Here is a 55,176-nt window from a genome sequence, read left to right on the forward strand (position 1 = left end):
TGAAACTCCTCACTTGAGCTCCACCTCCGCCCCGCGGTAGAGCGGCCCGACGAGCAGGCCGGCCCAGCCGGGCACCTGGTCCGGGGTGGCGCCGAGCGCGGGTGACGCGAGCAGGGCGATCAGCTCCGACTCGTCGGCCGAGCCGACGATGCTGCCGGATCCGCCGATCGCGCCGCCGCCGGCGGTGATCGGGCCGGGCAGGGTGCCGCCGGGTGACTTCGGCGGTGCCGGTTTGCTGGAACCGTCCTCGATCGCGCCGTCCGGCGGGTACTGCGGCCAGTACCCCGGTTTCGGCACCTGCGGGTAGCAGCGCGGGCCGCGCTTGTCCTCGTACTTCGGCTCGTCGACGCCCGGCAGGTACTTGCCGCGGCTGGCGCTGAACTCGATGGTGACGCGGCTGACCTCGGGGTGCGCGGTGCCCTTGCCGAACGCCAGCTCCGCCGGGGCGACCTCACCGGCGAGCTGGTGGAACAGGCACGGGTACTCCGGCGCGTACTTCGCCAGGACGTCCAGCGTGGGCTGGACGGCGGTGGTGAGCCGGATCAGGTTGTCCTTGTTGACCAGCAGGAAGTTCGTGAGGTCGACCGACGCGGCCGACACCGTCGCGTAGAGGTCGCTCAGCTGCGTGCGCTTCTCGACGATCGTGCGGCTCGTCGTCGTCAGGTCCGACAACGCCTGCAGCAGGTCGGGCGCGGCCTTGTCGTAGGTGGCCGAGACGTTCGCGAGGCCGGTGATGTCGGCCTTGATGTCGGGCAGCGACGGGTTGAGCTTGCCGAGGTAGTCCGACAGCTGCGAAAGGGTCTGGCCGAGCTGCTTGCCGCGGCCGTCGAGCGCGGTCGCGACGGCGGTGAGGGTGCTCGACAGCTTCTCCGGCTGGACGGCCTGCAGCAGCGGCATCACGTCGTCGAGGACCTTCTGCAGCTCGATCGCGCTGCTGCTGCGGTCCTGCGGGATGACGTCGCCGGCTTTGATCGGCCCGGCGGAGCGGCCGGGCAGCTGCAGGGCGACGTACCGCTCGCCGAACAGCGTCTTCGGCAGCAGCCGCGCGGAGACGTTCTTGGGGATGACGGCCGTCTTGCCCGGATCCAGCGCGAGCTCCAGCTCGGCGTGGTCGCCCTTCGCGAGCACCGACCGGACTTCGCCGACGACCACACCGCGGACCTTGACGTCGCCGCCCGTGCGCAGCTGGCTGCCGACGTGGTCGGTTTCGAGCTTCACGAGCGTCACCGCCGTGAACGCCTTGTTGTAGACGGCAAGCGTGAAGGCGATGAACAACGCCGCGACGAGCAGGAAAGCGAGCCCCAGCACCTGGTACCGGAGCCGCTGCCGGAGTGCCTTCCTCATCCGGAGATCCTCACCGTGGTGTTGGCGCCCCAGATCGCGAGGGACAGGAAGAAGTCCAGGACCGAGATCAGCACGATCGACGTCCGCACCGCGCGGCCCACGGCCACGCCGACACCGGCCGGGCCGCCGCTCGCGGTGTAGCCGTAATAACAATGGGACAGGATCACGAGCACGCTGAACACGATCACCTTCCCGAACGACCACAAGACGTCGCCGGGGGGCAGGAAGAGCGTGAAGTAGTGGTCGTAGGTGCCCGCGGACTGGCCGTAGAGCCAGATGGTGATCTGCCGGGACGCGAGGTAACTCGACAGCAGGCCGACCGCGTAGAGCGGGATCACCGCGGCGACACCGGCGAGCACGCGGGTCGTCACCAGGTACGGCATGCTCGGCACGGCCATGACTTCCAGCGCGTCGATCTCCTCGGAGATCCGCATCGCGCCGAGCTGGGCGGTGAACCCGCAGCCGACCGTCGCGCTCAGGGCGAGCCCGGCCGAGAGCGGCGCGACCTCGCGGGTGTTGAAGTAGGCGGAGATGAACCCGGTGAGCGCGGCCGTGCCGAGCTGGTTGAGCGCGGAGTAGCCCTGGAGGCCGACGATCAGGCCGGTGAACAGCGTCATCCCGATCATCACGCCGAGGGTGCCGCCGATGACCGCGAGGCCGCCGGTGCCGAAGCAGACTTCGGTGAGCAGCCGCAGCGTTTCCCGGCTGTAGCGGCGGATCGTGCGCGGCGACCAGGCGAGCGCCTTCGCGGCGAACGACAGCAGCTGGCCCAGGCCTTCGAGGCTCTGGCCGGGACGGGCGAGGTACTCCAGCGTCCGGTCCTGGTCGGCGCGGTCGATCGGCTCGGCCGTCATCACATGGCCTTCGGCGGGACGACCCGCAGGTAGATCGCGGTGAGCACGACGTTGATGAGGAACAGCAGCAGGAACGTGACGACGACGGCCTGGTTGACGGCGTCGCCGACGCCCTTCGGTCCAGGCGGCGGGTTCAGGCCGCGGAACGCCGCGACGACGCCGGCCACGAAGCCGTAGAGCAGCGCCTTGATCTCGCTGATCCAGAGGTCCGGGACCTGGGCGAGCGCGTTGAAGCTCGCCAGGTACGCGCCGGGCGTGCCGCCCTGCAGGACGACGTTGAAGAAGTACCCGCCGAGCACGCCGACGACGCTGACCAAGCCGTTGAGCAGCACCGAAACCACCATGGCGGCCAGCACCCGCGGCACGATCAGGCGCTGGATCGGGTTGACGCCCAGCACCTCCATGGCGTCGATCTCTTCGCGGATCTTGCGCGCCCCGATGTCCGCGCACACCGCGCTGCCGCCGGCGCCGGCCACGAGCAACGCCGTGATCAGCGGGCTGGCCTGCTGCACGATGGCCAGCGCGCTGGCCGCGCCGGTGAAGGACTGGGCGCCGATCTGCGCGGTCAGCGAGCCGAGCTGCAGCGCGATCACCGCGCCGAACGGGATGGCCACCAGGGCGGTCGGCAGGATGGTGACGCTGGCGAAGAACCAGCACTGCTGGATCCACTCGCGGGTCTGGAAGGGGCGCTTGAAGATCGCGCGCAGGACCTCCCACGAGAGCGTCGCGAGGCGGCCGACCTGCGTCAGCGCCGCGGTTCCCGGGAGCGTGCCAGTGCTGTCGCTCACCACACCTCCCAGAAGTAGTCGCTCACCCCCGAGTGTCGTCCATACCCGGTGTCCGCTTTTCGTTAGCGGTGTTAACCAACGTCGTTCCTGTCAAAAGTTGAGGGCGTGGGACGCTGTCGCCCCGCCGTCGGCCACGAATTCCGAACCCGTGCAGTACGAACTTTCTTCGCTGGCCAGGAACAGCACCAGCTTCGCGATGTCTTCGGGCTGCCCGACCCGGCCGAGGGCCACCTTCTTGCCGACATACGACATGTCGACCTTCTGGCCGCCGGCCGCCGTCGACACCATCTGCGTGTCGATCGCGCCGGGGTGCACCGAATTGACCCGGATGTGCTTCTTGCCGAGTTCCATGGCCGCGACCTTGGTCATCCCGCGGATCGCGAACTTGCTCGCGGTGTAGGCGACGAGGTACGGCATCCCGGCCAGACCCTCCACAGAGGACACGTTGACGATGGAGCCACCGCCGGCGGCGGTCATGGGTTCAACGACCGAGCGCATCCCGAGAAACGCCCCGATCTGGTTCACCCGGATGACCCGCTCGTAATCGGCCAGGGTCGTCTTGCCCAGTTCCGAGAAATGGAGGATGCCCGCGTTGTTGACCAGCACGTTCAGCGCGCCGAACTCCGTGGTGGCCCGCTCGATCGCCGTCGCCCAGTCGTCCTCGCTGCCGACGTCGAGGTGCTGGTAGACGGCGGCGTCGCCGAGGTCGGCGGCGAGCTGCTTGCCCTCGTCGTCGAGGATGTCGGCGATCACGACCTTCGCGCCTTCGGCGGCGAACGCGCGGGCGGCGGCCTCCCCCTGTCCGCGCGCGGCACCGGTGATGAGGGCGATCTTCCCGTCGAGCCTCACGATTCCTCCAGGATTTCGGTGGCGGCGAACATCCGGCCGGGGTCGCGGCCGGCGAAGTAGTCGGTGACGGTCGTTTCCAGCTCGCCGAGCGACCAGCGCCGCTCGATCCGCGGCGCTTCGACCAGCGCGACCGAGCCGCCGTGGACGACGAACACCTGGCCGTTGACGTGCTCGGCGGCGGGCGAGGCGAGGTAGGCGACGAACGGAGCGACGTGCTCGACCGAGAGCGGGTCGGTGCCTTCGGCGGGGGCGGCGCCGAACACGCCCTCGGTCATCGCCGTCCGGGCGCGCGGGCAGATCGCGTTCGCGCGGACGCCGTACTTGGCCAGGCCGCGGGCGGCCGACATGGTGAGCGCGGTGATGCCGGCCTTCGCCGCGGCGTAGTTGGGCTGGCCGGGTGAACCGATCAGGAACGCCTCGGACGCGGTGTTCACCAGCCGCCCGTACACCGCCTTCCCGTCCTCTTTGGACTTGTCCCGCCAGTGCTTCGCGGCGTTGCGGGACAACAGGAAGTGCCCACGCAGGTGGACGCGCAGCACGGTGTCCCAGTCGTCGTCGGACATCGAGAAGAGCATCTTGTCGCGCAGCACGCCGGCGTTGTTCACGACGATGTCGAGCCCGCCGAGGTCGAGCGCGGCGGCCACGAGCGTGTCGGCGGTGGCGCGCTCGCCGACGTCTCCGGCGACGGCGACGGCCTGGCCACCGGCGGCTTCGATTTCTTCGACGACGTCCTTCGGTTCCCCGATGTCGTTGACGACGACGGTGGCGCCCCGCGCGGCCAGGGCGAGCGCTTCGGCCCGTCCCAGCCCGGCGGCGGCGCCCGTGACGATCGCTGTCCTGCCGCTCAGGCTCACGCGAGGCCTCCTCATCGAGTCCTGGATGTCGCGCCTACACTAGAATCTGTTCTTGTTTTGGGCAAGCCTTTCAGTAAACACCGCTAACTGACGATGAACAGGGCGTTCTTCGGGCAGCCCTTCACCGCGTCGGAGACCCGTTCCACCTGGTCGTCCGGCACCGGACCGGGCCGGACGACCAGTTCTTCGTCGTCATCGAGGTCGAAGATGCCCGGTGCGAACCCCACGCACACCGCGTTCGCCTCGCAGAGCGAACGGTCGACGCCGATCTCCATGCTTCCTCCGCCGCGTCAGTCCTGGTACAACTAGAACAGGTTCTACTATAACGCCGGATCGAGGTGACGGGTGCGGATCGACTACACGCCGGAGCAGCGCGCACTGGCCGCGCAGCTGCGGGAGTACTTCGCCGAGCTGATGACGCCGGAGCGTCGTGAGGGCCTCCGCACCGGCGGCGGCGGCGAGTACGGCGACGGCCTGGTCTACAAGGACGTCGTCCGGCAGCTGGGCAAGGACGGCTGGCTCGCGCTCGGCTGGCCGCAGGAGTACGGCGGGCAGGGCCGGCCGATGCTCGACCAGCTCATCTTCACCGACGAGGCGGCGGTCGCCGGGGTGCCGGTCCCGTTCCTGACGGTGAACACCGTCGGGCCGACCATCATGCGCTACGGCACCGACGAGCAGAAGGCGTTCTACCTGCCGAAGATCGCCGCCGGCGAGCTGCACTTCTCGATCGGCTACTCCGAGCCGGAGGCCGGCACGGATCTCGCGTCGCTGCGGACGCGCGCGGTGCGCGACGGGGACGAGTACGTCGTCACCGGCCAGAAGATGTGGACCAGCCTGATCGAGCACGCCGACTACGTCTGGCTCGCCGTCCGGACCGATCCGGAGGCGAAGAAGCACCGCGGCCTGTCGATCCTGATCGTGCCGACGACGGCGCCCGGGTTCTCCTGGACCAAGGTGCACACGGTGGCGGGCGCGGGCACCAGCGCGACGTACTACGACGACGTGCGCGTGCCGGTGTCGGCGCGCGTGGCCGAAGAGAACGCGGGCTGGCCGCTGATCACCAACCAGCTCAACCACGAGCGCGTCGCGCTGACGTCGTCGGCCCCGATCCGCAAGGCGCTGGGCGACGTCCTGGACTGGGCGAAGCGGACGAAACAGCCGGACGGCAGCCGCGTCATCGACACCGAGTGGGTGCGGCTGCACCTCGCGCGGGTGCACGCCGGCGCGGAGTACCTGAAGCTGCGGAACTGGCGGATCGCCTGGGCGGCCGCGGCGAGCGAGCTGGGCCCGGCCGACGCGTCGGCGACGAAGGTGTACGGCACCGAGTTCGCGATCGAGGCCTACCGGCTGCTGATGGAGGTGCTCGGCGCGGCGGCCGTCGTCCGCGACGGTTCACCGGGCGCGCTGCTGGCCGGGCGGATCGAACGGCAGCACCGCTCGGCGCTGATCCTCACCTTCGGCGGCGGCACCAACGAGATCCAGCGGGACATGATCGCCGCGACCGCCCTCGGCCTGCCCGTCACGCGCTAGGAGCGTCTCAGTTAGGAGCTGTATGGACTTCACCCCTTCGGAGGCGTCGGCCGACCTCGCCGCGCTGACCCGGCGGATCCTGGCCGACAAGCTCACCCACGACCCGCACGGCACCGGCGGCTTCGACGCTCCACTGTGGACGGCGCTGGGCCAGGCCGGCGTGCTCGACGCGGCGCTGCCGTCGTCGCTCGGCGGCGGCGGGTTCGGGCTGCTGGAACAGTGCGCGGTGCTGACCGAGATCGGCCGCGCGGTCGCCGCGGTCCCCTACCTGACGTCGATCACGATGGCGGCGTCGGCGCTGGCGGAGTTCGGCACGCCGGAGCTGGTGGACCGCTGGGTGCTGCCGGTGCTGCGCGGCGAGCGCGTGCTCACGGTGGCCCTGCCGGACCCGGGCGCGCCGTGCGGTTGCTGGGTGACCGGCGGCCGGCTGACCGGCTCGCAGTCCGCGGTCCCGTTCGGCGCGTACGCGCACGGGCTGCTGGTGGAAACGACGTCCGGCGAGGTGTTCCTGGTCGACGCGGCCGCTCCGGGCGTCACGATCCGGCCGCAGCAGACGGTCGACCACGCGGACGCGGCGCTGGTGGAACTGTCCGACGTGGCCGGGGTTTCCCTCGGCCCGATCGGCGAGTGGCTGCGCCTGCGCGGAACGGCCGGGGTGTGCGCGCAGCAGCTCGGCGTCGTCGAACGGGCCCTGGAGCTGACGGCGGCGTACGCGGCCGAGCGGAAGCAGTTCGACCACGTGATCGGCGGCTTCCAGGCGGTCCGCCAGCGTCTCGCGGACGCGTACGTGGACGTCGAAGCGGTGCGGCTGACGTCCCTGCAGGCGGCGTGGCGGCTGGCGTCGGACCTCGACGCGACCGAGGCGGTGGCGACGGCGAAGTTCTGGGCCGCGGAGGCCGGCCATCGGGTGGCCCACACGACGGTCCACGTCCACGGCGGCGTCGGCATCGACGTCGACCACGTGGTGCACCGGTACTTCGTGGCGGCGAAACGCCTGGAGTTCCTGCTGGGCCCGGCGACACCGCAGCTCCTCGCCCTGGGCGACCTTCTCGCGACCGAACCCTGACCGGCGGTTCGCGCACGGGGGCCGACGCGGCTACTTCGCCGCGTAGGTCCAGAACTCGCGCATCAGCTCGGTCGGCGCGGGGTCGGCGGCCTCGACCTGCGTCAGCAGCACCGTGACCGTGCCCGTGGCCGGGGTCAGGTGGGCGGCCGGGCCCGCGCCGGCGGTCCAGCCGTAGCGGCCCGGCACCTGCCACGGCTGGACCGCGACCACGTCGACCGCGCCGCCGAACCCCCAGCCCAGGCCACGCAGGAACGGCCGCGCCGCCGCGCGTTGCGGGGCCGTCAGGTGGTCCGTCGTCAGCAGGCGCACCGATTCCGGCGTCAGCAGCCGGTGCCCGGACAGCAGGGCGCGGGCGAAGGCCAGGAGGTCGTCGGCCGTCGAGACCAGGCCGCCGCTGCCCGACGGGAACGTCGGCGGGCTGCTCCAGCGGCCCTCCGGCGCGTCGGCGAGCACGAGCCCCGCCGCGCTCCGCCGGTAGGCGCTGGTGAACCGGCCCAGCGCGGCGGTCGGCACCGAAAACCCGGTGTCGGCCATGCCGAGCGGTCCGAACAGCCGCTCCGCGAGGAACTCCGGCAGCGGCCGGCCCGTCACCCGCGCGATCAGCACCCCCAGCAGGTCCGCGCTCGTGGCGTAGAGCCACGCCTCCCCGGGCTGGCGCAGCAGCGGGACCTGGGCGAGCGCGGCCAGCCACTCGTCGGGCCCCCCGGCCCGCACCGGCCCGGCCGGGTGGCCGAGCACCTGGAACAGCAGGTCGACGGCGGGCAGCTCCGGGTCGGCCGCGAGGCCGTAACCGCACCGCGACGTCAGCAGGTCTTCGACGGTGATCGGCCGCACCGCGGGTACGACGTCGTCGACCGGCCCGGCCGGCGTCCGGACGACCACCGGGTCCGCCAGCGCGGGCAGCCACCGCGCGACCGGATCGGTCAGCGCGAGTTCGCCGTCGTCGACAAGCAGCAGAACCGCGGCGGCCACGATCGGCATCGTCAGGGCCCCGATGCGGAAGAGCGAGTCGCGCGCGATCGGCACGATCCCGCCGGCGTCGGCCGAGCCCACCGCCGCCACCTCCACCTGCCCGCCGCGGGCGACGAGCGCCACCGCGCCGGGCAGGTCACCGGCGTGCCGGGCCAGCACATCGGAGAGCGAGTCCACGTCAATCCCCCAGGTCGATCGCGTGACGGGCCTGCAGAGTGGAGAGCGTGTCCACGTCAGGCTGCCAGGTGATCACGTGGCGAGCCGGTTGTGCGGCGAACGCGCCACACGCAGCACGCCGGGTGATCGCGTGACGGACCGGCAGCGCGGCGAGCAAGTCCACCTCAGACCGCCAGCCGATCACGCGGCGAGCCGGCGGCGCGGCGAACGCGCCACACGCAGCCCGCCGGGTGATCGCATGATGGACCGGCGGCGCGGCGAGCGAATCCGCCTCAGGCCGCCAGGTGATCGCGCGGCGAGCCGGCAAAGCAGCGGGGGAGGCCGCGGCGCTCCTGGCCGGCGGTGCGGCGAGCGGGTCCACGGTCAGTCCACCGGGTTGATCGCGCGCAGCCGCCGAGGGCCGGTGTCGGGCCGGGACGGTGGTGGGCCCAGCACCAGGCGGGCGTTCGCGACGAACGCGCCGTCGGGCGAGGCCAGGATCGGGTCCAGCGTCAGCGACCGCACCTCGGGGTTGTCCTCGGCGAGCGCGGCCACGCGCAGCACCATGTCCTGCAGTGCGGCGAGGTCGGCGGGCTCGTCGCCGCGGTAGCCGGTGAGCAGCGGGGCCGTCCGCGGCTCGCGCAGCAGCGTCGCCGCGTCGACGTCGGTGACCGGCACCGCCCGGTAGGCCCGGTCCCCCAGCAGCGTGCTGACCAGGCCGGACAGCCCGAACGACACGAGCGAGCCGAACGACGGGTCGTCCTGCAGCCCGATCACGCACGACAGGCCCTTCGGCGCCATCTGCTGCACGTACACGTCGTCTTCGCCGGAGATCTCGCGCAGCACCGCGTAAGCCGTGCGCACCGAGTCCTCCGACGCCAGGTCGAGCCGCACCCCGGCGAGGTCGGGCCGGCCGCGCAGCCGCTCGTCGACCGCCTTGAGCGTCACCGGGTAGCCGAGTTCGGCCGCCGCCGCGACCGCGTCGTCCACAGTGGACACCACGCGGAACGGCACCACGTCGATGCCGTAACACCCCAGCAGCCGCACGACATCGGTGTCCGGCAGCAGGATCGCCTTGCCGTCCTCGGCGTCCAGCAGCTCGCGCACGATCACCTGCGCCTGCTCGGTGTGGATCCCCGACGGCCGCACCAGTGTCCCTTGTGGACGCTGCCGCCACGCCGCGTACCGGACGACCTTCGCCAGCGCGTTCACCGCGCGCTCCGGGCTCGGGTACGACGGGATCGAGCCGCGGCTGGCCACGCCGTCCTCCGAAAGCACGGCAAGCTCGTCCGGGACGCCTTCGGCGGCGAGGAACGTCGAGACGATCGGCTTGCGCTGCCCCAGTTCGACGACGGTCTCCCGCAGAGCGCGCGCGTACGCCGTGCCGGGGATCGCCACCGGCGGCGCGAACACGACGACCAGCGCGTCGGTGTCCGGCGAGGTCAGGGCGTCCCCCACCGCCTTGGCGAAGTCCTCCGGACCGGCCTGCGGGCCGACGTCGACCGGGTCCGACGCCAGCCGCAGCCCCTGCGCGCGGGCGGTATCGGCGGCGAGCAGCCCGATCGCGCTGGAGTTGCCGACGATGGCGATCCGCGGCCCGGCGGGCAGCGGCTGGTGCGCGAAGACGAGGGCGGTGTCGAACAGCTGCGCCAGCGACTCGACCCGGACGACCCCGGCCTGCTCGAACAGGGCCTGGACGCTGACCTCGTCGATCTCGGTGGAGGTCGCCGCCAGCTGCGAGCGGACCGCGTGGCGCCCCGACTTCACCGCGACGATCGGCTTCGTCCGGCCCAGCCGCCGCGCCAGCCGCGCGAACTTGCGCGGGTTGCCGAAGGACTCCAGGTACAGCAGCACGAGATCGGTGTCCGGGTCGGTTTCCCAATACTGCAGCAGGTCGTTGCCGGAGACGTCGGCGCGGTTGCCCGCCGAGACGAACGTCGACAGGCCGAGCCCGCGCGCTTCGGCGTCGGCCAGGATCGCGGTGCCCAGCGCGCCGGACTGGCAGAAGAACCCGGTGCGGCCGCGGCCCGGCAACCGCGGCGCGAGGGTGGCGTTGAGCCGGATGCCGGGCGCGGTGTTCAGCACGCCGAGCGCGTTCGGGCCGACGACGCGCATGCCGTGCGCCCGGGCCTCGCCGACCAGCCGCAGCTCGGCGTGCAGGCCGTGCGGGCCCGCCTCGCCGAAGCCGCCGGACACGATCAGCAGGGTCTTCACGCCCTTGGCCAGGCAAGCGTCCAAAACGGACTCGACGGCTTCGGCCGGCACGGCGACGAGCGCCAGGTCGACCGAGTCCGGGATGTCGAGCACCGACGGGTAGGCGCGCACGCCGCGCACCGAGCGGTGTTCGGGGTTGACCGGGTAGACGGTGCCGGTGAACGCGGCGGCGAGGAGGTTCACGAAGGCGACGTGACCGACCTTGCCCGGGTCGGTGGACGCGCCGATCACCGCGACCGACGTCGGGTGCAGCAGGTTGTGCACGCTGCGTGCCTCGGCGGCCTGCTCGCGGGAGCGGGCGACCGCGAGGGACTCCTCGGTCGGGTCGATGTCGAACTCCAGGTGCAGCACACCCTCTTCGATCTCGCGGCTGACCTGGTAACCGGCGTCGCGGAAGACGCGGACCATCGCGGCGTTCTCGGCGAGCACCTCGGCGACGAACCGGCGCAGCCCGCACTCCGACGCGGCCGCGGCCAGGTGTTCCAGCAGGATCGAGCCGAGACCCCGGCCCTGGTGCACGTCGCTGACCACGAAGGCCACCTCGGCCGACGGCCCGCTGTCCAGCCGCTCGTACCGGCCGACCGCGACGATGTCGTCGCCGAGGAACGCGGCGAAGGCGACCCGGTCGTGGTGGTCGACGGTGGAGAACCGCTTCAGGTCCTTCTCCGGGATCCGCGGGTAGGCGCCGAAGTAGCGGAAATAGCGGGTGCGCTCGGAGAGCTTGCCGTGGAAGGAGACCAGGCCGTCGGCGTCGGTCGGGAGCACCGGACGCAGGTGGACGGTGCCGCCGTCGGACAGCACGACGTCGGCCTCCCAGTCGCGGGGGTAGTCGAAGGGATCCCGTCCGGCCATGGTCACTCAGTCCCTGGGGTCGTCGGGATCCAAGCCGTGCAAGGGGAAGACGGCTCGGCGGGTGTCCCGGACGGCGACGTCGACCGGGTCGTCTTCGCCGTCGCCCCACGGCTTGAACTCCGTGTCGCGGTCGTCGGTCATGGCCCGCGGCAGCTCGGCGTTCGGCGCCGCCTTGCCGACGGTCGACACCCAGCCGGGCGGCAACGGCGTCGCCGGGTCGACGTCCCGGTCGAGGACGGTGGCGATCAGGTGCGTCCACGACCGCGGGACCACCCGGATCAGCTGGTACCCGCCCCCGCCGACGGCGATCCACTTGCCGCTCGCGTAGGTGTTGGCGAGCTCACGCAGGGTGGTGTAGATGGTCCGGTGGCCGTCGACGGACAGCGAGAGGTCCGCGAGCGGGTCCTCTTCGTGGGAGTCGACGCCGCACTGGGTGAACAGCAGCTGCGGCTCGAAGTCGGCCAGCAGCGACGGGACGACGGCGTTGAACGCCCGCAACCACCCGGGGTCCTGGGTGCGCGGCGGCAGCGGCACGTTGACCGCGGTGCCGTCGGCCTTGCCGCGGCCGGTCTCGGCCGAGTAGCCGGTGCCGGGCCAGAGCGTGAAGGGGTGCTGGTGCATCGAGATCGTCAGGACGCGCGGGTCGTCGTAGAACGCGGCCTGGACGCCGTCGCCGTGGTGGACGTCGGTGTCGATGTAGGCGATCCGCTCGAAGCCGTGGTCGAGCAGCCACGAGATCGCGACGGCGCAGTCGTTGTAGACGCAGAACCCGGACGCCTGGTCCCGCATCGCGTGGTGCAGCCCGCCGGCGATGTTGACCGCCCGGGTGGCCTCGCCCTCGGCGATCTTGCGCGCGGCCAGCAGCGTCGAGCCGACGACCAGCGCGGAGGCGTCGTGCATGTCGCTGAAGACGGGGTTGTCGGAGGTCCCGAGCCCGTGCCCGACATCCCACCCGACGAGCGGCGCCTCCCGCACGGCGGCCAGGTATTCGGGCGCGTGGATCCGCAGGAGCTCCTCGTCCCCGGCGGCGGACGGGACGAGCAGTTCGACGCCGTCGAGCACGCCGAGTTCGGTGGCCAGCCGGACGGTCAGTTCCAGCCGGACGGGGTTGAACGGGTGATCCCCGCCCAGGTCGTAACCCAGCAGGGAGGAGTCCCACACGACAGCCGGCGCCATACGCCCGACTGTAGTGCCGATCGCAGCGATTCGCGGCCCCGAAGAGCCCGGCACCGCCTCGCGGAACCCGCCGGGCACGGGCCCGCCGCAGGTCGCGGCGATCACGGCCGGGAGGACCCGGTGTGGTCACGCACCCGCAGGCCGCGGCGAACGTGCCCGGCCGGGCCGCTACCAGCCGCCCAGGCATCTGGGGAACCGTGCTCGGCCGGCCGCCTTCCGTCGACCGAACCCTCGGGGCCGACGTCGTCTTTTGAAGCCGTGAAGGCCTTACCGGCCGTAAGAGCCGGTACGGAGGCCTTCACGGCTTTCGGGCGTGGGCGGGGTCAGCCGGGGAGGTCGCCTGTTGCGGCTGGGCGGTCCGGGTTGCGGGACCAGTGGGACCACGAGCCCGCGTACAGGCCCGCGCCCGGGTGGCCGGCGATCTCCAGGGCCAGCACCACCGAACTCGCCGTCACCCCCGAGCCGCAGTACGCGCCGACCGGTTCTCCGGGGCGCAGGCCCAGGCCGGCGAAGCGGTCGGCCAGTTCCTCCGGTGTGCGCCAGCGGCCGTCGGCGGCTGTGTGGCCGGCGAACGGGGCGTTCACCGCGCCCGGGATGTGGCCCGCTCGGGGATCCACCGGCTCCGTTTCGCCTGTGTAGCGCGCTGCGGCCCGGGCGTCGAGCAGCAGGCCGTCGCGGGCCAGCGCGGCCGCCTCGTCGGCGTCCAGGACCGGCATGCCGCCCGGCCGGACCTCGATGTCCCCCGGCTCCGGGCGCGCCGGCTCGGTGTCGACCTCGTGACCGTCCGTGGTCCACGCCGCGTAACCGCCGTCGAGGACCGCGACGTCGTCGTGGCCCGCCCAGCGCAGCAGCCACCAGGCCCGCGCCGCCACCGAACCGTCGGCGTCGTCGTAGACCACCACCGGGCCGCCGTCGCGCACGCCGGCCGCGCGAAGGTCGCGCTGCAGGTCCACGGGGTCGGGCAACGGGTGCCGGCCGCCCTCGCCCGGCTCGGCCGCGAGCACGTGGTCGAGGTCGGTGAAGACCGCGCCGGGCAGGTGACCGTCCCGGTAGGACTCGGCCCCCGGTGGGCCGGTGAGCCGCCAGCGGACGTCGAGGACGACGGGCCGGTCGCCGGCCGGGCCGGCCAGTGCGGCGGCGAGGTCGGTGGTGCTGATCAGCGAGCGCATACCTCCCATCTTGCAGCGGTCCGCGGCCCCGATCCGCCCGGGCCGGACATTTCCACCGCCGGTGAGTTGTTATCCCCAGGCCCGCCGCCGCTGCCGGGGCCAACGACTACGATGAGCAACGCGGACGAAGGGGACAGCGTGAACGATCTCATCGACACCACCGAGATGTACTTGCGTACGATCTACGAACTCGAAGAAGAAGGTGTCGTCCCGCTGCGCGCCCGGATCGCCGAGCGCCTGCAGCAAAGCGGTCCGACCGTGAGCCAGACCGTCGCCCGGATGGAGCGCGACGGACTGGTCGTGGTCGCCGACGACCGGCACCTCCAGCTCACCGACCACGGCCGGGAACTGGCGATCGCCGTCATGCGCAAGCACCGCCTGGCCGAACGCCTCCTCGTCGACGTCATCGGGCTCGAGTGGGAGCACGTGCACAACGAGGCCTGCCGCTGGGAACACGTGATGAGCGAGGCCGTCGAGCGCAAGCTCGTCAAGCTGCTCGATCACCCGACCACCTCCCCCTACGGCAACCCGATCCCCGGTCTGGACAAGCTGGGCGACGGCGATCCCGCGCCGCCCGCGGAGGCCGACCTCGTCCGGCTCGACGAGTTCGCCCGCACCGGCGGCGGCCGGGTCGAGATCCGGCGCATCGCCGAGCACGTCCAGCTGGACGAGTCGCTGATGACCGAGCTCAAGTCCGTCGGGATCGTGCCGGGCGGCACGGTCGTCATCGGCAAGGCCAACGGCAGCACCATCGAGGTCACCGGCGGCGACAACACCGCACAGGTCTCCACCTCCGCGCTGCACGCCGTCCTGGCGCAGGCCAGGTGAGCCCGGCCTCGGAGGCCGCGGCGGCGTTCCGCACGGTGCACGGCGGCACGCCGGCCGGCGTGTGGTCGGCGCCCGGCCGGGTGAACCTGATCGGCGAGCACACCGACTACAACGACGGTTTCGTGCTGCCCTTCGCGTTGCCGCACCGCCTGGCCGCGGCGGCGTCGCCCCGGGAGGACGGCGTCCTGTCCGTGGCCACGCTCGGTGACGACGGGCAGCTCCAGCGTTCCGGCGAGCTCACGATCGCCGACCTGGAACCCGGCAGGGTCGACGGGTGGGCCGCGTACCCGGCGGGGGTCGCCTGGGTGCTGCGCGACCAGGGCTTCACGGCCGGGGCGAACCTGGTCATCGCCGGCGACGTGCCGTCGGGCGCCGGGCTGTCCTCCTCCCACGCGCTCGAGTGCGCGGTGTCGCTGGCGCTGCTGGGCCTGGCCGGCATGGAGATCGACGGAACCGACGAGCGCGTCCCGGCCCGGCCCGAGGTGGCCCGGTGGGTGCAGCGCTCGGAAAACGACTTCGTCGGCGCGCCGACCGGCCTGCTCGACCAGACGGCGTCGCTGTGCTGCACCGAGTCCCACGTGCTGTTCCTGGACGTGCGGTCGGGCGAGCAGGAGCAGGTGCCGTTCGGGCTGGCCGAGGCCGGGCTGCAGGTGCTGATCATGGACACCCGCACCAAGCACTCGCACGCCGAAGGCGGGTACGGCGAGCGGCGGCGGGGCACCGAACGGGCGGCCGAGCTGCTCGGGCTGAAGGCCCTGCGCGACATCACGGCCGAAAGCCTCGCCGACGCGCTCGACCGGCTCCCGGCCGACCTGGCGCCGCTGGTGCGGCACGTGGTCACCGAGAACCAGCGGGTGCTCGACGTCGTCGCGCTGCTGCGCCAGGGCAGGATCGCCGAGATCGGCCCGTACCTGGACGCTTCGCACGTCAGCATGCGTGACGACTACCGGATCTCCACGGCCGAGCTGGACCTCGCGGTCGACTCGGCGCGCGAGGCCGGTGCGCTCGGCTCGCGGATGACCGGCGGCGGCTTCGGCGGCTCGGCGATCGCACTGGTCCGCGACGCCGACCTGACCGGGGTCAAGGCGGCGGTGGACGCGGCGTTCGAAAAGGCCGGCTACCGGCGGCCGCGGACGTTCACCGCGGTCCCGTCCCGCGGCGCCGGGCGCGACGAGGTCTGAGCCCGGGCGGGGACAACCCCCGCCCGGGCCCGCACGTCCCCGAGGGGGAAGACTGTGGCGCACAGTCACCCTCGGCAGGAAGGTTTGGACGTGTCGGAGCAGAGCAACGCCCTGAAACTGGTCGTGACGGGCGGAGCGGGGTACGTCGGCAGTGTCTGCGCCGCCCGGCTCGTCGAGGCCGGGCACCAGGTCACAGTGGTCGACGACCTGTCCACCGGGCACGCCGACGCCGTCCACCCGGACGCGCGGTTCATCGAGGGTGACGCCGCCGAGGTGGCGGGCAGCCTGCTTCGCGAGGGCTTCGACGGCGTGCTGCACTTCGCGGCGAAGTCGCTGGTCGGCGAGTCGATGACCGATCCGACGAAGTACTGGGAAGGCAACGTCGTCACGTCGTTGCGGCTGCTCGAGGCCATGCACGAGCACGGCACGCCGCGCCTGGTGTTCTCCTCGACCGCGGCGACCTACGGCGAGCCGGAGTCCTCGCCGATCGCGGAGTCCGCGCCGACCCGGCCGACCAACACCTACGGCGCCACGAAGCTGGCCATCGACCACGCGATCACCACCTTCGCCGGCGCGCACGGCCTGGCCGCGGTGAGCCTGCGGTACTTCAACGTCGCCGGCGCGTACGGCGCCCTCGGCGAGCGCCACGCCACGGAAACCCATCTCATCCCTCTCGTTCTGCAGGTCGCCACGGGCGACCGCGAGCGCATCCAGATCTTCGGCGACGACTACCCGACGCCGGACCACACCGCCGTCCGCGACTACATCCACGTCGTGGACCTCGCGGACGCCCACCTGCTGGCGCTGAAGCACGCGACAGCGGGCGAGCACCGCATCTACAACCTGGGCAACGGCACCGGGTTCTCCGTTCTCGAGGTGATCGAGGCCTGCCGCGAGGTCACCGGCCATGCCGTGCCGGCCGCGGTGGCGCCGCGCCGCGCGGGCGACCCGTCGGTGCTCGTCGCGGCCAGCGACCGAGCCCGCGAGGAGCTCGGCTGGAAGCCGGAGCGCACCGACCTGACGGGCATCGTGCGCGACGCGTGGACGTTCACCCAGTCGCGGCGCGCGGCCCAGAGCTGACGGCTCGCTGTGGTGCCCGGCTTCGAACCGGGCACCACGGCCGAAGCCGGCGACGAGCCGAAAATCCTTGTGGCTCAAGGTGATTCGCCTCAGGGCGATGGTTCCAGACCGAAGCCCGTGACGCCCTCCGAGCCCGCGGCCACCGCCAGGCCCAGCAGGAACTCCGGGGGCGTTCCGTGGTCCAGGACCCTCGTCAGCAGACCGGCCAGCAGGTGGTCCGGGGCCGCCTCGAGGGCGTTGTCCAGAGCCATGCCCGCGAACGCCCCGTCGCCGCGCATGAAAGCCGTGTAGCCCAGCAAGGCCGCCGCTTCGGCTCGTTCGGGGGCCGGGAGTTCCCGGACCAGGGTCAGCCAGAGGCGCTCGGCCTCACGCGCCGCCGGGCCGCGGGGTGGGACGGCCATCGTCAGGCACACGTCGCGGATTTCGGTGATCGTCAAGGCGCACGCCAGCCGGACCGCCTCGGCGTCCGTCGGCGGGCCTTCGCCGCGACGCTGCCGGTCGAACGCCGCGCGGACCTCCGCGGCCGCGTCGGCGACGCGGGTCGATTCGGGCCACGGTGGTTCCGAGAGCCGGGACAGTTCCCCGGACCGGCGGGCCACCGCTTCCGGCGAGCGCGGGGCGAGCTGCGCGAGCATTTCCTCACGGCTGCCGAACACCACCGTGCCGCTCTCGGTGGCGGCCGCCGCGACCACCGTCGACCGGGGGTCGGGCAGTTCACCGTGACAGTCTTCGCCGGAGTAGCAGGCCCAGGGGGCGCCGGTCGCGATGTCGGCGGCCCACAGCGCGTGCAGCACCGGGATGCCGTGCTCGGCGAAGGCGTCCGCCAGCTCGGTGATGAAACCCGCGTGCGGCGGCGGGGCGCCGGGTCTTCGCTCACCGCCGATGATCGCCAGGGTCACGCCGATGTGCTCGGCGACGGTGAACCGGGGTGCGAGCGCCCGGGCTTGGCGGGCGCGCTCGGCACCGGGCGGGAGGTCGGCGCGCATCACCAGGCCGATGCGCTTGCCGCCCGGCGGGCAGTGGCCGAGCAGGACGACCGAGGCACCGGGCCGGAAGCCGAGCAGGTACGGGAGCGCGGCCAGCAGCTGCGCGGGATCGTCGAGGCTGACCGGCGGCCGGCCGGTCGGGGTGGAGGTGGTCATGCCTCCACCGTGGGGCAGGACGGGGCCGGGTGGGGCGGTGACGGCGAATCTGTGGATGGCCGGGAGCGATGTGGACAAGAGGCGCTCCGGACCGGCCGGAGTGGCGGTTCCTGTCGGTGGGGCGGGCTAGAGTGCCCGGCCCCACCGACCGGGGTCACTCAGCCGCAGTGCTCGAACGGGCTGGTGTAGGTGTTGCTGCCCACCGAGCCGCCCCACTTCACGCAGGTGGCCGCGGCGGTCTTCTTCACCGGCCCGGCGTAGTAGGTGAAGCTGCCGGAGTCGGTGGTCCGCGCCGCCCCCTGGACCTCGAGAAACGCCGAGACCGGGCTGGCCGTGCCGAGCGACGTCGCTTTCAACGTCGTCACGCAGTTCGCCTTGGTCGAGGAGTTGTACAGCAGGTAGGTCGTGCCGGACGAGCCGGCGAGGGCCTGCTGGTCGACGACGGAAAAGCCGGAACCGCAGACTTCTTCGGCGGAGTACGGGTTCCCGCCGCAGTTGTTCTTGCTCGTGAAGTCCGTGTGCCCGTAGTACGGCACCGCGACGCCGTTCAGCTTGGCCTTCTGGACGACGCTGTCGAGCCGCTCTTCGAAGTGCAGGTGCGGCCCGGTGACCCCGCCGGTCGCACCGGCCTTGCCGATCTCCTTGCCGCCGGCGACCGACTGCCCGACCGAGACCTCCTGGGCGGACAGGTGCGCGTAGCGCGTCCGCCAGCCGCTGCCGTGGTCGAGCTCGATCCACTTGCCGTAGCTGGTGCTGCCCTCGTCCGCCACCCGGGTCACCGTGCCCGACGCGGCCGCCAGCACCGGCATCCCGGTGATGCCCGACTTCTGGAAGTCGACCGAGTACTCCGGGCTGTGCCCGCTGAACGTCGCCGCGGTCACCGTGGTGCCGCACTTGAACGGCACCTGGAAGTTGGGCGCGGCGGACGCGGTCGCCTGGCCGGCGAGGGTGAGGCCGAGCGCGGGCAGCGCCGCGGCGGCGGCGAACACGGCGAGCCGTCGCAACCTGGACATGGGTGAACCTCCTGACAGGGGGAAGCTTGACACCGCACAGCGAAGCCCGCGTCGGTACATTTTCCGTACAAGCCCGAGCGGAGGACCCCCGACGATGACCACCCGATGGGCCCGGTTCCACCGGATCCCCCAGGTCCAGGACTGGCTGCGCTGGGGGTTCATCGTGGTGCCGATGTTCGCCGCGATGCCGCGGGCGGACACGCTCTCGTGGATCCTCATCGGGGTCACCCTGGCGCTGTCGATCCCCCTGCTCTGGCTCTACGCCGACGGCCGTCCAGCCCTGCCCGCGGCGCTGATGGTCAGCGTGGTGGCGACGTCCGGCGCGCTCTGGGCGACCGTGCCGAATAGCTTCGCCTCGATCACGATGTTCAGCACCACGTTCTTCATCGTGCTCCGGCAGCCGGTCGTCCCGATCGTGGTGGCCGTCCTGCTCGACTTCGCCGCGATCACGGTCTGGGCCGCGGTGCACGACGCCTGGCGCGGCGCCCTGCCGACCTACACGATCGTGGCCGTGATCATCCTGCTCGGGCTGAACCGGCGGACCCGGCTCGCCAAGATGGAGCAGACCGAGCTGGCGCTGGCCCGCGCGCAGACGGCGACCGAGGAGCACGCGCGGGCCGCCGCGCTCGCCGAGCGTGCCCGCATCGCCCGCGAGCTGCACGACGTCCTGGCGCACTCGCTGGCCGGGCTCTCGCTGAACCTGCAGGGCGCGCGGCTGATGCTGGTGCGCGACGGGGCGAGCCCGGACGCCGTCGCGCAGATCGAACGGGCCCAGAAGCTCGCGTCCGAAGGTCTCTCGGAGGCGCGGAAAGCGGTCGCCGCGCTGCGCGAGGACGCGGTTCCGGTGGAGCGGACGATCGCGGACCTGCTCACCGCGTACCGGCTCGACAGCGGGGCCCGCGCGGACCTCCGCATCGACGGCGAGCCGCGCGAGCTGGACCCGGCGGTCGGCACCGCGCTCGTCCGCGCGGTGCAGGAAGCGCTGGCCAACACCCGCAAGCACGCCGCGAAAGCGGACGTCGACGTGCGTCTGGGCTACTCCGGTGACGAGGTGACGCTGACCGTGGCCGATCGGCAGGGCAGGCGGCCACCGGACGCGCCGGCGGCAGGTTACGGTTTGCGCGGGATGAGTGAACGGGTCGCGCTGCTCGACGGGCGCTTCGAGAGCGGGCCGGGGGAGGACGGATGGCGGATTCACCTGACGGTGCCGGCGTGAGCTTGCGCGTCGTGCTCGCCGACGACCAGGCGGTGGTGCGGGAAGGCCTGGTGACGCTGCTAGGGCTGCTGCCGGGTGTCGAGGTGGTCGGCGCGGCCGCCGACGGGCTCGCCGCGCTCGACCTGGTCGCGCAGCACCGGCCCGACGTGCTGCTGGTGGACCTGCGGATGCCGCGCTGCGACGGCGTCGAGACCACCGAACGGGTCCGGGCCGAGCACCCCGGCACCGAGGTCGTCGTGCTCACCACCTACGCCGACGACGAGTCGCTGCTGGCCGCGTTGCGCGCCGGGGCGCGCGGTTTCCTCACCAAGGACGCCGACGCCGAGGCGATCGCCCGCGCCCTGCGCTCGGCCGCCGACGGTCAGTCCACAGTGGACGGTGAGCTGCAGCGCCGGCTCGTCGAGGCCGCCACGCGCAGCGTGCCCGTGCGGGTGAAGGAGATCGAAGGCCTGACCGCCCGCGAGATCGAGGTACTGCGCCTGATCGCGGCGGGCCTGTCGAACACGGAGATCGCGCGCACGCTCGTGGTGAGCGAGGCGACCGTGAAGACCCACGTGAACCACCTGTTCACCAAGGCCGGGCTGCGCGACCGCGCCCAAGCCGTGGCGTTCGCGTACCGCGCGGGCATCGCGGACTAGTTCGCCCCGGGCTTCACGAGCCCCGTCTCGTAGGCCAGCACGACGGCTTGGACGCGGTCCCGCAGGTCCAGCTTCGCGAGGATCCGCGCGACATGCGTCTTCACGGTCGCTTCGGCCAGGTGCAGCCGCCCGGCGAGTTCGGCGTTGCTGAAGCCGCCGGCGAGCAGGCGCAACACCTCCAGCTCGCGCGGGGTGAGCGCGGACAGGTCCCGGCGCAGCCGTTCCGCGCCGGGGTCGCGGAGCGCGAACCGCTCGACCAGACGCCGGGTGATCACCGGCGCCAGCAGGGCGTCGCCGGTGCGGACCGTGCGAACCGCCGCGACCAGGTGCTCGGGCGTGACGTCCTTGAGCAGGAACCCGCTGGCCCCGGCCGCGAGGGCCGCGTAGACGTACCGGTCGAGGTCGAACGTCGTCAGGATGATCACGCGGGGCTCGCCGGGAGCGCCGGTGAGGATGCGGCGGGTCGCGGCCAAGCCGTCCAGTTCCGGCATCCGGATGTCCATCAGGACGACGTCGGGGCGGGTGCGGCGGACCGCGTCGACGGCTTCGGCGCCGTTGGTCGCCTCGCCGACGACGTCGATCCCGTCGGCCGCGAGGATCATCCGGAACCCGGTCCGGACCAGGGCCTGGTCGTCGGCGACGAGTACCCGGGTCACACCGCCTCCAGGGGGATCAGGGCCTCGACGCGGAAGCCGCCGCTCGGACGCCGGCCGGCCCGCAGCGTGCCGCCGTAGACGGCGAGGCGCTCGCGCAGGCCCAGCAGACCACGGCCGTCGCCGGTGGCCGCGGCGGGGGCGGCCGCTCCCCCGGTGTCGGTGACCTCGACGCGCAGCCCGTCGGGGCCGTACCCGACGTCGACCCGCGCGGCCGCGCCCGCCGCGTGCTTCACCGCGTTGGTCAGCGCTTCCTGCACCACGCGATAGGCGGCCAGCCCGATCCCGGACGGAACCGGCCGCGGGTCGCCCGTCATCGTCAGCTCGACGTCCGCGCCGGCGTCGCGCACCCGGCGGACCAGCGCGGGCAGCTGGTCCAGGCCCGGTTGCGGGGTGAGGTCCGGGCCGTCGGGATCCGTTGTCAGCAGGCCCATGGCCTGCCGCAGCTCGGTCATCGCCAGCCGGCCGCTCTCCTCGACCGCGAGCAGCGCTTCGGTGGCCTGCTCCGGGGACCGGGCCATGATCTTCCGGGCGGCGCCCGCCTGGATGACCATGACGCTCACGTTGTGCGTGACGACGTCGTGCAGCTCCCGCGCGATGCGGGCGCGTTCGTCCTCGACCGCGCCGCGCAGCCGGTCCGCCTGCTGTCGCTCCACTTCGGAAAACCGCTCGCGCTCGGTATCGGCCCGGACCCGCCAGGCGCGCAGCCCGAGGGTCGCGACGAGCATCGGGACGACGATGAGCAGCGTGACGTACTGGGTCGGCACGATCGGCCAGACGTCGTAACGCAACTCCCCCGTCTCGAACACGCCCAGGGCCAGGCTGACCAGCGTAGGGATCCGGTACGGGCTGAAGGCCGCCGCGCTGTAGGCGGCGATCACGAACGGGTAGAAGATCAGCCGCGACGCCAGGTCCGGCGTCAGCACTAGCGCCCCGAGCACGACCCAGAAGACGGCCAGCGGGTAGCGGCGGCGGAAGACCAGCGCGACGCCCGACACGAGCGACAGCGCGACCAGCCCGATCATCCGCGCCGGGTGCGCGTCGAGCGGGATCCGGTTGCCGAGCGCCGTCAGGTAGTCGAGCCCGATCGTGATCACGGCGAACGCCAGCACGATGTCGAAGGCCCAGCCCGTCCGGGACGGCCGTGGCAGCGGGCCGGTCGGCCGGGCGAGCGGCCCGGTCCAGGCGAAGGCGGTCACCGGCCCATTCTCGCCGAACCGGGCCGCCACCGCGTCAGCCTCGCGACTACATCGCAAGGATGACTCCGGTGCGAAATGCGCCCGCGGGCGGACGGCGTGCTCAGCCGAACGCGGCTCGCAGCGCCGGCTTGCCGCCCGTGACCGGGAGCGTCACCGTCGTCTTCGTCAGGTCGAGCGCCAGGCCGGCACCCGGCTTGGGCCGCAGCGTGTAGTCGTGGTCGCTGGAAGCCAGCAGGAACTCGAGCCGGTGCCCGGTAGCCAGGATGTAGTCCTTCGGCATCAGCTCGACGCCGACGCGGTAGCCCTGCCCCGGTGTGATCGGCTCGGTGACGGCCGGGTCGGTGCGGTTCTGCGGGTCGGTCCAGCCGCGGCTGATCACGTGGGACGTGCCGTCGGGGGCGCGGTCGAGCAGGATCGCCGAGACGTTCGCCGCGGGCCGGTCGAACGTCAGCGCGAGGTCGGCCCGCGCCGTCCCGGAGAGGCGCACCGGCTGCTTCGCCGCGGAAGTCGTGTACAGCAGCCGGTTTCCGGACGACGTGGTGTTCGCCAGCTGCTCGATCGTCTTGGTCGCGTCGTCGGCGAGGGTCTCGACGGTGGCCTTGCCCGGCACCGGGTTGCGGGTGTCGATGGTGCCCTTGGACCGGCCGCCGGGCCACGGATAAACGCGGACGTCCGCCGTGGTCGGCGCCGGCCAGTCGGCTTCGTCGGTCCACGACAGGTCTTCGCGCTGGATCGTCGCCTTCGGCTCGTTCTGGATGCCGTTGTCGACGCCGTACAGGTAGTGCGACATCCACTTGTTGAGCGTCGCGAGCCAGACGTCGCGCCGGAGCGAGTACGGGTCGGCGTGGCCGGACTGGTGCAGCCAGATCTTGTGCTCGACCCCGTGCGCCTTCAGCGCTTCGTACCACTCGGCGACCTGGTCGGTCTTGACGTTCCAGTCGTTGAGGCCGTGCACCGCGAGCACCGAGGCGTGCACCTTCGCGACGTCGTTGCGGTAGTTGCGGACGTCCCAGAACGGTGTGTAGTCGCCGGTCACCCGGTCCTGGTCGCGGGTCAGGCCGTCGATGACCGGGCGGCAGACCTGCCGATCGGCGCGGGTGTAGACGTACTCGGCGAGCACGTCGGCGTCCTCGCCCTGGTAACCGCCGGCGGCGACGACCGCGCCGTCGTTGCGGTAGTACTGGTACCAGCTGGAGATCGCGGCGATCGGCACGATCGTCTCGAGACCTTCGACGCCGGTGCTCGCGACGGCGTTGGGCAGCGTCCCGTTGTAGGACACGCCCACCATGCCGGTCTTGCCGGTGCTCCAGTCGGCCTTCGCCGCGGCGCCGGCGGCGTCCTTCGCGGGCGTGCGGCCGTTGAGCCAGTCGACGACCGAGCGGGCGCCGATGGTCTCGTTGACGTCGCCGGTGGTCGGGCAGCCGGTCGAGAGGCCGCTGCCGAGCGATTCGCCGTACACCACGGCGAAGCCGCGCGCGGTGAAGTAGTCCTGGTAGCGCCAGGTGATCGGGGCGGCCGGGCCGACACCGTGCGCGGCGACGCGCGGGCCTTCGGCTTCGCGGGCGTAGCCGGGCGCGGACAGCTCGACGTCGACGTCGTGGTTCGCGACGTCGTTGCCGCCCGCGTAGTACGGGCTGGCCTGGTAGACGACGGGGACCTTCATCCCCTGCAGCGTCGCGCGCGGGCGCACGACCTGGGCGTGCACGAGGTCGTCGGCGCCGTCGTGGTCGCTGTCGACCGGCGCGGTGACCCAGACGTCCTCGCGGATGACGTCGGCCGGGTCGAACACCGGCTGCGCCTGGCCGCCGGTGAACACGGGCGCGGGCGGTTCGGCGGCCTCGGCGGTGACCGCGGTCAACGGCAGCGCGAGCACGGCGGCGACCAGGATTGCGGCTTTCACTTAACCCCCCAAGCCGGGCGAAGCGGACGGGTCACCACACTTCCGTCCGGCCCGATCCGGCGTCAAGAGACTAACGTCGGAGGCATGCCGACCGTCGAAGCACCGATCGCCGCCGTGACCGTCTACCCGCAGCAGGCCCGGATCACCCGCCGGGGCAAGGCACCCCTCGACGGCGGCCCGCGGCTGACCTTCGCCGGTCTGCCGCTGTCGCTCGACCCGGGCTCGGTCCGCGTCACCGGCACCGGCCCGGCGCTGATCACCGGCGTCGACGTCCGGACCGAGCGGCACGCTTCGCCGGCCGACGCCGCGCTGCGGGCCCTCGTCGAGCAGCGGCGCGCGGACCAGGCCACGCTCGACGGCGTCATCGACGACGAAGCGGCCGAAGCGATGAAGGTGGATCTGCTGACGTCACTCGCGAAGCGCAGCGGGGGAAGCTTCGCGAAGGCGCTGGCCGCCGGCACGGCCGAGCCTTCGCGCGTCGCGGAGGTGACCGACGCGCTGAGTTCGCGGCTGGCCGCGGCACTGAAGTCCCGGCGCGCTCTCGCCGACCGCGTCACCCGGCTGCGCGAGGATCTCGACGCGCTCGACCGGCGGATCGCGGAGCACAGCGCACAGTCCGAACAGGACAGTACGTCGGTGGTCGTGGAGCTGGAGATCTCGGACGCGGCGGGTTCGGCGGATCTGGAACTGTCCTATGTGGTCCCCGGCGCGAGCTGGGAACCGGGTTACGACATCCGCGTCCGCGGCGCCGACGTCACCGTGACGTCGTACGGGCTGGTCAGCCAGTACACGGGCGAGGACTGGCCGGAGTGCGAGCTGGCGCTGTCGACCGCACGGCCGGCCGTCTCGGTGGTCGTCCCGGAGCTGCAGCCGTGGTACCTCGACCGCCGCGTGCCGCCGCCCCCGACCCCCGCGGCGGCGTACGGCGGCTCGGGCGGTGGCGTCCCGGAGGGCGCGCGGATGGCCCGCTTCGCGGCGTCGGCCCCGGCACCGGCGATGGCGCCGAAGTTCGCCGCGGTCGAGCAGGGCACGACGGCCGTCACCTACCGGCCTTCACGCCCGGTGGAGGTGCCCTCGGGCGCGCAAGGTCACCGCACGACGCTGGCGCAGCTGGATCTCACGGCCTCGCTGGGCTACGTCACCGCGCCGGTGCTGGCGGAGGAGGCGTACCTGCGGGCGGTCGTCGTCAACAGCTCGGACCACGCCCTGCGTCCGGGCCGCGCCTCGGTCTTCCACGACACGGAGTTCGTCGGCACGACTCAACTGGAACCGTGGGCTCCCGGCGAGGAACTGGAGCTGGCCCTGGGCGTCGACGACCGCATCCGCATCGAGCGTGAGCTGACCCGCCGCACGGCGTCGAAGGCGACGTTGTCCGGCCAGAAGCGGCGCGAGGCGGAGTACCGGATTTCGGTCGCGAACCACGGCCCGCGTTCGGCGGAGGTGACGGTGCTGGACCAGGCGCCGGTGTCCCGCGACGACACGATCACGGTGCGGGACATTCGCACGTCCCCGGAGCCGGTGGAGACGTCGGCGCTGGGCGAGTTCACGTGGAAGCTGACGGTGGGCACGGGCGAGACGCAGGTGGTGACGCTGTCGTACCGGGTGGACGTGGCGAAAGGCGTGGAACTCTCCGGCTGGCGGGAGTGAAGCCCTACAAGGAGATCCAGCAGTACAGGTGGTGGCTCGCATCGCGGCGGGCCATTTCCGCAAGGCTCTTGAAGAAGGAGACGACGTCTTCGTCCGGGCCGGCGATCGCCACGGCAGCGGTACGCAGATCGGCGTCGGACGCCCGGGACAGAGCCTCCTTGAACACGTCCGACAGGGCGAGCGCGGCCAGTTCGCCGTCGTGGGTCTCCCCGAGGAACTTGCCGCGCCGCGGGTCGGCCTCGAGCTCGGCCTCGGTCCGGCGGGTCAGGCTCATTTCCGCTGGGAGCAGGTCCTCGAGCGGGTCGGCGTGCTTGACCACCAGCTCGAAGTGACCGGTTCCCTCGGCCTGCTCGTCGAAGCGGTCGAGGATGCGGACGACTTCGGCATCGTCCGCGGCGGCGAAGTACCCGTATTGCATCGGCGAAGCCTAGCGATCGGGTACTTCGCGGCGCCGCGGGTATCAGCCCTGGGAGATGTAGGCCTCCAGTTGTTCCTGGCTCTTCTCCAGCTCTTCCATCCGGTTCTTCACCACGTCCCCGATGGAGATGATCCCGGCCAGCCGGCCGTCGTCCAGGACGGGGACGTGGCGGATGCGGCGCTCCGTCATCAGGACCGACAGCTGGTCGACCGAGTCGTCCGGGCCGCAGCTGGCGACCAAGGTCGTCATGATGGCGGCTACCGGGCCGTCCAGCAGGGTGGGTCCGTGGTCGTTGAGGCGGCGGACGACGTCGCGTTCGGAGACGATGCCGGCGATCGACCCGTCCGGCGCGACGACCACCATCGCACCGACGTTCTTGTCCGCCAGTCCGGCCAGCAGCGTGGTCACCGTGGTTTCCGGAGTGACCGTGGCCACGGCCGTCCCCTTCTTGCGCAGCAGATCCGCAATCCGCATGGCGATCCTTCCCGTCGGTGAACTGGGTCACAACAGGTTAGGGCCCGGCAGCACCGCGCGAAAGTCCGGCAAACGGGGCGTGTTCGTGGTATTCGGACCGATTCAGCCGAGACGTTCGGCCAGGCCGTCCAGCGCGAGGCGGATCCCGGCGGCGTAGTCGTCGTCGCAGAGGGCGTCCAGCCGGGATCGTGCCAGGTCCAGCTGCTCGCGGGCGGCGGTCAGGTCGCCCAGCTTGCGGTAGTCCTCACCCAGGTTGAGGTGCAGCGACGGGTAGAACCCGCGCACGGCCAGCGACGAGTGGTACTCCTGCGCCCGCGAGTCGGTCAGGGAGTCCGCCGCCGCCAGGGCCCGCAGGTCCCACTCCAGCTCCTCGGCCGGGTCGTCGCAGACGTCGGCCATGTGGTGGGCGAGCGCGACGCGGTGCAGCGGGTCGCCGTCCGGTCCGACCGACGCCCACAGCTCGGCGAAGGTCGCGTACGCGCCCGCGCGGTCTCCGCCCATGTGCTGCCGCAGACCCGCGTCGATCGCCACCATCACGTCGTCGGTCATCCCGCTCCTCGGTCGGCGAGTGTGCGCAACCGGGCCAGCCCCGGCTCGATCCGCTCGGCCGCGACCGCACCGTAACCGAACACGAGCCCGTGCCGCCGCTCGCCCGCACCGAAGTCGCCCAGCGAGTACAGCCGGACCCCGTGGTGCCGGGCGCGCCGGACCCACGAGCCCGTGTCGAAGGCGGAAGCCGCGCTCAGGTGCAGGCCCGCGGTCGACGGCAGCGGCGTGAGAATGTCGGCGAAGTCCCGGACGAGCAACCGGGACAGCAGCTCGTGCCGGTCGCGGTAGACCTTGCGCATCCGGCGGACGTGCCGGGCGAAGCCGCCTTCGGCCATGAACGCCGCCAGCGCGGCCTGCTCGACGTTCGGCGCGTGCCAGTCGGTGAGGTACCGGGCCTTGACGAGCGCGGGCACTGATGCACCTGGTCGACACGGTCGCGCACGGCTGGGACCTGGCCCGCACGCTCGGCCTGCCCTACGACCCGGACGCCGAGGCCGTGCACGCCGCGCTGCAGATGGCCGAGCGCATCCCCGACGAGGGTCGCGAGAAGAACGGCTCCTTCGCCCGCAGCGTCGCCGTCCCGGACAACGCGAGTGAGCTCGAGAGGTTCCTCGCGCTGCTCGGCCGGCGCGTCAGCTGACGTCGGCCGGCGGCGCGCTCCACGTGTCGCACGACTTCGTGCTCTTGCCGTCGTACCCGGCCTTCGCCCAGGACAGCTGGTGCGCGCGCGAGCCGTGGGTGTCGCTGTCGTCGGCGCGGCCGTAGTCGGCGACCGCGGCGTTCGCCAGCGACCGGGTGATCGAGCCCGAGCCGGCGACCGCGGCGAGGAACAGTGAGCCGAAGCAGTTCGCCTGCAGCTCGATCCGGCGGACGAGCTCTTTGTCGGCCGCGCTGTCTTCGTTCGCCGACGTCATCTTGTCGGCCGCGGCGGACAGGATGCCGCTCTCGCGCTGCACGTGGTGGCCGTACTCGTGGGCGATCGTCGCGATGTGGCGGGCCTTGTTGAGCCCGGCGTCCGACAGCATCCAGTCGGTCGGGGCGTAGATCGTGGTGTCGCCGCCGCAGTAATAGGCGACGGCTTCGTTCTCCGACGGCGCCGCGCCGCACGCGCTGTGCTCGGGCAGCACCACCGACACTTTCGCGGTCAGCGTCGGCTCGTCGGCCTTCGCGAGCGCCGGGCGCCACGACTGTTCGAGGCAGCCGGCCAGCGCGCCGTAGTACGCCTTGAGCTGCTCGGCGGCCCGGCCGAGGGCGGGCAGCGAGCACACGGCGGGCCCCGGCGTGATGCCGGCGGCGAGCAGCGGGTTGGCGGACAGCTCCGGCACGGACTTCGGCTGCTTCCCGTCCGACGTGCCGCCGTACGCGCGTCCGGTGTCGACGCCCTCCGCGACGAACGCGTGCCCGTCGACGCGGTGCGGGAAGGTCGCGGCGATCAGCGAAAAGGCCAGCACGATCACCAGGACGCCGCCGACGGCGCCCCAGAGCCGGCTGCGCGGCGGCGCGATCGGGACGGGAGGTGCGGTCGCCCAGCCGGGTGACGCCCAGGGGTTGGGTTCCGGCGCCCACACCGGTTCCGGAGGCCGGGCCGCCCCCGGGGAGGGCAGTGGCGGCGGCCCGGACGGGCCGGCCGCTTCGGCGTCGTTCACGTTCTCCCCCTGCTCGCTGCGCCCAGCATATCGACCGCCGGAGAGGCCGGGATCACGAAACGAAAACGCCGCCCGGTGGCCAGCGGAGGGGTGTCCGGGCGAAACTGTCGGCATGAGTGTCGAGGATCCCCACCTGTGGCTGGAAGACGTGACCGGCGAGGACGCGCTGGACTGGGTGCGCGCCCGCAACGGCGAGACGCTGGCCGAGCTGACCGAGGGCGCCCGGTTCGCCGAGCTGCGTGACGAACTGCGTGAGGTGCTCGACGCCGACGACCGGATCCCGTACGTGCGCCGCCGCGGTGAGCTCCTCTACAACTTCTGGCAGGACGCGAGCCACCCCCGCGGCCTGTGGCGGCGGACGACGCTGGAGTCCTACCGGCGGGCCGAGCCCGAGTGGGAGCTGCTGCTCGACGTCGACGCGCTCGCCGAGGCCGAAGGCGAAAACTGGGTCTGGCAGGGTGCGACCGTGCTGCGGCCGGGCTACCGCCGCGGCCTGGTCGAACTGTCGCGCGGCGGCGCCGACGCCACGGTGGTGCGCGAGTTCGACCTCGACGCGCACGAGTTCGTCGAAGGCGGCTTCACGCTGCCGGAGGCGAAGACGCGCATCGGCTGGATCGACGAGGACCGTGTGTACGTCGGCACCGACTTCGGCCCGGACTCGCTGACCAGCTCGGGCTACCCGCGCCTGGCCAAGGAGTGGCGCCGCGGCACGCCGATCGAAGCGGCGACGACGGTCTACGAGGGCAAGGCCGACGACGTCTCGATCGGCGCGTCCCACGACCCGACCGAAGGCTTCGAGCGCGACTTCGTCAGCCGCGCGATCGACTTCTACCGCTCCGAGCTGTTCCTGCGGACGCCGGACGGGCTGGTCAAGATCGACGTCCCGGACGACGCGAGCGCGTCGCTGCACCGCGAATGGCTGCTGGTCCGGCCGCGGACGGCGTGGACCGTCGGCGGCGTCGAGCACCCGGCCGGTTCGCTGATCGGGATCCGCTTCGACGATTTCATGGGCGGCGAGCGGGGCTTCACGACGCTCTTCACGCCCGACGAGCACACGTCCCTCGACTACTGGGCCTGGACGCGCAACCACCTGCTGCTCGGCCTGCTGCGCGACGTCCGCTCCGAATTGCGCACGCTCACGCCGGGCCCCGGCGGCTGGGCCGACGAACCGCTGTCCGGCGGGCCGGAGTTCGGCAGCGCGGACATCTTCGACACCGATCCCGACGTCAGCGACGAATACCTGATCAACTCCAGCGGCTTCCTCCAGCCGCCGACGTTGAGCTACGGCCACGTCGGCGAAGAGGTCGAAGTGCTGAAGCAGGCTCCGGCGTTCTTCGACGCTTCGGGGATGGACGTCGCGCAGTACTTCGCGACGTCCGAAGACGGCACGAAGATCCCCTACTTCGTCGTCCGGCCGTCCGGCGCCGAAGGCGGTCCGACGCTGCTGACCGGCTACGGCGGCTTCGAGGTGTCGCTGACGCCGTCCTACAGCGGGATGATCGGCCGCGGCTGGCTGGCGCGCGGCGGCACGTACGTCGTCGCGAACATCCGCGGCGGCGGCGAGTACGGGCCGAGCTGGCACACGCAGGCGATCAAGGCGCGGCGCCACCGGGTGTACGAGGACTTCGGCGCGGTCGCCGCGGATCTCGCCGAGCGTGGCATCACGACGCCGGAAAAGCTCGGTATCCAGGGCGGCAGCAACGGCGGCCTGCTGATGGGCGTGATGCTGACGCGCTACCCGGAGCGGTTCGGCGCGATCGTCAGCCAGGTGCCGCTGCTGGACATGCGCCGCTACCACCTGCTGCTGGCGGGCGCGTCGTGGATGGCCGAGTACGGCGACCCGGACGACGCCGCCGAATGGGAGTTCATCTCGAAGTACTCGCCGTACCAGAACGTCCACAGTGGACGGAGTTATCCGCCGTCGCTGTTCGTGACGTCCACGCGCGACGACCGCGTGCACCCCGCCCACGCCCGCAAGATGGTGGCGCGGATGCGTGAGCAGGGGCACGACGTCCGGTATCACGAGAACATCGAAGGCGGCCACGGCGCCGCGGCGGACAACGAGCAGCTGGCGTTCAAGTGGGCGCTGGTCTTCGAGTTCCTGTGGGAGCAGCTCACGAAGTGACGCGCGCGAGCACGACGCCGCCGACGATCAGGGCCAGCGCGGCCACCCGGCCGACACTCAGCGGGTCCTTGGTCACGACGACGCCGAGCACGATCGCGCCGACGGCGCCGATCCCGGTGAACACCGCGTAGGCGGTGCCCACCGGGACGGTGTCCATCGCGCGCGAAAGCAGGTAGACGGCCGCCGCGCAGAGCACGAAGCACAGCAGTGTCGGCCACGGTCTCGTGAAGTTCTCCGTCGGCTTGATGCTCTGCGACCAGGCGATTTCGACGAGCCCGGCGCAGACCAGCGTCACCCAGCCCATCAGATGCTTTCGAGGGCCCGGTCGCGGGACGCCACCCGGTCGGCTTCGCGCGCGGCGAGGTGCGGGTCGACCAGGGCGTTGGTCAGCTCGGCGTGCACGAAGCGGACGTCGTCGACGTCGTAGTGCCCGGCGATGAAGTCCCGCAAGTAGGCCTCGTGGTGGTCGAACGGCGCGCGCGGCGTGCCCGGCGCGTACGTCCCGCCGCGTGCCCCGGCGATGACGAACGCCTTGCCGCGCAACGACATCCGCGGGAACGTCACCTGGTCGATCCACGTCTTGAGCGCGGCCGGGATCGAGAAGTTGTACATCGGCGCGCCGATGAGGACGACGTCGGCCTCGAGCAGCTCGGCCAGCAGCGGCTCGACGACCGCCCAGGCCCTCTTCTGCTCCGTCGTCGCGACGACGTCGGCGTAGCGCGCGGGATCGGTGATGCCCGCGGTCAGGAGCGCGTCGCAGATCTCGGTCCAGGCCTCGCCGATCACGGGGACCGGGTCGGCGGCGAGGTCGCGGTAGGTGCGGGTGCCGTCCCAGGTCGCGGCGTAGCGCGCGGACAGCTCGCGCGAGAACGACGTACGGCGGGCACTGGAGTCGAGGTGCAGCAGGTGGGTCACGGTTCCTCCTCAAGTGGACGCGGTGTCCACTTGAGGCTAACTGGACGCCTCGTCCGGATATTCCCTAGGCTGGCGCCATGCCCGAACGCGCCGACGCCGCCCGCAACCGCGCGAAGGTCCTGACGGCCGCGGAGGAGCTGTTCGCCGCCCACGGCCCGGCGAACGTCACGATGGAGGACATCGCCCGCGCGGCCGGCGTCGGCCGCGGCACGCTCTACCGCCGCTACCCGGACCGCGCGGCGATCGCGGTGGCCCTGCTGGACGAGCACGAGCGCCGGCTGCAGGAGTCGTTGCTGCGCGGCGCTCCCCCGCTGGGCCCGGGCGCACCCCCGGCCGAGCGGCTGGCGGCGTTCTACGCGGCGATGATCGACCTGCTGACCCGCCACGCGCACCTGGTGCTGGGCACGGAGGTGGGCCATTCGCGTTTCGAGACGGGCGCGTACGGCTTCTGGCACACGCACGTCCGGATCCTGGCGGTCGCGGCGGGCGCCCCGGACCCGGACGTCCTGGCCGACGTCCTACTGGCCCCGCTGGCCCCGGAGGTGTTCCTGCACCAGACCGGCCAGGGCGTGACGCCGGAGCGGATCACGGCGTCACTGCGGGCCCTCGCGGCCGGGGCGTTCTAGAAGAGGCCACGCGGCCTGGCCCGCTTCGGGACGTGACGCGGCTTCGGCTCGTCACCGCGGATCCGCGCGAGGGCGGCTTCGAAGGCGACGAGCACGTCGGCGACGAAGACGAGCCGCCCGACGCCGAGCCGGCGCAGGGCACGCCCGTGGTCGGCGGCGACCGTGATCGTCACGCCCAGCAAGAGCAGCCGCCAGGCGCCGAACACGGCCGCACGAGTCGCCTTGCCGAGCGTCGCGAAGCCGATCCGGAGGCGGTGGCAGTGGAAGGGCACGTGCCGTTCCTCGTCGGCGAGGATCAGGCTCGCGACCCGCGTGACGAGCGGGTCGGTGGTGCCGTCCCGCAGGGCGCGGTAGTACCGCAGGGCGACGACCTCGGCGATGAGCAGCACCATCAGCTCGAGCCGCAGCCCGAGCGCCCGCCGCAGCCGCACGAAAACGGTGTCGGACCAGTGGCTTGTGATCGTCGGTACGCCGGCGGCGCGCAGCAGTTCCCCGAGCATCCGCGCGTGGTTCTGCTCCTCGGCGACGAAGAGCTTCACCGCGGCGAGGTAGTCGTCGTCCCCGCCGGCTTTCGCGATGAGGTTGGCGCCGTCACCCGCCTCGCCGACCTGGAACCGCTGGATGCTCCGCGCGACGTCAGGATCGAGCCGGGCACCCCGCGCCCACGGCGGTTCCTCGCGGTGTCGCCGGCGTTCGGCCTCGGCTGTGAAGTCGTGGAGCCAGTGTTCGTAGGTCATCGCGCCGATGATGCCGGGTGGCTGTGGACGCCGTGGGCGGTTCCGGTGGAGATCCCGTGAGGATCAGCGCTCGTACGCCGCGACGAACGGGCGGGGGTCGAAGCGCAACCGGCTGCGGCCGACGGAGTGGATCAGGTTGTTCCAGAACCGGTCGAAGGTCAGGGGCGCGCGGACCGAGTCGAGCATCTCGTGGATCTCGGGCCGGGCCAGCGCCAGCCGGGCCGCCGCGATCTCCTCCGAGTAGATGACTTCGTTCCCGGCGGCCGAGAGCTGGGCCGGCGACCCGGCTCCGGCGTCGGCGACGGTCCACGCCGGCGACAGCAGTTTCTGGTGCCCCGCGGGCATGCTCGCGATCACGCTGGTGTGCGCGGCGAGCGGGCCGGCGAGCCCGAGGTCGTCGACCAGGGTTTCCTCGCGCGGCAGGAGCATGCCCGGGAAACCGAGCGCGCCGGGTGTCGAGACCACCGTGCGCGTCCCCGGGTAGGCCACCCACGTCAGGTTCACCGACACCGCGACGGACGGGCCGGTGATGTGGGCCCGGGCCGCGAGGATGTCCTGTACGTAACCGGGCAGGAGCGCGGCGTCTTCGGCGGTGATCGGGTGCTCGTGGCGCGTGGAGTCCACCCAGAACACCCGGGCGTCGCTGATGCCGTACGCGCCGATCTTGTGCTGCTCGGCCGAGACCGGGCGCAGGCCGACCGCACTGGTGACGGTCCAGGCCAGGACCGCCAGCACGAGCGCGCCGGTCCACCGGGACAAGGGGACGACCATGACCGGCAGCAGCAGGCAGGTGAGCACCGGCAGCAGCATCCGGGCGTGCATGTAGTCGCCGCCGACGCGGGTGACGTACAGCCCCAGCAGGATCCCGGAGGCCACCGGCGTGAGGGCGGCCACCAGCGACTTCCGCTCCAGGCGTCGCAGGACGAACACGGCGGCGGCGAGCAGCAGCGCGAGCGGGATCAGCAGCCAGTACGAGCCGAACAGGTCGACGAGGTAGAACCACCCGCGGTCCCAGCGGGCCTGGGTGGCCTCCTTGGCCAGGGCGGTGTTGGGCGTGATCAGGCCGTAGTAGCCCATCCGGAACACCTGGTACGCCACCGGGAGCAGGCCGGCGAGCCCGAGCCAGCCGAGCGCGCGGCGCCACCCCGGCCTGGTCACGGCCAGCAGCGCGGCGAACGTGATCGCGGAGACGAGGGCGAACTCGGGGCGCACCAGCGGGCCGCAGCCGATCAGCAGCAGGGTCGGCCAGGTCCGGACCGGGCCACCGGTCGCGTGGCGCACCAGCTGCCACCACCCGACGGACAGCCACAGCGTGACCAGGCCGGTCTCCAGTCCGGACGTGGCGTAGTCCCAGAAGGGCGGCAGCGCCAGGACCACCAGGCCGCCGGCCGGCACGACCCGCCGGGCCGGGAACAGGCGCCGGGCCCCGTCGAGGCCGAAGAACAGCCCGCCGACGGCGGAAACCAGCCCGAGGACGACGGCCACCCATTCCAGGTTGAGCCACGGCTGGAGACCGCCTACGGCCAGGACGTACGTCCACAAAGTGCTGGTGTTGGCCTCGACCCGTTCCCCGGCGTTGAACACCGGACCGTTTCCGTGGAGGAGGTTTTCCACGGTGCGCAGGGCGATCAGGCCGTCGTCGCAGACCCACCGGCGTTGCCAGGCGAGGAAAGCGAAGATCACGAGCACCAGCGCGCTCGACCACCAGCGGGAAAATCCCTCGCTTTGCGGTTTTTCCCGCGGTCTCGGCGTCGTTTCGGCAGCGACAAGCGAGGTCATCGAGCGATCCCTCCCCGGATCCACACGAAAGCGCATAACCAGGGGGAACAGTCCGCCATCCCCCGCGCCGCAGAGGTTAACTCGAACGAGTGAAACCGGAACAACGGGGTCGAAAGTGTCGAACATGTTAACTCGAAAACAAGGTTATTCACCTCAAAAAGGCCGGAAAATGCAGGATGTATTGTTTCCGGATGCGGTTTCCGTCGTGATTCCGGGGCGTCCCCGCCATCTGGCCTATCATCGGGCGGATGCCGATCACCCTGCGGTTCGAAGCCCGCATCCCCACCCAGGACCTGGCCCGCGCCCGCCGCTGGTACGCCGAGAAGCTCGGCCTCGAACCGGCCGAGGAGCGGCCCGGCGGCCTGCGGTACGAGAGCGAGTCCGGCGTGTTCTGCCTCTACGCCTCCGCCGGCGCGTCCGACGGCTCCTTCACCCAGATGGGGTTCTACGTCGACGACGTCGAAGCGGCGGTCGCCGAGCTACGCGCCCGCGGTGTCGTGTTCGAGGAGTACGACGGCTGCGTCGGCGGGATCATGGACATCGAGGGCAACTACCCCAGCAAGGGCCGGGGCGAGCGGGCCGCGTGGTTCCGCGACAGCGAGGGCAACATGCTCGGCATCGCCGAGATCGTGCGCTAGCGGGCGCCCAGCACCACCGCCGGAGTCCAGAAGAGCACCTTAGGGTCGCCGAGCCCGGACGCCGTCAGCCAGCGGGCGGCTTCGCGGGCGTCGGTCTCCGCCTCGATCAGGCCGTTGCCGGCCGGGCGGATGCCGGTCGCCGCGCGGACGTCGTCGACCAGGCCGCCGAGGCAGGCCCAGGAATGCCCGGCTCCGTCGTCGAACCCGATCGGCTCGAACCCGAGGACGCGCCCGCGCGGCACGGGGAGCCGGTGGCCCAGCCGGTCCGGCAGGCCACCGCTTCCCCGCACCCGGCCCGCGGCGGCCAGGTCGGCCAGCACGCGTTCGACGTGCTCCACGGGAACCCCGGCGGTGAGCACCGTTTCACCGCGGGCCGCCGCGGTCGCGAAGTCGCCGAACCAATCGTCCCCGCCGAGCTCGGACAGGACGAGGTCGGCGAGGCAGTCACTCACCGACAGCCGCTGCGCGCCGCCGGCGACCGCGGCGTGGCCCGCGAACACGAAGTCGTCGATCACGACTCCAGCGTCCCGGGCCACGCCACGGGAAACGACCGATCAGCTGCAGCCCGAGGTCGCGCCGCAGCCTTCGCACGCGTAGCACGAACCTGCTGGGCGCATCTTCGTTCCGCACGTCATGCACAGCGGGGCGTCCGCGGCCTTGCCGAGGCGGAGTTCCATCAGCTCCGTCGTCGTCTGGGCTTCGCGGTGCGGGTGCTCGGATTCCGCGGTGTGCGGCTCCGGCGAGGAGTCCACTGTGGACTGCAAGGCGCCGAGGTCCACGGTGCCGCCGTAGTTGGCTTCGACCTCGGCCGAGCGTTCGTCCGCGGACAGGATGCCCAGCTGCGCGCGCTTTTCCTCCGGCAGGTAGTCCAGCGCCAGCCGGCGGAACAGGTAGTCCAGCACGCTCGTGGCGATCCGGATGTCCGGGTCGTCGGTCATGCCGGCCGGCTCGAAACGCAGGTTGGAGAACTTCGAGACGTAGAACTCGAGCGGGATGCCGTACTGCAGGCCCACCGAGATCGACATCGAGAACGCGTCCATCACGCCGGCCAGCGTCGAACCCTGCTTGCCGAGCTTGACGAAGATCTCGCCGAGGCCGTCGTCCGGGTACGAGCCCGCCGTCAGGTAGCCCTCCGCGCCGCCGACGGTGAACGACACCGTCTGGCTCGGGCGCTTCTTCGGCAGGCGCTTGCGCACCGGCCGGTACTCGACGACATTCTCCGGCTCCGCCGCGACCTTGTCCTTCTTCGCCGTCGACAGCGGCTGGCCGACCTTGCAGTTGTCGCGGTAGATCGCGAGGGCCTTGAGGCCGAGCTTCCAGCCCTGGAAGTAGATCTCCTCGACCTCTTCGACCGTCGCCGTCTCCGGCATGTTGACGGTCTTCGAGATCGCGCCGGACAGGAACGGCTGCACCGCGGCCATCATCCGGACGTGCCCGATCGGCGCGATCGAGCGCTCGCCGACCGCGCAGTCGAACACCTCGTAGTGCTCGGGCCGCAGCCCGGGCGCGTCGACGACGTGGCCGTTCTGCGCCACGAACTCGACGATCGCCTCGACCTGCTCGGCCTGGTAACCGAGCGCCTCCAGCGCGCGCGGCACGGTCTGGTTGACGATCTGCATCGAGCCGCCGCCGACGAGCTTCTTGAACTTCACCAGCGAGAAGTCCGGCTCGATCCCGGTGGTGTCGCAGTCCATCATGAAACCGATGGTGCCGGTGGGCGCGAGCACCGACGCCTGCGCGTTGCGCCAGCCGTGCTTCGTGCCGATGTCGATGCCGCGCTTCCACTCCTCGGTCGCCAGCGCGCGGACCGCGGCGTCGTTCGCGTGGTAGGTGCGGACGAGCTCGTTCGCCGCCGCGTGCTTGCGCATGACGCGCTGGTGCGGCTCGGCGTTGCGGGCGTACCCCTCGTACGCGCCGACGGCCTGGGCCAGCTCCGCCGAACGCCGGTAGGAGACGCCGGTCATCAGCGACGTGATCGCCGCCGCGAGCGCGCGGCCGCCGTCGGAGTCGTACGCGTGGCCCAGCGCCATCAGCAGCGCGCCGAGGTTGGCGTAGCCGATGCCGAGCTGGCGGAACTTCCGCGTGGTGTCGGCGATCGGCTCGGTCGGGAAGTCCGCGAAGCAGATCGAGACGTCCATCGCGGTGATCACGAACTCGACCGCGCGGGCGAACAGCGGGGCGTCGAAGGTGCCCTCGGGCGTGACGAACTTGAGCAGGTTCAGCGAGGCGAGGTTGCAGCTCGAGTTGTCGAGGTGCATGTACTCGCTGCACGGGTTGGACGCGGTGATGCGGCCGGACTCCGGGCAGGTGTGCCAGTCGTTGATCGTGCCGTCGTACTGGATGCCGGGGTCGGCGCACTCCCACGCGGCCTGCGCCACGGTGCGGAACAGCGTCTTCGCGTCGGTCCGGGAGATCTCCTCGCCGGTGAGCCGGGCGCGCAGCGCGAAGTCCGTGTTGTTCTCGACCGCCTGCATGAACTCGTCGGACACGCGGACCGAGTTGTTGGCGTTCTGGTACTGCACCGAGGAGATGTCCGCGCCGGAGAGGTCCATGTCGAACCCGGCGTCGCGCAGGACCTTGATCTTCTTCTCTTCGCGCGCCTTGGTCTGGATGAACTCCTCGATGTCCGGGTGGTCGACGTCGAGCACGACCATCTTCGCCGCGCGCCGGGTGGCGCCGCCGGACTTGATGGTGCCCGCGGACGCGTCGGCGCCGCGCATGAACGAGACCGGGCCTGAAGCCGTACCACCGGAGGTGAGCAGTTCCTTCGAGGAGCGGATGCGGGAGAGGTTGAGGCCGGCGCCGGAACCGCCCTTGAAGATCAGGCCCTCTTCCCGGTACCAGTTGAGGATCGACTCCATGGTGTCGTCGACGGCGAGGATGAAACAGGCGCTGACCTGCTGCTTCGACGACGTGCCGACGTTGAACCAGACCGGGGAGTTGAAGCTGAAGACCTGGTGCAGCAGCATCCAGGTGAGCTCGTGCTCGAAGATCTCGAGGTCCTGCGGCGAGGTGAAGTAGCCGTGGTCGCGGGCGGCCTTGACGTACGTGTGCACGACGCGGTCGATGAGCTGCTTGAGGCTGCGCTCGCGCTGAGGGCTGCCGACGGCGCCCCGGAAGTACTTGCTGGTGACGATGTTCGTGGCGTTGACCGACCACGACTCGGGGAACTCCACGCCGCGCTGCTCGAAGTTGACCGAGCCGTCGCGCCAGTTGGTCATCACGACGTCCCGCTGCTCCCAGGTGACCTGGTCGTACGGGTGCTCGCCCTCGGTGGTGAAGACACGCTTCACGCTCAGCCCGCCGGCGGCCTTGTTCTTCTTGCCGGTGGCCGCCCTGGCCCCGGTCCCCACGGTTTCGGTCATGGTCGAACCCTCACTCCCGCAGCGGGACGGTCAATCGCCGTCGTCGCGCTGATCGCTCTCCTTCGGCGCAGCAGCACCCGCGATGGCCTCACGAAGGTCGGCGATCTCCTTCTCGAAGTCCTCGACCGAGGAGAACGAGCGGTAGACACTGGCGAACCGGAGGTAGGCGACCCCGTCGAGCTCACGCAGCGGGCCCAGGATCGCCAGGCCGACCTCGTGACTCGGGATCTCGGCCAGCCCGGCGGAGCGGATCGACTCCTCCACGCGCTGCGCGAGCTGCTGCAGCGCGTCGTCGTCGACCGGCCTGCCCTGGCACGCACGGCGGACGCCGCTGACCACCTTGTCCCGGTTGAACTGCTCGGTGACCCCGGAGCGCTTCACGACGGCGAGCACCATCGTCTCCGACGTCGTGAACCGCCTGCCGCAGGACGCGCACGAGCGCCGCCTGCGGATCGCCTGGCCTTCATCCACCTCTCGGGAGTCGACGACCCGAGAGTCCGCATGCCGGCAGAACGGGCACCTCATCCGCCGATCACCTTCCCCTCCGCGCCGGCCGCCCCGGTCGACGTCCCGGCCGCCACGCGCGGCCGTGCTGCGATCGCCGGGTACCCCTGCACCCTGGTGATCGACATGTGGACATCCGGTGGGTAAAAGCCGGTCAACTGTGGACAACTGCTGTCCAGACTACCCCAACCTGTGGACCAACTACAGCGGTGTAACTACTACATATAGCGGCAGAGAGTAGGACTCGGGAGGTACGCGCGCAAGCGGCGCGACCGGGCGGGAACCCGCCCGGGTGAGAGTGGTTGACGGCCACGGCGGACGGTGGCGGCATCAGGGTGCGGGAACCGCGGCCGGGTCGGCGACCGGGACCGTGAGCGCCAGCCCGGGCACGAGAACGCCCTGGTCCAGGCGATTGAGCTCCTTGATCCGGGCGACAACCGCGCCAGGGTCGCTGCTTGGCGCGAATCGGGAAGCCAGCGCCGACAGCGTGTCGCCCTGCTCGACCGAGACCGTGGCGGTCGACTCGGGCACCGGAGCGCCCGTGCCACCGCCGCCGAGAAGCCCCAATCCGGTGACCACGAGACAGGCCGCGACGGCGACGGCGGCGAGCCACGGCCACCGCACCGGCACCCGCCGCGGCGCCGCGCAGGGCGCGCCGGCCGGGCGACGGCCCGCGACCACCCTCGCGCGCGTCGGCGGGCGCCGCACCTCTCCGCGCCGCCCGCGCAGCACGCGCACAGGGCGGGGTTGCGCCGGAACCGGGGTCGCCGGGCGAGCCGGACCACGTTCGGCCAGAATGGACATCCGAACCTCCTCTAAACCCAGGTGTCCGCCTGATCCGGGAACCGGGAGCGGTTCGCGGATCAAGGTCGAACAGGCGTTCTATCGAACGTCCGTGCGAAGGTCTACCACCTGCCACCGACAAAATCGAGCGGACACGGCGTGTCGATCGAACAGATGTTTGAAATCGCCGTGCCCGGGGGCTAACGTCGGTGACCAGGGCATCTGCCGGGCAGATGCCGCCGGCGAGGCTGCCCGCACCCAGCGGACGGCGGCCGGCGCGCATACGTGCAGCGAACGTCTGGGAGGCGACGCAGTGGCGAAGGAGAACAAGGCGGGCAGGACCAGTGGGTCCCCCGGGGGCACCGGAAAGGTGGCCTCCATGCCCGAGGTGTACGACGTGGACGACGCCCTCACCGTCCGCCAGCAGCAGGTGCTCGACGTGATCCGCTCGTGGGTGAGCCGGTTCGGCTACCCGCCCAGCGTCCGCGAGATCGGCGAGGCGGTGGGCCTGACGTCGACGTCGTCGGTCTCGCACCAGCTGCGGGCGTTGCAGCGCAAGGGGTACCTGCGCCGGGACGCGAACCGGCCGCGCGCGGTCGGCGTGCTCTCCGCGACCGACGACAACCCCATGGGCATCGAGATGGACCAGCAGCCGGTCATGCCGAAGGCGGCGTACGTGCCGCTGGTCGGCCGGATCGCCGCCGGTGGCCCGGTGCTGGCCGAGCAGTCCATCGAAGACGTCTTCCCGCTGCCGCGGGAGATCGTCGGCGAAGGCGAGCTGTTCCTGCTCAAGGTCACCGGTGACTCGATGATCGACGCGGCCATCACCGACGGCGACTGGGTCGTGGTCCGGCAGCAGCCGGACGCGGACAACGGCGAGATCGTCGCGGCGATGATCGACGGCGAGGCCACGGTCAAGACGTTCAAGCGCAAGGGCGGCCACATCTGGCTGATGCCGCACAACGAGGCGTACGAGCCGATCCCCGGCGACGACGCGACGGTGCTCGGCAAGGTCGTGGCGGTCCTCCGCCGCCTGTAGCGAGGTGGAGGGGGCGAGGTGTGTCCGCGGACAAGCGCGGACCACGGCCACCGCTCCACGTGTCTTCTGGGGCAAGTCCCCAGACCCGCCCGGGGCGAGCCCCCGGACCCCCGCCTCGGTCGCCTGGGAAGTGAAGCCCGAGGTTCGCACCGCCGAGGCTGGGGCTGATCTTCACCGGATCGAGTGGTCTTGGCCGTGGGGAGCCAAGCCCGCCAGGACTACCGGCGGCTTCGGCGACGCAGCTTGCTGAACCCAAACCAGCCGATCCCGACCACCGCGAGCGTGATCCCCGCGGCGGGCAGGATGGGGAGCCCGGCCCCGTCCCCCGCCGAACCGGACGACGCGCCGGTGCCGGTCGAGGCTTTGCCCTCCGCCGGTGCGCCGGACTGCGCGGCCAGAGCGGCCGCGCCCCGCACCGCGCGGAGGGGCTGGCCGGCCCCTTCGCTGCCCGAGAGCAGCGTGCCGTCGGGATCGAACGCGATCGCCTCGCCCTGCTTCTCCCCCGGCAACGGGATCCGGACCGGGGTGCGCTGCAGCGCGGCGAGGACATCACCGTCGGGTGCGGCGTAGAGGTAGGCGTCGGTGTACGTGCGCAGCGCGACGACCGTGCCGTCGGCTGAGGACGCGCCGCCGGTGACCAGGACCGAGCCGATCGACCCGACCGGGCCGCCCTGCGTGTCGGTGGTCGCGATCTTCACCGAGCCGACCTTCTCCAGGTTGGTCGGGCCGGGGCTGGCCAGCGGACCGGCAGGCCGGTAGACCTTCGCGTCGCCGAGGACGTCCTTGGTGATCAGGTACGGCGTTCCCGCCTTGTCCATGATCAGCGCTTCGGTGTCGTGCTGGCCGTCGGGATAGGTGAGCCGGTGCAGCGTGAGCTTGCCCTGGGGGCTCAGCTCGAGCAGCGCGACGGTCAGCCGGCCCTTCAGGTTGTCGCCGGTGTCGGACAGCCAGAGCCGCCCGTCGGGCGTGCGGGCCAGGTCCTCGACATCGAACGGATCCGTCTTGTCGCTGAGGACCTTCTGCACCTTGCAGTCGCGACCGAGGACGAACACCTGGACCTTGGTGCCGCCGTCGTTGATCGCATAGAGGTGTTCGCCGTCGGACACGAGCCCCGACAGTTCACCGAGGCGCGAGTCCTTCACCGTGCACAGGGCCTGAGGCGTCTCCGCCGCCGACGCCGGTACCGGTCCGCTCAGGAAAGCCAGGAAACCCGCCGCAATCGCGACCGCCAAGCGCACCCAGCCACCTCCGTAGTGTGCGACCACTTTGATCGCACACTACGGAGACGTGTCAGGCCCTGGTCGAGTTGGTCTCGTACTCCCGCAAAGCGGCGGCGAAATCCGGGCGGACCCGCACCAGCAGGCGCGTGCCCTCCTCGACGTGCTCCTCTTCCAGCACTTCGCCGTCCGAGTGCGCCCGCGCGACGAGCTCGCCGCGCGCGTAGGGCACCAGCACCTCGACGGTGACCTCGGGCCGCGGCAGGCGTTCGGAGATCACGTCGACGAGTGCTTCGATGCCGGCCCCGGTCCGCGCCGAAACCTGCACGGAGCCGGACAAGGCGTGCCGCAGCCGGGCGAGGGTGACCTCGTCGGACGCGTCCGTCTTGTTGATCACCAGCAGCTCCGGCGGGAGCGGCTCCTTGCGCTTGCGCGTGATCTCGCCGAGCACCTCACGCACCGCGCTGACCTGCTCCTCCGGCGCCGGGTCGGACCCGTCGACCACGTGCACCAGCAGGTCCGCGTCCGCGGCCTCTTCCAGCGTCGAGCGGAACGCGTCCACCAGCTGGTGCGGCAGGTGCCGCACGAACCCGACGGTGTCGGTCAGCGTGTAGGTGCGCCCGTCCGCGGTCTGCGTGCGCCGCGTGGTCGGGTCGAGGGTGGCGAACAACGAGTCCTCCACCAGCACCCCGGCGCCGGTCAGCGCGTTGAGCAGGCTCGACTTGCCGGCGTTCGTGTAGCCGACGATCGCCACGCTGGGCACCTCGTTGGCCACCCGGCGGCCGCGCTTGGTCTCGCGGATGGTGTCCATCGCGGCGATCTCCCGGCGCAGCTTCGCCACGCGCTTGTTGATCCGCCGCCGGTCGGTCTCGAGCTTGGTCTCACCGGGACCACGCAGGCCCACGCCGCCGTTCGCGCCACCGGCGCGGCCACCGGCCTGCCGGGACAGCGACGCACCCCACCCGCGCAGCCGCGGGATCAGGTACTGCAGCTGGGCCAGCTCGACCTGCGCCTTGCCCTCCTTGGACCGGGCGTGCTGGGCGAAGATGTCGAGGATCAGCGCGGTCCGGTCGATGACCTTGACCTTGACCTTCTCCTCGAGCTGCCGCAGCTGGCCCGGCGAGAGCTCGCCGTCGCAGATCACGGTGTCGGCGCCGGTGGACCCGACGATGTCGCGCACTTCCCGCACCTTGCCCGAGCCGATGTAGGTGGCCGGGTCCGGCTTGGTCCGCCGCTGGATGAGACCTTCGAGGACTTCCGAACCCGCGGTCTCGGCCAGGCGCGCCAGCTCGGCCAGCGACGCCTCGGACTGCAGGGCGGTGCCCTCGGTCCACACGCCGACCAGCACGACCCGTTCGAGCCGCAGTTGCCGGTACTCGACTTCGGTGACGTCGTCGAGCTCGGTGGACAGCCCCGCGACCCGGCGCAGTGACGCACGGTCCTCGAGCTCCATCTCGCCCGTGGACAGTTCGGCGTCGTACCGGTCGTCGTCGTGGTCTTCGGTGTGTGTCAGATCTGTCATCGTGCCTCCATGGTCCCACGTTTCGACGCGGAACCGAACTTCTTCAGCTGCTCGGATAGGTGGCGAGGTAGATCGCGGTGCGTTCCGCGCCGGGACGGCGCGGGCGCGCGCGGAACTCCTCGAGGAGGGCGTTCAGCCGGTTGTCCAGCTCGTCGCGCTCCTCGGGGGCCACCTGGACGACCAGGCGTGACTGGTGCACGCCCTCGAACCCGGTTTCGGCGATCTCGGCCAGGTAGGCCTCGAGCACCGCCTCTTCAACGCCCCGATCACCGCATGAGTCGAGTGTCCACGAAAGTCCCGTGGAGAGGTAGGGGATTTCCCGGGCGCCCCGGGTGCCGCGCCGGGGCGGCTGGGCCGCCAGGAAGCCGGTGTCCACGAGCTTGCGCACGTGGTGCAGGGTGGTCGCCGGGTCGCGGCCGAGCCGCTCGGCGAGCTCCTTGTTGGTCAGGGCCTCGGAGAAGGTCAACCGGATGATGCGCAGCCGTATTCCGGAGGCCAGCGCGGCGGCCTCGGCTTCGGTCGCGGTACGTCGTTTCGAGGGCGGCACCCGCACAGCCTAGAGCGCATAGTGATTGACACTTTCCAATCACTCGCGGCAGACTCGGGAGCATGTCCAGGGGGTCATCACTCTTCTTCCACGCCGACTTCCGGCGGCTGTGGGCCGGCGACACGGCCAGCCAGTTCGGCACGTTCGTCGGCAACACCGCCGTCCCGCTGCTCGCGGCGGTGACGCTGGCCGCGACGCCGTTCGAGATGGGCCTGCTCACCGCGGCCGAGACGCTCGCGTTCCTGCTGATCGGGCTGCCCGCCGGGGTGTGGGTCGACCGGCTGCGGCGCCGCCGCGTCATGCTCACGGCCGACTTCACCCGGTTCGCACTGCTGCTCAGCGTGCCGCTCGCCTGGTGGGCCGGGGTGCTGACGCTCGCGCAACTGCTGGTCGTCGTGCTGCTCGTGGGCATCGCGACGCTGTTCTTCGACATCGCCTACCAGTCGTACCTGCCCTCGCTCGTCGGCCGCGAGCACCTCCTGGAGGGCAACGCCAAGCTCCAGGCCGTCCAATCCACGGCGCAGATCGCCGGGCCGGGCGCCGCGGGCGTCCTGGTCCAGCTGGTCAGCGCGGCGAACACCGTGCTGATCACCGGCTTCGGCTACCTGACGTCGGCGCTGTGCCTGCTGCGGATCCGCGCGCGAGAGCCCGAACCGGAGCGCGGCGGCCACGCCCGGCTGCTCCCGCAGATCGCCGAAGGTCTGCGGTTCGTGTTCTCCGACAGGCCGTTGCGGGCCATCGTCGGGACGACGGCGACGGCGAACTTCTTCGGCGGGGCGTTCAACGCCGTGCAGGTGCTGTTCCTGACGCGGACCGTCGGGCTGCAGCCGGCCGCGGTCGGCGTGCTTCTCGCGGTCGGCGGCGCCGGCGGGATCCTCGGCGCGGTCTGCTCGGGCGCGGTGACCCGGCGGCTCGGCCAGTCGCGGGCGATCTGGCTGGTCCCGCTGTGCACCACGCCGGCCAACCTGCTGTTCCCGTTCGCCGCACCGGACTGGCGGCTCGGGCTGGCCGGGCTCGGCGCGGCGGTCGGCGGGTTCGGGATCATCATCTACAACATCGCGCAGGTGTCCTACCGGCAGGCGATCTGCCCGGACCGGCTGCTCGGCCGGATGAACGCGAGCGTGCGGTTCGTCGTCTGGGGCGTGATACCGCTGGGCGGCCTGCTGGGCGGCGCGCTCGGTGAAGGACTCGGGCTGCGCGGCGCGACGTGGGTGGCCATCGCCGGCGAAGTGGCCGCGGTGCTGTGGGTGGTCTTCTCGCCGTTGCGGCACATGCGCGATCTGCCGACCACGGCGAAAACGGGTTCCGCGGCCGCCTAGAGTTGCCGCATGACAACTCCCTTCACGAGCCCACAGGTCCCGGACAAGGTCGGTGTCGACGGTCTGGAGGCCAAGTGGGTACCCGTATGGGAGTCCACCGGCGCCTACCGGTTCGACCGCACCAAAACCCGTGACGAGATCTACTCGATCGACACCCCGCCGCCGACGGTCAGCGGGTCGCTGCACATCGGGCACGTCTTCTCCTACACCCACACCGACGTCCTCGCGCGGTTCAAGCGGATGCGCGGGTTCGAGGTGTTCTACCCGATGGGCTGGGACGACAACGGCCTGCCGACCGAACGCCGGGTGCAGAACCACTTCGGCGTCCGCTGCGACCCGTCGCTGCCCTACGACCCGGGCTTCCGGGCGCCGGACAAGCCCGGCAAGGACCCAGGAAAGAACACCGTCGCGATCTCGCGGCGGAACTTCGTCGAGCTGTGCGAATCCCTGACGGTGACCGACGAAAAGGTCTTCGAAGCGCTGTGGCGGCAGCTCGGGCTGTCGGTCGACTGGACGATGACCTACCAGACGATCGGGCACGACTCGCGGCTGATCTCGCAGCGCGCGTTCCTGCGCAACCTCGCCCGCGGCGAGGCCTACCAGGCCGAAGCGCCGACGCTGTGGGACGTCTCGTTCCGCACCGCCGTCGCGCAGGCCGAGCTGGAGGACCGCGAACGCCCCGGCGCGTTCCACGACCTGGCGTTCACCGGCCCCGACGGCTCCGACGTCGTCATCGCGACGACCCGGCCCGAGCTGCTGCCCGCGTGCGTCGCGCTGGTGGCGCACCCGGACGACGAACGGTTCCGGCCGCTGTTCGGGAAAACCGTGCGGACGCCGGTGTTCGGCGTCGAGGTGCCCGTGGTCGCGCACCACCTGGCGGATCCCGAAAAGGGCCGTGGCATCGCGATGGTGTGCACCTTCGGCGACACCACGGACGTCACGTGGTGGCGCGAGCTGCGGCTCGCGACCCGCGTGGTGCTCGGCCGGGACGGCCGGTTCCTGCCCGACGCGCCGCACGGCGTGCCCGCGGACGCCTACGCGCCGCTGGTGGGCAAGACCGTCCACACGGGACGCGAGATCCTGGTCCGCCTGCTGCGCGAAGCCGGGGCCCTGCGCGGCGAGCCGCGGCCGATCACGCACTCGGTGAAGTTCTACGAGAAGGGCGACAAGCCGCTGGAGATCGTCGCCAGCCGTCAGTGGTACCTCCGCAACGGCGGGAACGACCCGGCGTTCCGCGAGAAGATGCTCGCCCGCGGCGAAGAGCTGAACTGGGTGCCGAAGCACATGAAGGTGCGCTACTCGTCGTGGGTGGCGAACCTCGCCGGCGACTGGCTGGTCAGCCGGCAGCGGTTCTTCGGCGTGCCGATCCCGTTGTGGTACCGGCTGGACGCGAATGGTGAGCCCGACTACGAAGCGCGGCTGCTGCCGGAGTCCCTGCCGGTGGACCCGAGCAGCGACGTCCCGCCCGGGTTCACCGAGGACCAGCGGGGCGTGCCGGGCGGTTTCGTCGCCGAAGCCGACGTGATGGACACGTGGGCGACGTCGTCGCTGACCCCGCAGATCGTCGGCCGCTGGAGCCTCGACGACGACCTGTTCGAGCGGGTCTTCCCGATGGACCTGCGGCCGCAGGCGCACGAGATCATCCGCACCTGGCTGTTCTCGACGGCGGTGCGCGCGGAGCTGGAGCACGGCGTGCTGCCGTGGCGGGCGGCGTCGATCGCCGGCTGGGTGCTCGACCCGGACCGCAAGAAGATGTCGAAGTCCAAGGGCAACGTCACGACACCGGTCGACCTGCTGGAGCGGTTCGGCTCGGACGCGGTGCGGTACTGGGCGGCGAGCGCGCGCCCCGGCGTCGACACGGCGGTGGACGAAGGCCAGATGAAGGTCGGCCGGCGGCTGGCGACAAAACTGCTCAACGCCAGCCGGTTCGTGCTCGGCCTGGGTGTGCCGTCGGCGTCCGCGGCGGTCACCGAACCGCTGGACCGGGCGTTGCTGGCTTCGCTGACGGCCGTGGTCACGCAGGCGACCGCGGCGCTGGAGGCACTGGACTACGCGCGGGCGCTGCAGGTGACCGAGACGTTCTTCTGGACGTTCTGCGACGACTACGTCGAGCTGGTGAAGGGCCGCGCGTACGGCGACAGCGGTCCCTCGGGAGCTTCGTCGGCCCAGGCGGCACTGGTGACGGCGTTGTCGGCGGTGCTGCGGCTGCTGGCGCCGTTCCTGCCGTTCGCGACCGAAGAGGTGTGGTCGTGGTGGCAGGAGGGTTCGGTGCACCGGGCGCCGTGGCCCGTCGGACCGGCTGTCGACGGTGACCCCGCCTTGCTGACGCTGGCGGGCGAGGTGATCGCGGCGGTGCGCCGGGCGAAGACGGACGCGAAGGTCTCGATGCGCACGGCGGTGGAAACCTTGACGGTGACCGGCCCGGCCGACGTGCTGGAGCGCTTCGCCCGCATCGAGCCGGACATCCGGCTGGCGGGCGCGATCGCGGACGTCACCACGCGAGACGGTGAACCGGCCCTGGAAGTGACCGTCGGCGGCTGACGAACCCGGGTGGGCCGCGTCGGCGGGGGTAGGACCCCCACCGACGCGGCCCCTGGTTCGTCAGTTGTGCCGATGCTCACCGACGCCGACGGAACCGCCGACGCCGTTACACGTCGGACAGGTCTCGCGGACGTCGTAGTGCTTGTCCCTGTCGTACTTCCTGACCATCACCGTGCCGTCACCGCGGCACTTCGAGCAGCGATGGCAGTTGCCGCACTGGGGGTCGTAGCCGGGCATCTCCCGTGTCCTCTCGTCGATCAACGGGTGACAATCGTGACTTCGCCACGGGATCAACTCGTGAGATGGCGCGAAATCGCCATCTTGCGGCTGTTGACCGCGCCCGAGAAATTGACGAAAAGCCCGAAGTAAACGTTGGTCTGGGACGCCCACATGTCCACCTGCGAGCCACCACCGGGAATCGCCTCGATGTCGATGGACATCGTGATGCCGCGATCTTTCCCCCGGCGGCGCTTGTTGATGTTCCCCGGGCCGGACGCCGTGGTCCAGAGCATCGCCCTGGCACCACCGAAAGCCGCATCGACGATTTCTTGCGTGCGCCGCACGTCGTGCGGCGAGCGCACCGAAGTGGTGGCCACCGCGTTGTTCGTTGCGAACCGTTGCCACCCGAGGAAACCGGCCAACGCACACAGAGCCAGGATGATCACGAAAGTATCCATCCGGACACCTACCCTCACGTGAATACGACGAAGTCCTGATTGCGGACCCAAGGTCGCTCACGTCCGGGCATTTGTTACGGATGCCCATTCCGCCGATCGACGCGGCAGAACACGCCGGTCAGGAACCGGCGGCGGCCCACCAGGCGTCGTCGATTTCGCCGCGGGCCACGATCTCCGCCGGGCCCGACAATGTCGACGCCCCGCGCGAGACCGTCACCTCGACCCGGCCGCCCGGGATGTCCACTGTGGACGCGCCGGTGTCGGTGCCCGCCAGGTGGAAGGCCGCCGCGACCGCGGCCACCGTGCCGGTGCCGCAGGCGCGGGTCTCCCCCACCCCGCGCTCGTGGACGCGCATCCGCAGCGCGCCCTCGCCGAGGCGGTTGACGAACTCCAGGTTGACGCCGTTCGGGAAGACGTCGTGGTCGTAGTCGGGCTGGTCGCGCAGGTCCAGGTCCGCGACGTCGGTGTCGTCGAGCACCGTCACCAGGTGCGGGTTGCCGACGTCGACGGCCACGCCGGAGAACGGCCGGCCCGCGACCACGGTGACCGAGGTGCCGGTGATCGTCGCCGGGCCCATCTGCACGGTCACCGACCGGTCCGGGTGCACCACCACCGGGCGGTCGCCCGCCCGGGTGCCGACGACGAACCCGCCTTCCGCCGCGAGGCCCGAATCCACGAGGTACCGCGCGAAGACGCGCACGCCGTTGCCGCACATCTCCGCGATCGAACCGTCCGCGTTGCGGTAGTCCATGAACCACTCGCCCGCCGACGGCAGTTCGAGCGCGTCGGCCCGGACGATGCGGAGCACGCCGTCGGCCCCGAGGCCGCGGTGGCGGTCGCACAGCGCGGCGATCCGCGCCTCGGTCAGGTCGAGGCGGCCCGCCGCGTCGGGGAGCAGAACGAAGTCGTTCTGCGTGCCGTGCCCCTTGAGGAACTCGATTCCGCCCATGGGGGCAAGGTTACCGGGCCAGGGTATCCAGGACGCGTGCGGCCAGCCCGGCTTCGGCGCCGTCGAACCAGTGGATCCGCTGGTCGCGCCGGAACCAGGACCGTTGCTTCCGGACGAAGCGCCGGGTGGCCTGCGCCGTCGCCGCCGCGGCGGCCTCGAAGTCGCCCTCGCCGTCCAGCTCGGTGATCACCTGCTGGTAGCCGAGCGCGCGCGACGCCGTCTTCCCGTCCCGGAGGCCGCGCGCCAGCAGCTCGCGAACCTCGTCGACCAGCCCGGCCTCGAACATCCGCCGGACGCGCTCGTTCACGCGCTCGTCGAGCTCTTCGGGCGCGCGGTCGACGCCGATCACGGCCGTGCCGTAGCGAGCAGGCCCCGGCTTCGGCAGGTTCGCGGAGAACGGCTCCCCGGTGATCTCGATGACTTCCAGCGCGCGCACGATCCGGCGGGTGTTGGTCGGCAGGATCGCGGCCGCGGCGACCGGATCGCGTTCACCCAACCGGGTGTAGAGGGTCGGCGTGCCCCGTTCTTCCGCCTCCGCGTCGAGCCGCGCGCGCACGGCCGGGTCGGTGCCCGGGAAGCGCAGGTCGTCGAGCACCGCCTGGACGTAGAGCCCGGATCCACCGGTCAGCACCGGCACCCGGCCCGCGGCCAGGAGCCGCTCGACTTCGGCGCGCGCGTCACGCTGGTAGGCCGCGACGGACGCCGTCTCGGTCACGTCCAGCACGTCGAGCAGGTGGTGCGGAACGCCGCGACGTTCCTGCTCAGTGGCCTTGGCGGTGCCGATGTCCATGCCGCGGTAGAGCTGCAGCGCGTCGGCGTTGACGACCTCCCCGCCGAGCTTCAGCGCCAGTTCGACGGCGAGCGCGGTCTTGCCGGTGGCCGTCGGCCCGACCACCGCGACCGGGCGGATCGGGGGCACGGCGGCGGGGCTGGTCACGGCGGCTGACGATACCGGCGTCCGGACACGGAGCGTCCACCGGAAGTAGGATCACGAGCTTCGGGTGGCTCATCCGGTACCACGGTGCGCGCTGAGCTGCTTGAATGCCGCGTGGAGGCCGTAGCATCCGAGCACGGCCCGTGACGACCGCATTACCCGGCCCCGCCGCAACGGCGGGGCGCCCGCGCGAGCGGGCGTACAGGCGATAAGGAGCCTGCGATGGCCCAGGAGAACACTTCCACCGGTACCCCGGCCCCGCACCCGGTGCCGCACGCGCTGCACACCGGGCACGCCGCACCGCCCGTGCCGCCCGTGCCGCCCGCCGAGCCCACCCCGTCCACCTGGGGCCGGGTCGACGAAGAGGGCACTGTCTACGTCATCACCGCCGAGGGCGAACGCGCCGTCGGCGTCTGGCAGGCAGGCAGCCCCGACGAGGGCCTGGTGCACTACGCCCGCCGCTTCGACGACGTGCGGACCGAGGTCGAGCTGCTGGAGACGCGCCTGGCCTCGGGCGCCGGCGACCCGAAGCACGCGCTCTCGAGCGCCACGCAGCTGCGCGACGGGCTGGCCGAGTCGTCCCTGGTCGGTGACCTGGCCGCCCTGGGCGCGCGCCTGGAGTACGTCATCGGGCACGCCGAGAAGGCCCTGGCCAGCGCGAAGCTGGAGCGTGAGGAAGCCCGCGCCGCGGCCGTCACCCGCAAGCAGGAGCTGGCGGAGGAAGCCGAGAAGATCGCCGCCGACTCCACCCAGTGGAAGGCGGCCGGCGACCGGCTGCGCGCGATCCTGGACGAGTGGAAGACGGTCAAGGGCGTCGACCGCAAGACCGACGACGAGCTGTGGAAGCGGTTCTCCAAGGCCCGCGAGGGCTTCAACCGGCGTCGTGGCTCCCACTTCGCCGAGCTGGACAAGCAGCGCGCCTCGGCCAAGACGCGCAAGGAAGAGCTCATCGCCGAGGCCGAGGCCATCAGCGAGTCCGACGACTGGGGCGACACCGCCGGTCGTTACAAGGACCTGATGACCGAGTGGAAGGCCGCCGGCCGGGCGCCGAAGGACAGCGACGAGGCCCTGTGGCAGCGCTTCCGCGCCGCGCAGGACAAGTTCTTCGCCCGCCGGTCCGCGGTCTTCACCGAGCGCGACGCCGAGTTCTCGACCAACGCGTCCCGCAAGGAGGAGCTGCTGGTCGAGGCCGAGAAGATCGACGCCGCCTCGAACCTCGAAGCCGCGAAGAACGCACTGCGCAAGATCCAGGAGCAGTGGGACGAGATCGGCAAGGTCCCGCGCGAGCGCATCCGCGAGCTGGACGGCCGGTTGAAGGCCGTCCAGGACTCGGTGAAGTCGGCCGAGGACTCCCGCTGGCGTCGCACGGACCCGGAGGCGCAGGCCCGGGCCGCGCAGTTCCGCGAGCGCGTCGAGCAGTTCGAGAGCCAGGCCGAAAAGGCGCGCGCGGCGGGCGACGAGCGCCGCGCGAAGAAGGCCGACGAGCAGGCCGCGCAGTGGCGCGAGTGGCTGCAGGCCGCGGAGGCGGCCATCGCCGACCGCTGACCCAGGCTGGAAGTGCCGTGAATGGCACATCGAGGGACTTGAAGTCCCTCGATGTGCCATTCACGGTTTTCGGGCACGCGGACGGTCAGCACGTCACCTGAAGGGGTCGGGTGTCCGGCACGGCTGGGGGTCTTCCGGCGCTTTTCCGCCGCCCGGGTGCTGCACTTCGATCATGAAGCCATCGAACCTCGGGTCCGCACTGGTCATCGCCTGCGCCGTCGCGCTCGCGGCCCCCACTGTCGCTCTCGCGGCCACCGGCCCGGCCCCGGCCGCCGTCCAAGGCAAGAAGCACAAGGCCAAGCTCGAGGCGAAGGCCGAGAAGAACCGCGTCAAGGTCGGCGAGGAGACGAAGATCAAGGGCTCGTTCGCCGACCTCGGCGGGCAGGAGTCCGTCTCCGGCGGCGAGCCGGTGGTCGTCCAGCAGCTCAAGGGCGGCGTCTGGGTCGACCTGACCACCGGGACCTGCAAGCCCAACGGCGTCTTCAAGTTCAGCGTGAGCTTCAAGATCCGCGCCAACGTCACGCTGCGGGTGTTCCACCCGGAGACCGAGCTCTACGTCGGTGTCGTGTCGGGCCTGATCGGGATCGCGGTGCTCTAGGAGCGCGAAAAGGCCGTGCGCATCCACTGGACGGCGAGGCAGATCATCGCGATCCAGGCGATGATCAGGCCGGCGCCGGGCCCGCCACCGGCCGCGCCGGGAGCGTGGGACGACTGCTGCGACCAGATGGCGAGGAGGCCGTCCACCGAGGCGAACCAGCCGCCGGCGGCGCAGACCCAGGCCAGCCACCAGCGGCGCGTCACCAGCGCGAGCGCGGACGCGACAACGCCGACGGCGGTCGACGTCGCGGCGAACAGCTGCGGGATGCCGCCCCCTTCGCCGGCCAGCACCTGCCAGCCGGCGTGGTCGCCGACCCACGGCAGCAGCAGGCAGCCGAGCAGCACGAACGTGAACACGGCGATGGTGAACCCGCGCCGGCCGAGCTCGACCGTGCGGGACGCCTGCTGCCCGACCTCGTCGATCTCGGCGGCCAGCTCGTCCAGCTCGCCGGACTTCTGGGATTCGGTCACAACGCACACCCGCTCACCGGTTCGGGCCGGACCGCCGGGGCACCGAAGCCCGGCAGGCCCAGCGTGACGCCGTTGGTCTTGGGCCGCAGCCCCGCCTCGGCGTTGTCGCCCGCACGCGTCCGGCGGTGCGAGACCAGGTCCCCGTCGGCGACCATGTGGTGCGGCGCGCCGTAGGTGACGACCGTCTCGACGATGTCGCCGGGCCGCACCCCGCGATCGACATTCGCGCCGGTCGGCGCGAAGTGCACCAGCCGGCCGTCGCGGCCGCGGCCGCTCATCCGGTGCGTCTCGGCGTCCTTGCGGCCCTCACCGTCGGCGACGAGCAGCTCGACCCGGCGGCCGACGATCTTCTTGTTCTCGTCCCAGGAGATCTGGTTCTGCAGCTCGACCAGGCGCTCGTAGCGTTCCTGGACGACCTCCTTGGGCAGCTGGCCCGCCATCGTCGCGGCCGGCGTACCGGGGCGCTTCGAGTACTGGAAGGTGAACGCGCTGGAGAAGCGGGACTCGGCGACGACGTCCAGGGTCGCCTGGAAGTCCTCCTCGGTCTCACCGGGGAAGCCGACGATGATGTCGGTGGTGATCGCCGCGTCGGGCATCGCCGCGCGGACCTCGTCGAGGATCTTCAGGTAGCGCGCGGAGCGGTAGGACCGCTTCATCTCGCGCAGCACCCGGTCGGACCCGGACTGCAGCGGCATGTGCAGCTGGTGGCAGACGTTCGGCGTCTCGGCCATCGCGTCGATGACGTCGGAGGTGAACGCCGCCGGGTGCGGCGAGGTGAACCGGACGCGCTCCAGGCCGTCGATGGCGCCGGTCGCGCGCAGCAGCTTGCCGAACGCCAGCCGATCGCCGAACTCGACGCCGTAGGAGTTCACGTTCTGGCCGAGCAGCGTGACTTCGAGCACGCCCTCGGCGACGAGCGCCTCGACCTCGGCGAGGAT

Annotated in this window: 56 protein-coding genes (2 of these 56 cut by a window edge); 17 read left to right on the plus strand and 39 right to left on the minus strand. The window is 71.7% G+C overall.

Going from position 1 to position 55,176, the window contains the following annotated elements; all coding sequences use genetic code 11:
- The 7 genes from OG494_RS23550 to OG494_RS23580 all read right to left on the minus strand — a co-directional run.
- Window positions 1-13 carry the start of an MlaD family protein gene (locus OG494_RS23550; protein WP_328442675.1) on the minus strand. The gene continues 1,025 nt to the left of window position 1, outside the view, so 13 of the gene's 1,038 nt are visible here — the first part of the coding sequence; its start codon is at window positions 11-13; its stop codon lies beyond the left edge, outside the window.
- Window positions 10-1,344 (minus strand): MCE family protein, encoded by a 1,335-nt coding sequence (locus OG494_RS23555; protein ID WP_328442676.1) that lies wholly within the window; start codon window positions 1,342-1,344, stop codon window positions 10-12. Before OG494_RS23555 ends, OG494_RS23550 begins: the two co-directional genes overlap by 4 nt.
- Window positions 1,341-2,198: an MlaE family ABC transporter permease gene (locus OG494_RS23560; protein WP_247063191.1), complete on the minus strand. Its 858-nt coding sequence runs from the start codon at window positions 2,196-2,198 to the stop codon at window positions 1,341-1,343. The genes OG494_RS23555 and OG494_RS23560 overlap by 4 nt, the downstream gene beginning before the upstream one ends.
- On the minus strand, window positions 2,198-2,986 hold the full coding sequence (locus OG494_RS23565) for an MlaE family ABC transporter permease (RefSeq protein WP_328442677.1): 789 nt from the start codon (window positions 2,984-2,986) through the stop codon (window positions 2,198-2,200). The genes OG494_RS23560 and OG494_RS23565 overlap by 1 nt, the downstream gene beginning before the upstream one ends.
- A gap of 90 nt (window positions 2,987-3,076) precedes the next feature.
- Window positions 3,077-3,838 (minus strand): glucose 1-dehydrogenase, encoded by a 762-nt coding sequence (locus OG494_RS23570; RefSeq protein ID WP_328459007.1) that lies wholly within the window; start codon window positions 3,836-3,838, stop codon window positions 3,077-3,079.
- Entirely contained in the window at window positions 3,832-4,689 is an 858-nt protein-coding gene (locus OG494_RS23575) for a 3-oxoacyl-ACP reductase (protein WP_328442678.1), read from the minus strand. The genes OG494_RS23570 and OG494_RS23575 overlap by 7 nt, the downstream gene beginning before the upstream one ends.
- 83 nt (window positions 4,690-4,772) lie before the next feature.
- Entirely contained in the window at window positions 4,773-4,964 is a 192-nt protein-coding gene (locus OG494_RS23580) for a ferredoxin (RefSeq protein ID WP_328442679.1), read from the minus strand.
- Between the two features lie 70 nt (window positions 4,965-5,034).
- Here OG494_RS23580 and OG494_RS23585 point away from each other — a divergent pair, with 70 nt between their 5' ends.
- Entirely contained in the window at window positions 5,035-6,219 is a 1,185-nt protein-coding gene (locus OG494_RS23585) for an acyl-CoA dehydrogenase family protein (RefSeq protein WP_328442680.1), read from the plus strand.
- Window positions 6,220-6,241: 22 nt separating this feature from the next.
- Entirely contained in the window at window positions 6,242-7,285 is a 1,044-nt protein-coding gene (locus tag OG494_RS23590; RefSeq protein WP_328442681.1) for an acyl-CoA dehydrogenase family protein, read from the plus strand.
- Between the two features lie 30 nt (window positions 7,286-7,315).
- On the opposite strand, the gene OG494_RS23595 is transcribed toward OG494_RS23590, so the two are convergent.
- The 5 genes from OG494_RS23595 to OG494_RS23615 form a co-directional block, all read right to left on the minus strand.
- Window positions 7,316-8,434, minus strand: coding sequence for a serine hydrolase domain-containing protein (locus tag OG494_RS23595; RefSeq protein WP_328442682.1), 1,119 nt, complete (start codon window positions 8,432-8,434; stop codon window positions 7,316-7,318).
- Window position 8,435: 1 nt separating this feature from the next.
- Entirely contained in the window at window positions 8,436-8,795 is a 360-nt protein-coding gene (locus tag OG494_RS23600) for a hypothetical protein (RefSeq protein WP_328442683.1), read from the minus strand.
- A 2-nt stretch (window positions 8,796-8,797) separates the two neighbouring features.
- Window positions 8,798-11,479: a bifunctional acetate--CoA ligase family protein/GNAT family N-acetyltransferase gene (locus tag OG494_RS23605; protein ID WP_328442684.1), complete on the minus strand. Its 2,682-nt coding sequence runs from the start codon at window positions 11,477-11,479 to the stop codon at window positions 8,798-8,800.
- Window positions 11,480-11,485: 6 nt separating this feature from the next.
- On the minus strand, window positions 11,486-12,655 hold the full coding sequence (locus tag OG494_RS23610; protein ID WP_328442685.1) for an acetoin utilization protein AcuC: 1,170 nt from the start codon (window positions 12,653-12,655) through the stop codon (window positions 11,486-11,488).
- A 323-nt stretch (window positions 12,656-12,978) separates the two neighbouring features.
- The gene (locus tag OG494_RS23615; RefSeq protein ID WP_328442686.1) at window positions 12,979-13,824 is read right to left on the minus strand and encodes a sulfurtransferase; all 846 of its coding nucleotides are present in this window, start codon (window positions 13,822-13,824) and stop codon (window positions 12,979-12,981) included.
- Between the two features lie 111 nt (window positions 13,825-13,935).
- On the opposite strand from OG494_RS23615, the gene OG494_RS23620 reads away from it, so the two are divergent.
- From OG494_RS23620 to galE, 3 genes are all read left to right on the plus strand, one after another.
- The gene (locus tag OG494_RS23620; protein ID WP_305879379.1) at window positions 13,936-14,652 is read left to right on the plus strand and encodes a metal-dependent transcriptional regulator; all 717 of its coding nucleotides are present in this window, start codon (window positions 13,936-13,938) and stop codon (window positions 14,650-14,652) included.
- Window positions 14,649-15,833 carry a galactokinase gene (galK, locus tag OG494_RS23625; RefSeq protein WP_328442687.1) on the plus strand — a complete coding sequence of 395 codons (1,185 nt, stop codon included), beginning with the start codon at window positions 14,649-14,651 and terminating at the stop codon, window positions 15,831-15,833. The genes OG494_RS23620 and galK overlap by 4 nt, the downstream gene beginning before the upstream one ends.
- A 90-nt stretch (window positions 15,834-15,923) precedes the next feature.
- Window positions 15,924-16,913: a UDP-glucose 4-epimerase GalE gene (gene galE, locus OG494_RS23630; protein ID WP_328442688.1), complete on the plus strand. Its 990-nt coding sequence runs from the start codon at window positions 15,924-15,926 to the stop codon at window positions 16,911-16,913.
- Between the two features lie 89 nt (window positions 16,914-17,002).
- Here galE and OG494_RS23635 read toward each other — a convergent pair whose 3' ends face one another.
- Both OG494_RS23635 and OG494_RS23640 read right to left on the minus strand, forming a co-directional pair.
- Window positions 17,003-18,055 (minus strand): DUF4192 domain-containing protein, encoded by a 1,053-nt coding sequence (locus tag OG494_RS23635; protein WP_328442689.1) that lies wholly within the window; start codon window positions 18,053-18,055, stop codon window positions 17,003-17,005.
- A 158-nt stretch (window positions 18,056-18,213) separates the two neighbouring features.
- Entirely contained in the window at window positions 18,214-19,068 is an 855-nt protein-coding gene (locus OG494_RS23640; protein WP_328442690.1) for a M23 family metallopeptidase, read from the minus strand.
- Between the two features lie 94 nt (window positions 19,069-19,162).
- On the opposite strand from OG494_RS23640, the gene OG494_RS23645 reads away from it, so the two are divergent.
- Window positions 19,163-20,284 (plus strand): sensor histidine kinase, encoded by a 1,122-nt coding sequence (locus OG494_RS23645; protein ID WP_328442691.1) that lies wholly within the window; start codon window positions 19,163-19,165, stop codon window positions 20,282-20,284.
- Window positions 20,281-20,922: a response regulator transcription factor gene (locus OG494_RS23650; protein WP_328442692.1), complete on the plus strand. Its 642-nt coding sequence runs from the start codon at window positions 20,281-20,283 to the stop codon at window positions 20,920-20,922. The genes OG494_RS23645 and OG494_RS23650 overlap by 4 nt, the downstream gene beginning before the upstream one ends.
- Here OG494_RS23650 and OG494_RS23655 read toward each other — a convergent pair.
- The 3 genes from OG494_RS23655 to OG494_RS23665 all read right to left on the minus strand — a co-directional run bounded on the left by OG494_RS23655 (window position 20,919) and on the right by OG494_RS23665 (window position 24,674).
- Window positions 20,919-21,578, minus strand: a complete 660-nt coding sequence (locus tag OG494_RS23655; protein ID WP_328442693.1) for a response regulator transcription factor — start codon at window positions 21,576-21,578, stop codon at window positions 20,919-20,921. The two genes, OG494_RS23650 and OG494_RS23655, sit on opposite strands and share 4 nt — an antisense overlap.
- On the minus strand, window positions 21,575-22,774 hold the full coding sequence (locus OG494_RS23660; RefSeq protein ID WP_328442694.1) for a sensor histidine kinase: 1,200 nt from the start codon (window positions 22,772-22,774) through the stop codon (window positions 21,575-21,577). Before OG494_RS23660 ends, OG494_RS23655 begins: the two co-directional genes overlap by 4 nt.
- Before the next feature lie 100 nt (window positions 22,775-22,874).
- Complete coding sequence (locus OG494_RS23665) at window positions 22,875-24,674, minus strand: Xaa-Pro dipeptidyl-peptidase (RefSeq protein ID WP_328442695.1); 1,800 nt, start codon at window positions 24,672-24,674, stop codon at window positions 22,875-22,877.
- 84 nt (window positions 24,675-24,758) lie between these two features.
- Here OG494_RS23665 and OG494_RS23670 point away from each other — a divergent pair, with 84 nt between their 5' ends.
- Complete coding sequence (locus OG494_RS23670) at window positions 24,759-26,321, plus strand: DUF4139 domain-containing protein (RefSeq protein ID WP_328442696.1); 1,563 nt, start codon at window positions 24,759-24,761, stop codon at window positions 26,319-26,321.
- A gap of 4 nt (window positions 26,322-26,325) precedes the next feature.
- On the opposite strand, the gene OG494_RS23675 is transcribed toward OG494_RS23670, so the two are convergent.
- The 4 genes from OG494_RS23675 to OG494_RS23690 all read right to left on the minus strand — a co-directional run bounded on the left by OG494_RS23675 (window position 26,326) and on the right by OG494_RS23690 (window position 28,175).
- The gene (locus OG494_RS23675) at window positions 26,326-26,739 is read right to left on the minus strand and encodes a hypothetical protein (RefSeq protein ID WP_328442697.1); all 414 of its coding nucleotides are present in this window, start codon (window positions 26,737-26,739) and stop codon (window positions 26,326-26,328) included.
- A 42-nt stretch (window positions 26,740-26,781) separates the two neighbouring features.
- On the minus strand, window positions 26,782-27,213 hold the full coding sequence (locus tag OG494_RS23680) for a CBS domain-containing protein (RefSeq protein WP_328442698.1): 432 nt from the start codon (window positions 27,211-27,213) through the stop codon (window positions 26,782-26,784).
- Between the two features lie 102 nt (window positions 27,214-27,315).
- The gene (locus tag OG494_RS23685) at window positions 27,316-27,762 is read right to left on the minus strand and encodes a hypothetical protein (protein WP_328442699.1); all 447 of its coding nucleotides are present in this window, start codon (window positions 27,760-27,762) and stop codon (window positions 27,316-27,318) included.
- Window positions 27,759-28,175, minus strand: coding sequence for a hypothetical protein (locus OG494_RS23690; protein ID WP_328442700.1), 417 nt, complete (start codon window positions 28,173-28,175; stop codon window positions 27,759-27,761). Before OG494_RS23690 ends, OG494_RS23685 begins: the two co-directional genes overlap by 4 nt.
- A gap of 2 nt (window positions 28,176-28,177) precedes the next feature.
- On the opposite strand from OG494_RS23690, the gene OG494_RS23695 reads away from it, so the two are divergent.
- Complete coding sequence (locus OG494_RS23695) at window positions 28,178-28,402, plus strand: hypothetical protein (protein WP_442874261.1); 225 nt, start codon at window positions 28,178-28,180, stop codon at window positions 28,400-28,402.
- Here OG494_RS23695 and OG494_RS23700 read toward each other — a convergent pair.
- Window positions 28,395-29,408, minus strand: coding sequence for a neutral zinc metallopeptidase (locus OG494_RS23700; RefSeq protein ID WP_328442701.1), 1,014 nt, complete (start codon window positions 29,406-29,408; stop codon window positions 28,395-28,397). The two genes, OG494_RS23695 and OG494_RS23700, sit on opposite strands and share 8 nt — an antisense overlap.
- Before the next feature lie 112 nt (window positions 29,409-29,520).
- Between OG494_RS23700 and OG494_RS23705 the strand changes: the two genes are divergently transcribed.
- Window positions 29,521-31,533: a prolyl oligopeptidase family serine peptidase gene (locus OG494_RS23705; protein ID WP_328442702.1), complete on the plus strand. Its 2,013-nt coding sequence runs from the start codon at window positions 29,521-29,523 to the stop codon at window positions 31,531-31,533.
- Here OG494_RS23705 and OG494_RS23710 read toward each other — a convergent pair.
- On the minus strand, window positions 31,523-31,837 hold the full coding sequence (locus tag OG494_RS23710) for a DMT family transporter (protein WP_328442703.1): 315 nt from the start codon (window positions 31,835-31,837) through the stop codon (window positions 31,523-31,525). The two genes, OG494_RS23705 and OG494_RS23710, sit on opposite strands and share 11 nt — an antisense overlap.
- A complete protein-coding gene (locus tag OG494_RS23715; protein WP_328442704.1) occupies window positions 31,837-32,448 on the minus strand; it encodes an FMN-dependent NADH-azoreductase in 612 nt (203 codons plus the stop codon). The genes OG494_RS23710 and OG494_RS23715 overlap by 1 nt, the downstream gene beginning before the upstream one ends.
- Window positions 32,449-32,525: 77 nt before the next feature.
- Here OG494_RS23715 and OG494_RS23720 point away from each other — a divergent pair, with 77 nt between their 5' ends.
- Window positions 32,526-33,074, plus strand: a complete 549-nt coding sequence (locus OG494_RS23720) for a TetR/AcrR family transcriptional regulator (RefSeq protein ID WP_328442705.1) — start codon at window positions 32,526-32,528, stop codon at window positions 33,072-33,074.
- Here the strand turns inward: OG494_RS23720 and OG494_RS23725 are convergent.
- Window positions 33,071-33,811 (minus strand): ferritin-like domain-containing protein, encoded by a 741-nt coding sequence (locus tag OG494_RS23725; protein ID WP_328442706.1) that lies wholly within the window; start codon window positions 33,809-33,811, stop codon window positions 33,071-33,073. The two genes, OG494_RS23720 and OG494_RS23725, sit on opposite strands and share 4 nt — an antisense overlap.
- 63 nt (window positions 33,812-33,874) lie before the next feature.
- Window positions 33,875-35,590, minus strand: coding sequence for a hypothetical protein (locus tag OG494_RS23730; protein ID WP_328442707.1), 1,716 nt, complete (start codon window positions 35,588-35,590; stop codon window positions 33,875-33,877).
- A gap of 248 nt (window positions 35,591-35,838) precedes the next feature.
- Here OG494_RS23730 and OG494_RS23735 point away from each other — a divergent pair, with 248 nt between their 5' ends.
- A complete protein-coding gene (locus OG494_RS23735; protein WP_328442708.1) occupies window positions 35,839-36,228 on the plus strand; it encodes a VOC family protein in 390 nt (129 codons plus the stop codon).
- Here OG494_RS23735 and OG494_RS23740 read toward each other — a convergent pair.
- The 4 genes from OG494_RS23740 to OG494_RS23755 all read right to left on the minus strand — a co-directional run bounded on the left by OG494_RS23740 (window position 36,225) and on the right by OG494_RS23755 (window position 40,901).
- Complete coding sequence (locus OG494_RS23740; RefSeq protein WP_328442709.1) at window positions 36,225-36,743, minus strand: hypothetical protein; 519 nt, start codon at window positions 36,741-36,743, stop codon at window positions 36,225-36,227. The genes OG494_RS23735 and OG494_RS23740 overlap by 4 nt on opposite strands.
- A gap of 39 nt (window positions 36,744-36,782) precedes the next feature.
- The gene (locus OG494_RS23745; RefSeq protein ID WP_328442710.1) at window positions 36,783-39,593 is read right to left on the minus strand and encodes a vitamin B12-dependent ribonucleotide reductase; all 2,811 of its coding nucleotides are present in this window, start codon (window positions 39,591-39,593) and stop codon (window positions 36,783-36,785) included.
- Window positions 39,594-39,623: 30 nt separating this feature from the next.
- Window positions 39,624-40,118, minus strand: a complete 495-nt coding sequence (gene nrdR, locus OG494_RS23750; RefSeq protein WP_328442711.1) for a transcriptional regulator NrdR — start codon at window positions 40,116-40,118, stop codon at window positions 39,624-39,626.
- A gap of 309 nt (window positions 40,119-40,427) precedes the next feature.
- Entirely contained in the window at window positions 40,428-40,901 is a 474-nt protein-coding gene (locus OG494_RS23755) for a LysM peptidoglycan-binding domain-containing protein (RefSeq protein WP_328442712.1), read from the minus strand.
- Between the two features lie 358 nt (window positions 40,902-41,259).
- On the opposite strand from OG494_RS23755, the gene lexA reads away from it, so the two are divergent.
- Window positions 41,260-41,919: a transcriptional repressor LexA gene (gene lexA, locus OG494_RS23760; RefSeq protein ID WP_247063137.1), complete on the plus strand. Its 660-nt coding sequence runs from the start codon at window positions 41,260-41,262 to the stop codon at window positions 41,917-41,919.
- Window positions 41,920-42,137: 218 nt separating this feature from the next.
- On the opposite strand, the gene OG494_RS23765 is transcribed toward lexA, so the two are convergent.
- From OG494_RS23765 to OG494_RS23775, 3 genes are read right to left on the minus strand one after another with little or no spacing between them, the layout of a single operon-like run.
- Window positions 42,138-43,157, minus strand: a complete 1,020-nt coding sequence (locus OG494_RS23765; RefSeq protein WP_328442713.1) for a hypothetical protein — start codon at window positions 43,155-43,157, stop codon at window positions 42,138-42,140.
- A 52-nt stretch (window positions 43,158-43,209) separates the two neighbouring features.
- Window positions 43,210-44,658, minus strand: coding sequence for a GTPase HflX (gene hflX / locus OG494_RS23770; RefSeq protein ID WP_328442714.1), 1,449 nt, complete (start codon window positions 44,656-44,658; stop codon window positions 43,210-43,212).
- A gap of 43 nt (window positions 44,659-44,701) precedes the next feature.
- Entirely contained in the window at window positions 44,702-45,205 is a 504-nt protein-coding gene (locus OG494_RS23775; RefSeq protein WP_328442715.1) for an ArsR/SmtB family transcription factor, read from the minus strand.
- Window positions 45,206-45,267: 62 nt separating this feature from the next.
- On the opposite strand from OG494_RS23775, the gene OG494_RS23780 reads away from it, so the two are divergent.
- Window positions 45,268-46,524, plus strand: coding sequence for an MFS transporter (locus OG494_RS23780; protein ID WP_328442716.1), 1,257 nt, complete (start codon window positions 45,268-45,270; stop codon window positions 46,522-46,524).
- Window positions 46,525-46,533: 9 nt separating this feature from the next.
- Window positions 46,534-49,065, plus strand: coding sequence for a valine--tRNA ligase (gene valS / locus OG494_RS23785; protein WP_328442717.1), 2,532 nt, complete (start codon window positions 46,534-46,536; stop codon window positions 49,063-49,065).
- A gap of 60 nt (window positions 49,066-49,125) precedes the next feature.
- On the opposite strand, the gene OG494_RS23790 is transcribed toward valS, so the two are convergent.
- The 4 genes from OG494_RS23790 to miaA form a co-directional block, all read right to left on the minus strand.
- Window positions 49,126-49,302, minus strand: coding sequence for a hypothetical protein (locus OG494_RS23790; protein ID WP_328442718.1), 177 nt, complete (start codon window positions 49,300-49,302; stop codon window positions 49,126-49,128).
- Between the two features lie 53 nt (window positions 49,303-49,355).
- On the minus strand, window positions 49,356-49,742 hold the full coding sequence (locus tag OG494_RS23795; RefSeq protein ID WP_328442719.1) for a hypothetical protein: 387 nt from the start codon (window positions 49,740-49,742) through the stop codon (window positions 49,356-49,358).
- A 118-nt stretch (window positions 49,743-49,860) separates the two neighbouring features.
- Entirely contained in the window at window positions 49,861-50,691 is an 831-nt protein-coding gene (gene dapF / locus OG494_RS23800) for a diaminopimelate epimerase (RefSeq protein ID WP_328442720.1), read from the minus strand.
- Window positions 50,692-50,701: 10 nt separating this feature from the next.
- Window positions 50,702-51,601, minus strand: coding sequence for a tRNA (adenosine(37)-N6)-dimethylallyltransferase MiaA (miaA, locus tag OG494_RS23805; RefSeq protein ID WP_442874496.1), 900 nt, complete (start codon window positions 51,599-51,601; stop codon window positions 50,702-50,704).
- 246 nt (window positions 51,602-51,847) lie between these two features.
- On the opposite strand from miaA, the gene OG494_RS23810 reads away from it, so the two are divergent.
- Together OG494_RS23810 and OG494_RS23815 are read left to right on the plus strand one after the other, a co-directional pair.
- Window positions 51,848-53,170 carry a DUF349 domain-containing protein gene (locus OG494_RS23810; protein ID WP_328442722.1) on the plus strand — a complete coding sequence of 441 codons (1,323 nt, stop codon included), beginning with the start codon at window positions 51,848-51,850 and terminating at the stop codon, window positions 53,168-53,170.
- 172 nt (window positions 53,171-53,342) lie between these two features.
- Window positions 53,343-53,768: a hypothetical protein gene (locus tag OG494_RS23815; protein ID WP_328442723.1), complete on the plus strand. Its 426-nt coding sequence runs from the start codon at window positions 53,343-53,345 to the stop codon at window positions 53,766-53,768.
- Here OG494_RS23815 and OG494_RS23820 read toward each other — a convergent pair.
- The gene (locus tag OG494_RS23820; RefSeq protein WP_326954966.1) at window positions 53,765-54,238 is read right to left on the minus strand and encodes an Rv2732c family membrane protein; all 474 of its coding nucleotides are present in this window, start codon (window positions 54,236-54,238) and stop codon (window positions 53,765-53,767) included. The two genes, OG494_RS23815 and OG494_RS23820, sit on opposite strands and share 4 nt — an antisense overlap.
- A protein-coding gene (gene miaB / locus OG494_RS23825) for a tRNA (N6-isopentenyl adenosine(37)-C2)-methylthiotransferase MiaB (RefSeq protein WP_328442724.1) crosses the window boundary here: on the minus strand, window positions 54,235-55,176 show its 3' portion. Its footprint extends 552 nt past the window's final position; only the last 942 of its 1,494 coding nucleotides appear in the window; the start codon falls outside the window, past its right edge — the gene reads right to left on this strand; it ends in the stop codon at window positions 54,235-54,237. The genes OG494_RS23820 and miaB overlap by 4 nt, the downstream gene beginning before the upstream one ends.

This window comes from Amycolatopsis sp. NBC_00438, from assembly GCF_036026695.1.
Lineage (GTDB): Bacteria > Actinomycetota > Actinomycetes > Mycobacteriales > Pseudonocardiaceae > Amycolatopsis.

Excerpts from the sequence above, each read along its gene's own strand:
- OG494_RS23555 (WP_328442676.1), bottom strand. The coding sequence starts at position 1,344 with ATGAGGAAGGCACTCCGGCAGCGGCTCCGGTACCAGGTGCTGGGGCTC.
- OG494_RS23560 (WP_247063191.1), bottom strand. The coding sequence starts at position 2,198 with ATGACGGCCGAGCCGATCGACCGCGCCGACCAGGACCGGACGCTGGAG.
- OG494_RS23580 (WP_328442679.1), bottom strand. The coding sequence starts at position 4,964 with ATGGAGATCGGCGTCGACCGTTCGCTCTGCGAGGCGAACGCGGTGTGC.
- OG494_RS23590 (WP_328442681.1), top strand. The coding sequence starts at position 6,242 with ATGGACTTCACCCCTTCGGAGGCGTCGGCCGACCTCGCCGCGCTGACC.
- OG494_RS23605 (WP_328442684.1), bottom strand. The coding sequence starts at position 11,479 with ATGGCCGGACGGGATCCCTTCGACTACCCCCGCGACTGGGAGGCCGAC.
- OG494_RS23610 (WP_328442685.1), bottom strand. The coding sequence starts at position 12,655 with ATGGCGCCGGCTGTCGTGTGGGACTCCTCCCTGCTGGGTTACGACCTG.
- OG494_RS23615 (WP_328442686.1), bottom strand. The coding sequence starts at position 13,824 with ATGCGCTCGCTGATCAGCACCACCGACCTCGCCGCCGCACTGGCCGGC.
- OG494_RS23620 (WP_305879379.1), top strand. The coding sequence starts at position 13,936 with ATGAGCAACGCGGACGAAGGGGACAGCGTGAACGATCTCATCGACACC.
- OG494_RS23635 (WP_328442689.1), bottom strand. The coding sequence starts at position 18,055 with ATGACCACCTCCACCCCGACCGGCCGGCCGCCGGTCAGCCTCGACGAT.
- OG494_RS23640 (WP_328442690.1), bottom strand. The coding sequence starts at position 19,068 with ATGTCCAGGTTGCGACGGCTCGCCGTGTTCGCCGCCGCCGCGGCGCTG.
- OG494_RS23645 (WP_328442691.1), top strand. The coding sequence starts at position 19,163 with ATGACCACCCGATGGGCCCGGTTCCACCGGATCCCCCAGGTCCAGGAC.
- OG494_RS23670 (WP_328442696.1), top strand. The coding sequence starts at position 24,759 with ATGCCGACCGTCGAAGCACCGATCGCCGCCGTGACCGTCTACCCGCAG.
- OG494_RS23675 (WP_328442697.1), bottom strand. The coding sequence starts at position 26,739 with ATGCAATACGGGTACTTCGCCGCCGCGGACGATGCCGAAGTCGTCCGC.
- OG494_RS23680 (WP_328442698.1), bottom strand. The coding sequence starts at position 27,213 with ATGCGGATTGCGGATCTGCTGCGCAAGAAGGGGACGGCCGTGGCCACG.
- OG494_RS23685 (WP_328442699.1), bottom strand. The coding sequence starts at position 27,762 with ATGACCGACGACGTGATGGTGGCGATCGACGCGGGTCTGCGGCAGCAC.
- OG494_RS23695 (WP_442874261.1), top strand. The coding sequence starts at position 28,178 with ATGCACCTGGTCGACACGGTCGCGCACGGCTGGGACCTGGCCCGCACG.
- OG494_RS23705 (WP_328442702.1), top strand. The coding sequence starts at position 29,521 with ATGAGTGTCGAGGATCCCCACCTGTGGCTGGAAGACGTGACCGGCGAG.
- OG494_RS23710 (WP_328442703.1), bottom strand. The coding sequence starts at position 31,837 with ATGGGCTGGGTGACGCTGGTCTGCGCCGGGCTCGTCGAAATCGCCTGG.
- OG494_RS23720 (WP_328442705.1), top strand. The coding sequence starts at position 32,526 with ATGCCCGAACGCGCCGACGCCGCCCGCAACCGCGCGAAGGTCCTGACG.
- OG494_RS23725 (WP_328442706.1), bottom strand. The coding sequence starts at position 33,811 with ATGACCTACGAACACTGGCTCCACGACTTCACAGCCGAGGCCGAACGC.
- OG494_RS23730 (WP_328442707.1), bottom strand. The coding sequence starts at position 35,590 with ATGACCTCGCTTGTCGCTGCCGAAACGACGCCGAGACCGCGGGAAAAA.
- OG494_RS23735 (WP_328442708.1), top strand. The coding sequence starts at position 35,839 with ATGCCGATCACCCTGCGGTTCGAAGCCCGCATCCCCACCCAGGACCTG.
- OG494_RS23745 (WP_328442710.1), bottom strand. The coding sequence starts at position 39,593 with ATGACCGAAACCGTGGGGACCGGGGCCAGGGCGGCCACCGGCAAGAAG.
- nrdR (WP_328442711.1), bottom strand. The coding sequence starts at position 40,118 with ATGAGGTGCCCGTTCTGCCGGCATGCGGACTCTCGGGTCGTCGACTCC.
- OG494_RS23755 (WP_328442712.1), bottom strand. The coding sequence starts at position 40,901 with ATGTCCATTCTGGCCGAACGTGGTCCGGCTCGCCCGGCGACCCCGGTT.
- lexA (WP_247063137.1), top strand. The coding sequence starts at position 41,260 with ATGCCCGAGGTGTACGACGTGGACGACGCCCTCACCGTCCGCCAGCAG.
- hflX (WP_328442714.1), bottom strand. The coding sequence starts at position 44,658 with ATGACAGATCTGACACACACCGAAGACCACGACGACGACCGGTACGAC.
- OG494_RS23780 (WP_328442716.1), top strand. The coding sequence starts at position 45,268 with ATGTCCAGGGGGTCATCACTCTTCTTCCACGCCGACTTCCGGCGGCTG.
- valS (WP_328442717.1), top strand. The coding sequence starts at position 46,534 with ATGACAACTCCCTTCACGAGCCCACAGGTCCCGGACAAGGTCGGTGTC.
- OG494_RS23790 (WP_328442718.1), bottom strand. The coding sequence starts at position 49,302 with ATGCCCGGCTACGACCCCCAGTGCGGCAACTGCCATCGCTGCTCGAAG.
- OG494_RS23795 (WP_328442719.1), bottom strand. The coding sequence starts at position 49,742 with ATGGATACTTTCGTGATCATCCTGGCTCTGTGTGCGTTGGCCGGTTTC.
- dapF (WP_328442720.1), bottom strand. The coding sequence starts at position 50,691 with ATGGGCGGAATCGAGTTCCTCAAGGGGCACGGCACGCAGAACGACTTC.
- OG494_RS23810 (WP_328442722.1), top strand. The coding sequence starts at position 51,848 with ATGGCCCAGGAGAACACTTCCACCGGTACCCCGGCCCCGCACCCGGTG.
- OG494_RS23815 (WP_328442723.1), top strand. The coding sequence starts at position 53,343 with ATGAAGCCATCGAACCTCGGGTCCGCACTGGTCATCGCCTGCGCCGTC.